The 57,671-nt window shown below is 35.4% G+C and carries 62 protein-coding genes and 1 riboswitch (1 of these 63 running past the window's edge); of the genes, 9 read left to right on the top strand and 53 right to left on the bottom strand.

Going from position 1 to position 57,671, the window contains the following annotated elements; genetic code table 11:
- The 19 genes from KGI01_RS03665 to aroQ all read right to left on the bottom strand — a co-directional run.
- Positions 1–152, bottom strand: partial view of a glycerophosphodiester phosphodiesterase gene (locus tag KGI01_RS03665; RefSeq protein ID WP_141273371.1) — the beginning only. The gene continues 577 nt to the left of window position 1, outside the view; only the first 152 of its 729 coding nucleotides appear in the window; its start codon is at positions 150–152; its stop codon lies beyond the left edge, outside the window.
- Positions 145–1,713, bottom strand: coding sequence for a flagellar assembly protein A (locus KGI01_RS03660; protein ID WP_141273369.1), 1,569 nt, complete (start codon positions 1,711–1,713; stop codon positions 145–147). The genes KGI01_RS03665 and KGI01_RS03660 overlap by 8 nt, the downstream gene beginning before the upstream one ends.
- 309 nt (positions 1,714–2,022) lie before the next feature.
- A complete protein-coding gene (locus tag KGI01_RS03655; RefSeq protein WP_141273367.1) occupies positions 2,023–2,247 on the bottom strand; it encodes a hypothetical protein in 225 nt (74 codons plus the stop codon).
- A gap of 84 nt (positions 2,248–2,331) precedes the next feature.
- Positions 2,332–3,126, bottom strand: coding sequence for a sporulation transcription factor Spo0A (gene spo0A, locus KGI01_RS03650; protein WP_141273365.1), 795 nt, complete (start codon positions 3,124–3,126; stop codon positions 2,332–2,334).
- Between the two features lie 237 nt (positions 3,127–3,363).
- A complete protein-coding gene (gene recN, locus KGI01_RS03645) occupies positions 3,364–5,058 on the bottom strand; it encodes a DNA repair protein RecN (protein ID WP_141273363.1) in 1,695 nt (564 codons plus the stop codon).
- Positions 5,059–5,096: 38 nt separating this feature from the next.
- Positions 5,097–5,546, bottom strand: coding sequence for a transcriptional regulator AhrC/ArgR (gene ahrC / locus KGI01_RS03640; RefSeq protein WP_068452987.1), 450 nt, complete (start codon positions 5,544–5,546; stop codon positions 5,097–5,099).
- 183 nt (positions 5,547–5,729) lie between these two features.
- Positions 5,730–6,551 carry a TlyA family RNA methyltransferase gene (locus tag KGI01_RS03635; RefSeq protein WP_068452984.1) on the bottom strand — a complete coding sequence of 274 codons (822 nt, stop codon included), beginning with the start codon at positions 6,549–6,551 and terminating at the stop codon, positions 5,730–5,732.
- Complete coding sequence (gene dxs / locus KGI01_RS03630; protein ID WP_141273361.1) at positions 6,551–8,455, bottom strand: 1-deoxy-D-xylulose-5-phosphate synthase; 1,905 nt, start codon at positions 8,453–8,455, stop codon at positions 6,551–6,553. The genes KGI01_RS03635 and dxs overlap by 1 nt, the downstream gene beginning before the upstream one ends.
- A gap of 98 nt (positions 8,456–8,553) precedes the next feature.
- Complete coding sequence (locus KGI01_RS03625) at positions 8,554–9,438, bottom strand: polyprenyl synthetase family protein (protein ID WP_141273359.1); 885 nt, start codon at positions 9,436–9,438, stop codon at positions 8,554–8,556.
- A 3-nt stretch (positions 9,439–9,441) separates the two neighbouring features.
- The gene (locus KGI01_RS03620) at positions 9,442–9,675 is read right to left on the bottom strand and encodes an exodeoxyribonuclease VII small subunit (RefSeq protein WP_141273357.1); all 234 of its coding nucleotides are present in this window, start codon (positions 9,673–9,675) and stop codon (positions 9,442–9,444) included.
- A complete protein-coding gene (xseA, locus tag KGI01_RS03615) occupies positions 9,672–11,021 on the bottom strand; it encodes an exodeoxyribonuclease VII large subunit (protein WP_141273355.1) in 1,350 nt (449 codons plus the stop codon). Before xseA ends, KGI01_RS03620 begins: the two co-directional genes overlap by 4 nt.
- 134 nt (positions 11,022–11,155) lie before the next feature.
- A complete protein-coding gene (gene folD / locus KGI01_RS03610) occupies positions 11,156–12,007 on the bottom strand; it encodes a bifunctional methylenetetrahydrofolate dehydrogenase/methenyltetrahydrofolate cyclohydrolase FolD (RefSeq protein WP_141273353.1) in 852 nt (283 codons plus the stop codon).
- Positions 12,008–12,089: 82 nt separating this feature from the next.
- Positions 12,090–12,464: a transcription antitermination factor NusB gene (gene nusB / locus KGI01_RS03605; RefSeq protein WP_068452972.1), complete on the bottom strand. Its 375-nt coding sequence runs from the start codon at positions 12,462–12,464 to the stop codon at positions 12,090–12,092.
- A gap of 259 nt (positions 12,465–12,723) precedes the next feature.
- Positions 12,724–13,131, bottom strand: coding sequence for an Asp23/Gls24 family envelope stress response protein (locus KGI01_RS03600; RefSeq protein ID WP_141273351.1), 408 nt, complete (start codon positions 13,129–13,131; stop codon positions 12,724–12,726).
- A 21-nt stretch (positions 13,132–13,152) separates the two neighbouring features.
- Entirely contained in the window at positions 13,153–14,505 is a 1,353-nt protein-coding gene (accC, locus tag KGI01_RS03595; protein WP_141273349.1) for an acetyl-CoA carboxylase biotin carboxylase subunit, read from the bottom strand.
- Between the two features lie 13 nt (positions 14,506–14,518).
- Positions 14,519–15,022 (bottom strand): acetyl-CoA carboxylase biotin carboxyl carrier protein, encoded by a 504-nt coding sequence (accB, locus tag KGI01_RS03590; protein ID WP_141273347.1) that lies wholly within the window; start codon positions 15,020–15,022, stop codon positions 14,519–14,521.
- A 336-nt stretch (positions 15,023–15,358) separates the two neighbouring features.
- Positions 15,359–15,916 carry an elongation factor P gene (efp, locus tag KGI01_RS03585; RefSeq protein WP_068452963.1) on the bottom strand — a complete coding sequence of 186 codons (558 nt, stop codon included), beginning with the start codon at positions 15,914–15,916 and terminating at the stop codon, positions 15,359–15,361.
- 24 nt (positions 15,917–15,940) lie between these two features.
- The gene (locus KGI01_RS03580) at positions 15,941–17,002 is read right to left on the bottom strand and encodes a M24 family metallopeptidase (protein WP_141273345.1); all 1,062 of its coding nucleotides are present in this window, start codon (positions 17,000–17,002) and stop codon (positions 15,941–15,943) included.
- Complete coding sequence (gene aroQ, locus KGI01_RS03575) at positions 17,003–17,446, bottom strand: type II 3-dehydroquinate dehydratase (RefSeq protein ID WP_141273343.1); 444 nt, start codon at positions 17,444–17,446, stop codon at positions 17,003–17,005.
- A gap of 216 nt (positions 17,447–17,662) precedes the next feature.
- Here aroQ and KGI01_RS03570 point away from each other — a divergent pair, with 216 nt between their 5' ends.
- Positions 17,663–18,562: a DUF1385 domain-containing protein gene (locus tag KGI01_RS03570; protein WP_141273434.1), complete on the top strand. Its 900-nt coding sequence runs from the start codon at positions 17,663–17,665 to the stop codon at positions 18,560–18,562.
- A gap of 19 nt (positions 18,563–18,581) precedes the next feature.
- Complete coding sequence (locus tag KGI01_RS03565) at positions 18,582–18,773, top strand: hypothetical protein (protein ID WP_087680248.1); 192 nt, start codon at positions 18,582–18,584, stop codon at positions 18,771–18,773.
- Between the two features lie 88 nt (positions 18,774–18,861).
- Here KGI01_RS03565 and KGI01_RS03560 read toward each other — a convergent pair whose 3' ends face one another.
- Entirely contained in the window at positions 18,862–19,203 is a 342-nt protein-coding gene (locus KGI01_RS03560) for a hypothetical protein (protein ID WP_141273341.1), read from the bottom strand.
- Between the two features lie 132 nt (positions 19,204–19,335).
- The gene (locus tag KGI01_RS03555; RefSeq protein ID WP_068452950.1) at positions 19,336–20,169 is read right to left on the bottom strand and encodes a lipoate--protein ligase family protein; all 834 of its coding nucleotides are present in this window, start codon (positions 20,167–20,169) and stop codon (positions 19,336–19,338) included.
- Between the two features lie 149 nt (positions 20,170–20,318).
- On the opposite strand from KGI01_RS03555, the gene KGI01_RS03550 reads away from it, so the two are divergent.
- Positions 20,319–20,705, top strand: a complete 387-nt coding sequence (locus KGI01_RS03550; protein WP_068452948.1) for a rhodanese-like domain-containing protein — start codon at positions 20,319–20,321, stop codon at positions 20,703–20,705.
- Between the two features lie 101 nt (positions 20,706–20,806).
- Positions 20,807–22,078: an AAA family ATPase gene (locus KGI01_RS03545; protein WP_141273339.1), complete on the top strand. Its 1,272-nt coding sequence runs from the start codon at positions 20,807–20,809 to the stop codon at positions 22,076–22,078.
- A gap of 48 nt (positions 22,079–22,126) precedes the next feature.
- Here KGI01_RS03545 and KGI01_RS03540 read toward each other — a convergent pair whose 3' ends face one another.
- The 15 genes from KGI01_RS03540 to comGA form a co-directional block, all read right to left on the bottom strand.
- Positions 22,127–23,614: a phytoene desaturase family protein gene (locus KGI01_RS03540; protein WP_141273337.1), complete on the bottom strand. Its 1,488-nt coding sequence runs from the start codon at positions 23,612–23,614 to the stop codon at positions 22,127–22,129.
- Position 23,615: 1 nt separating this feature from the next.
- Positions 23,616–24,335, bottom strand: a complete 720-nt coding sequence (locus KGI01_RS03535; RefSeq protein WP_141273335.1) for a hypothetical protein — start codon at positions 24,333–24,335, stop codon at positions 23,616–23,618.
- 15 nt (positions 24,336–24,350) lie between these two features.
- Positions 24,351–25,064: a hypothetical protein gene (locus tag KGI01_RS03530; RefSeq protein ID WP_141273333.1), complete on the bottom strand. Its 714-nt coding sequence runs from the start codon at positions 25,062–25,064 to the stop codon at positions 24,351–24,353.
- Positions 25,065–25,076: 12 nt separating this feature from the next.
- Positions 25,077–28,082, bottom strand: a complete 3,006-nt coding sequence (locus KGI01_RS03525; protein ID WP_141273331.1) for a coiled-coil domain-containing protein — start codon at positions 28,080–28,082, stop codon at positions 25,077–25,079.
- 136 nt (positions 28,083–28,218) lie between these two features.
- A complete protein-coding gene (gene gcvPB, locus KGI01_RS03520) occupies positions 28,219–29,679 on the bottom strand; it encodes an aminomethyl-transferring glycine dehydrogenase subunit GcvPB (RefSeq protein WP_141273328.1) in 1,461 nt (486 codons plus the stop codon).
- A complete protein-coding gene (gcvPA, locus tag KGI01_RS03515; RefSeq protein ID WP_141273326.1) occupies positions 29,672–31,039 on the bottom strand; it encodes an aminomethyl-transferring glycine dehydrogenase subunit GcvPA in 1,368 nt (455 codons plus the stop codon). The genes gcvPB and gcvPA overlap by 8 nt, the downstream gene beginning before the upstream one ends.
- Positions 31,040–31,063: 24 nt before the next feature.
- Positions 31,064–32,167 carry a glycine cleavage system aminomethyltransferase GcvT gene (gene gcvT, locus KGI01_RS03510; RefSeq protein ID WP_141273324.1) on the bottom strand — a complete coding sequence of 368 codons (1,104 nt, stop codon included), beginning with the start codon at positions 32,165–32,167 and terminating at the stop codon, positions 31,064–31,066.
- 138 nt (positions 32,168–32,305) lie between these two features.
- Positions 32,306–32,403: riboswitch (glycine riboswitch) on the bottom strand.
- 156 nt (positions 32,404–32,559) lie between these two features.
- On the bottom strand, positions 32,560–33,072 hold the full coding sequence (locus tag KGI01_RS03505) for a shikimate kinase (RefSeq protein WP_141273322.1): 513 nt from the start codon (positions 33,070–33,072) through the stop codon (positions 32,560–32,562).
- Positions 33,073–33,202: 130 nt separating this feature from the next.
- The gene (locus tag KGI01_RS03500) at positions 33,203–33,388 is read right to left on the bottom strand and encodes a hypothetical protein (protein ID WP_141273320.1); all 186 of its coding nucleotides are present in this window, start codon (positions 33,386–33,388) and stop codon (positions 33,203–33,205) included.
- Positions 33,369–33,827, bottom strand: a complete 459-nt coding sequence (locus tag KGI01_RS03495) for a competence type IV pilus minor pilin ComGF (protein ID WP_170214716.1) — start codon at positions 33,825–33,827, stop codon at positions 33,369–33,371. The genes KGI01_RS03500 and KGI01_RS03495 overlap by 20 nt, the downstream gene beginning before the upstream one ends.
- On the bottom strand, positions 33,809–34,093 hold the full coding sequence (locus KGI01_RS13780; protein WP_170214715.1) for a hypothetical protein: 285 nt from the start codon (positions 34,091–34,093) through the stop codon (positions 33,809–33,811). Before KGI01_RS13780 ends, KGI01_RS03495 begins: the two co-directional genes overlap by 19 nt.
- Positions 34,094–34,109: 16 nt before the next feature.
- Positions 34,110–34,544, bottom strand: coding sequence for a competence type IV pilus minor pilin ComGD (gene comGD / locus KGI01_RS03490; RefSeq protein ID WP_141273316.1), 435 nt, complete (start codon positions 34,542–34,544; stop codon positions 34,110–34,112).
- Positions 34,531–34,851 carry a competence type IV pilus major pilin ComGC gene (gene comGC, locus KGI01_RS03485; protein ID WP_141273432.1) on the bottom strand — a complete coding sequence of 107 codons (321 nt, stop codon included), beginning with the start codon at positions 34,849–34,851 and terminating at the stop codon, positions 34,531–34,533. The genes comGD and comGC overlap by 14 nt, the downstream gene beginning before the upstream one ends.
- 17 nt (positions 34,852–34,868) lie before the next feature.
- Entirely contained in the window at positions 34,869–35,909 is a 1,041-nt protein-coding gene (gene comGB, locus KGI01_RS03480; protein ID WP_170214714.1) for a competence type IV pilus assembly protein ComGB, read from the bottom strand.
- Entirely contained in the window at positions 35,893–36,915 is a 1,023-nt protein-coding gene (gene comGA / locus KGI01_RS03475; protein ID WP_141273312.1) for a competence type IV pilus ATPase ComGA, read from the bottom strand. Before comGA ends, comGB begins: the two co-directional genes overlap by 17 nt.
- A 269-nt stretch (positions 36,916–37,184) precedes the next feature.
- Between comGA and KGI01_RS03470 the strand changes: the two genes are divergently transcribed.
- Positions 37,185–37,892, top strand: coding sequence for a helix-turn-helix transcriptional regulator (locus KGI01_RS03470; protein ID WP_141273310.1), 708 nt, complete (start codon positions 37,185–37,187; stop codon positions 37,890–37,892).
- A gap of 68 nt (positions 37,893–37,960) precedes the next feature.
- Here KGI01_RS03470 and KGI01_RS03465 read toward each other — a convergent pair whose 3' ends face one another.
- From KGI01_RS03465 to rpmG, 5 genes are all read right to left on the bottom strand, one after another.
- The gene (locus KGI01_RS03465; RefSeq protein WP_141273308.1) at positions 37,961–38,599 is read right to left on the bottom strand and encodes an MBL fold metallo-hydrolase; all 639 of its coding nucleotides are present in this window, start codon (positions 38,597–38,599) and stop codon (positions 37,961–37,963) included.
- A 71-nt stretch (positions 38,600–38,670) separates the two neighbouring features.
- Complete coding sequence (locus KGI01_RS03460; RefSeq protein WP_141273306.1) at positions 38,671–40,554, bottom strand: LTA synthase family protein; 1,884 nt, start codon at positions 40,552–40,554, stop codon at positions 38,671–38,673.
- 97 nt (positions 40,555–40,651) lie between these two features.
- A complete protein-coding gene (locus KGI01_RS03455; RefSeq protein WP_141273304.1) occupies positions 40,652–40,861 on the bottom strand; it encodes a YqgQ family protein in 210 nt (69 codons plus the stop codon).
- A 6-nt stretch (positions 40,862–40,867) separates the two neighbouring features.
- Positions 40,868–41,452 (bottom strand): 5-formyltetrahydrofolate cyclo-ligase, encoded by a 585-nt coding sequence (locus KGI01_RS03450; RefSeq protein WP_068452734.1) that lies wholly within the window; start codon positions 41,450–41,452, stop codon positions 40,868–40,870.
- 64 nt (positions 41,453–41,516) lie between these two features.
- On the bottom strand, positions 41,517–41,666 hold the full coding sequence (rpmG, locus tag KGI01_RS03445; protein ID WP_068452731.1) for a 50S ribosomal protein L33: 150 nt from the start codon (positions 41,664–41,666) through the stop codon (positions 41,517–41,519).
- A gap of 165 nt (positions 41,667–41,831) precedes the next feature.
- On the opposite strand from rpmG, the gene KGI01_RS03440 reads away from it, so the two are divergent.
- Both KGI01_RS03440 and KGI01_RS03435 read left to right on the top strand, forming a co-directional pair.
- Positions 41,832–42,197 (top strand): hypothetical protein, encoded by a 366-nt coding sequence (locus tag KGI01_RS03440; protein ID WP_141273302.1) that lies wholly within the window; start codon positions 41,832–41,834, stop codon positions 42,195–42,197.
- Positions 42,194–42,643, top strand: a complete 450-nt coding sequence (locus KGI01_RS03435) for an endolytic transglycosylase MltG (protein ID WP_141273300.1) — start codon at positions 42,194–42,196, stop codon at positions 42,641–42,643. Before KGI01_RS03440 ends, KGI01_RS03435 begins: the two co-directional genes overlap by 4 nt.
- A 72-nt stretch (positions 42,644–42,715) precedes the next feature.
- On the opposite strand, the gene phoU is transcribed toward KGI01_RS03435, so the two are convergent.
- From phoU to KGI01_RS03390, 9 genes are all read right to left on the bottom strand, one after another.
- Positions 42,716–43,375, bottom strand: a complete 660-nt coding sequence (gene phoU, locus KGI01_RS03430) for a phosphate signaling complex protein PhoU (RefSeq protein WP_068452719.1) — start codon at positions 43,373–43,375, stop codon at positions 42,716–42,718.
- 13 nt (positions 43,376–43,388) lie between these two features.
- Positions 43,389–44,189 carry a phosphate ABC transporter ATP-binding protein PstB gene (pstB, locus tag KGI01_RS03425; protein WP_141273430.1) on the bottom strand — a complete coding sequence of 267 codons (801 nt, stop codon included), beginning with the start codon at positions 44,187–44,189 and terminating at the stop codon, positions 43,389–43,391.
- A 46-nt stretch (positions 44,190–44,235) separates the two neighbouring features.
- Positions 44,236–45,114, bottom strand: a complete 879-nt coding sequence (pstA, locus tag KGI01_RS03420; protein WP_141273298.1) for a phosphate ABC transporter permease PstA — start codon at positions 45,112–45,114, stop codon at positions 44,236–44,238.
- Positions 45,114–46,019, bottom strand: a complete 906-nt coding sequence (gene pstC, locus KGI01_RS03415; protein WP_068457305.1) for a phosphate ABC transporter permease subunit PstC — start codon at positions 46,017–46,019, stop codon at positions 45,114–45,116. The genes pstA and pstC overlap by 1 nt, the downstream gene beginning before the upstream one ends.
- A gap of 129 nt (positions 46,020–46,148) precedes the next feature.
- Positions 46,149–47,123 (bottom strand): PstS family phosphate ABC transporter substrate-binding protein, encoded by a 975-nt coding sequence (locus tag KGI01_RS03410; protein WP_141273296.1) that lies wholly within the window; start codon positions 47,121–47,123, stop codon positions 46,149–46,151.
- Positions 47,124–47,314: 191 nt separating this feature from the next.
- Positions 47,315–49,462, bottom strand: coding sequence for a peptidoglycan D,D-transpeptidase FtsI family protein (locus tag KGI01_RS03405; protein WP_068452710.1), 2,148 nt, complete (start codon positions 49,460–49,462; stop codon positions 47,315–47,317).
- 225 nt (positions 49,463–49,687) lie between these two features.
- A complete protein-coding gene (locus KGI01_RS03400) occupies positions 49,688–50,296 on the bottom strand; it encodes a superoxide dismutase (protein WP_141273294.1) in 609 nt (202 codons plus the stop codon).
- A 119-nt stretch (positions 50,297–50,415) separates the two neighbouring features.
- Positions 50,416–50,895 carry a DUF456 domain-containing protein gene (locus KGI01_RS03395; RefSeq protein ID WP_068452705.1) on the bottom strand — a complete coding sequence of 160 codons (480 nt, stop codon included), beginning with the start codon at positions 50,893–50,895 and terminating at the stop codon, positions 50,416–50,418.
- Positions 50,896–50,907: 12 nt separating this feature from the next.
- On the bottom strand, positions 50,908–52,533 hold the full coding sequence (locus tag KGI01_RS03390; RefSeq protein WP_141273292.1) for a Na/Pi cotransporter family protein: 1,626 nt from the start codon (positions 52,531–52,533) through the stop codon (positions 50,908–50,910).
- 272 nt (positions 52,534–52,805) lie between these two features.
- On the opposite strand from KGI01_RS03390, the gene ispG reads away from it, so the two are divergent.
- Both ispG and KGI01_RS03380 read left to right on the top strand, forming a co-directional pair.
- Positions 52,806–53,921 carry a flavodoxin-dependent (E)-4-hydroxy-3-methylbut-2-enyl-diphosphate synthase gene (gene ispG, locus KGI01_RS03385; RefSeq protein ID WP_141273290.1) on the top strand — a complete coding sequence of 372 codons (1,116 nt, stop codon included), beginning with the start codon at positions 52,806–52,808 and terminating at the stop codon, positions 53,919–53,921.
- A gap of 21 nt (positions 53,922–53,942) precedes the next feature.
- The gene (locus tag KGI01_RS03380) at positions 53,943–54,512 is read left to right on the top strand and encodes a 5' nucleotidase, NT5C type (protein ID WP_255314722.1); all 570 of its coding nucleotides are present in this window, start codon (positions 53,943–53,945) and stop codon (positions 54,510–54,512) included.
- Positions 54,513–54,656: 144 nt separating this feature from the next.
- Here the strand turns inward: KGI01_RS03380 and adhP are convergent, their stop codons facing one another.
- The 3 genes from adhP to KGI01_RS03365 form a co-directional block, all read right to left on the bottom strand.
- Positions 54,657–55,673: an alcohol dehydrogenase AdhP gene (adhP, locus tag KGI01_RS03375; RefSeq protein WP_141273286.1), complete on the bottom strand. Its 1,017-nt coding sequence runs from the start codon at positions 55,671–55,673 to the stop codon at positions 54,657–54,659.
- Between the two features lie 234 nt (positions 55,674–55,907).
- Entirely contained in the window at positions 55,908–56,738 is an 831-nt protein-coding gene (locus KGI01_RS13970; RefSeq protein WP_373863113.1) for a transglutaminase domain-containing protein, read from the bottom strand.
- Complete coding sequence (locus KGI01_RS03365) at positions 56,723–57,055, bottom strand: hypothetical protein (protein WP_141273284.1); 333 nt, start codon at positions 57,053–57,055, stop codon at positions 56,723–56,725. Before KGI01_RS03365 ends, KGI01_RS13970 begins: the two co-directional genes overlap by 16 nt.
- Positions 57,056–57,671: the final 616 nt, after the last annotated feature.

Raw genomic sequence — 57,671 nt, 5'->3', positions numbered from 1 at the left:
GTAACAATTGCAATACGATCTTTCGTCAGTTGTAAATCAAACTCAATTCCATCTGCTGCAGTTTGTATCATGGCCTCCTTCATCGCCTCTAATGTATTTTCTGGTTCACATTTTGTCCAACCACGATGTGCATAAATAGGCAATCTATACATTCAATTCTCCATTCTCCATTTTAAATACACCATTTGTACGTGTTTTTAACATAGATGAACGTTTACCAATCTTAATAATCGTTCCTTCAAATGCTATTTTTGTTACTTCCACACATTCTTTTTCAATCTCACTTAATTGTTTTAAAATGGTTTGAATTTCATAATTCAACTGGATTACAACTGATTTTTTTAATTCATATTTATATTTTGTATCTTCAAATACTTCTAGTTGTTGTGCATTCATCTGTTTCGTTAATGGTTGTAATTGAATGACACGACTTTCAAGCACACCCATCTCTTGTTCAATTTCTTTTATTTTCCCTGCTTTATAGCGTACTTCACCCATTTTTTCTTTCTGGTCAATGGTATAAATAATTAACTCTGTACGTCTTTCGTGTTGATTTCCAGCGATTGCTGTATGGATATACGATGTCGCTTCTGTCACACCACCAATAATTTTCCCATTCACACCGTCTAAACGTACAATTCTTCCTGATAAATTTGAACCTATTGCATACATTTCGATACAAATTTCATTTTCAGCATAAATCGTTGCTTCATTCGCATGTTTTAAAAAGACACTTCCACCTGCTCGAATGACTGTTTTTGAATGACCAAATACACCACCACGAATATAAATATCGCCGCCTGTTGATTCAATCGAGTCAGCGCCAGATACGCCTTCTTTTGCTTCAATCGAAATATCACCTGTTGCTTTTACTGAATAGCCTGGTAAAACAGTTCCCTTAATTGCAATAGAACCATTAAACACAATATTACCAGTTTCTACACCAATATCTGTTTTAATTTCGAGATGTTGTAAAATACTAATCAGACCGTTTGAATCATCCAATACACCTGCTGTTTTAGAACGGATAATAATCTTTCCGTTTTCTTCACTTTCATAAACAGATTCTGGATTATATTTTAAAATAAGGTCTTTCCCTGCTTTTGCGGGAATCTCTTTTCCCAATACATTCATACCCGGTATTCCTTCAGATGCCGGTATTTTCTCACCTAGCCAAGCGTCTTTTTCAATTTCAAAAATAAAGTTCATATCGGAAAAATCTGCTCGACCATCTAAACCAATTTTTGGTCTGCGCGTTGGATTTTGAAAATACGTGATTTTTGCATCTACACCATCTTCAGGCTCTTTCCCTTCCGCAATCACATGTTTTTTCTTCTCAAGTTCTTCCCATAAGATTCGTTTCAGACCGTACTCAATCCCAATAGATGCAGCAATTTCTTTAATTTTAAGATTCAATTCATCTTCAGAGTTACTAATTTTTTTCGGATCTTCGTAAAATAAAATATTAGCAGTCATTGCATCTTTTGAGATTTGAATATCCATTTCAGGTAATAAAACACCTATTTCTACAAAATCACCATTCTGTTGATTGAAGAGGTTTTTTAATTCCATAAAGTTTGTCAGTTTAATTCGTGGAAATTCTTTTAACAAAGTCTCGAAATCCTTCATTGTATAATCTTCTTGATGTTTTTTCACAAAAACTTTATTGTCTCTTGAGATAATTTCCATATGCTGATCTTTATAAAGTTCCATGTTTTTCACCCTCTCCTTGTGTAAAAGTCCGTATGATTAATATCGTGCATTTACCTAACTTCTAAAGACCTTTACACTAGAATATTTCTATATGCTTATCTGTTTTTTTATTTTTTTCAAATTTAGTTTTATTTGACTAAATAGTCCTATTTTTTCACTATTCTTATTGGTTATTATTATCCAAATGTAGTCTGTACCTATTTTTCGTATATAATAACATAGAAAAACCTAACTATCTTTATCATACCCACCTCGCAAAAAACTAATACATTTTTCACGACTCTTTCTGAAAAATGAATGCTTTTAGACCTATATTTGAGATGTTTGATTTTTCTTGTCTTGTATTTTTTCTATAGCCTCTTTACTAATCATCGAAAGAACAGGTATAGCTAATAAAAAAACATTTGCACCCCAAACCCATAGAAAAAGTGTTGTAAGTACTATAACAAAACCAAGATATATTCCTAAAGAATGATGCTTCCATATACTATACAAAAGTACCATTAAACCTACTAGCGAACTAATATAAAACATATCTCTCCTCTTTCCTTACTTATATTCACAAAAAAAAGCAAACAGTTCTAATTGAACGAGCTGCTGCTTTTTTCATAAGATGACTTATACTTCTACTAATTCTTCGCGTAACTTCTCAGCGACCATGGCGATGAACTCTGAATTCGTTGGTTTTTGTTTCATATGGTGTGAGGTGTAACCGAATAGCTTGGATACGGCGTCATGATTTCCACGTCCCCACGCAATCTCAATACTATTTCGGATGGCCCGCTCTACACGTGTTGGTTTCGTTTCAAATATTTCTGCAATAGCTGGATACAACGCTTTTGTAATTGAACTTAATAAATCTGGATTATTATAGACTAATTGAATAGCTTCACGAATATAGCCATATCCTTTTACATGAGCTGGTACACCTATTTCCTTAATGATAGATGTAATACGTGCATCTAATGTATGCTTATCTGATGTCTCAGGTAAATCAATTTCAATAATTTCACGTGCTTTTGTTTGTTTCATTTTTCCACGTTCTGCACATTGAATAATCTTCGACTCTAAACGTTCCATCTCAAAAGGTTTTAACATAAAGTAAGCAGCACCAAAGTCACTCGCTTGTTTCATAACATCTTCTTGCCCAAAAGCTGTTAACATAATCACTTCAATCGTTTTCCATTGCTCATTTTTTTGTATCTCTTCTAAAACAGCTAAACCATCTAAGTGAGGCATAATAATATCTAAAATTAGCACATCAGGGATTTCTTCCTCCAGCATTTTTAAGCACTGTTTACCATTTGAAGCAGTATGAATTACTTGTATTCCTTCATTTTTTTGCAAGTATTTTTCTAATGTGGCTACAAGTTCGCGGTTGTCATCTGCAATGGCTACCTTAATCTGCGTCATCTTTTTTCCTCCTTAGGTTTTCACTCAACATTTCACAATGCATTTATTGTATCAAAATTCATTTCAAAACAAAATGTCATTACCCATTTTCTTATAAAACAATTGTTTTATTTTCATGTAATTTATATGTATTATAACACTTTTTTTGCGTGTTGAATGAAACTTTTGTTTATTTTTCAGATAAAAAAGACATTGTAAACAATTCATTCGTACTTGTTTACAATGTCTTAATAGTAGTTATATGATACGGCGTTGTTTATGTTCTTCTGCAATTTCAACTAGTTCTTTTGCATGTTGGAATGTTTTTTCCGTCACGACTTCACCTGACATCATACGACTAATCTCGTCAATTCGATCATCTTCTACTAATTCACATAACGATGTGAATGTACGATTATCTTCTTCTTGTTTCTGAATATAGTAATGATGATCAGCCATCGCCGCCACTTGTGGTAAGTGCGAAATACAAAGCACTTGTGAATTTACAGAGATTAGTGAAATTTTATCCGCAATAGCTTGCGCTACACGGCCACTTACGCCTGTATCAACCTCATCAAAAATGATGGACGTAATTCCCATTGTAGATGAAAAGATGGTTTTAAGAGCAATCATAATACGCGATAGCTCACCACCAGACGCAATTTTCGTCAGTGGCTTTGGTGGCTCCCCTACATTCGTTGAAATATAGAAGATAACTTCATCGCTACCCATCGCATCAAATGTATGTGACGGTGTGATTTGCACAATCAGTGTTGCACGTTCCATATACAACTCTTGTAATTGCGTCATAATCTTCTCAGCTAATTGAACACCATATTCTTTACGGATAACTGTTAGCCTTTCTGCTTGTTCAGCTAGTTGCTTTTCTAAGTCTTTTAAGCGTTTTTCATTCTTTTGGATATTTTCATCGCTATTTTCAAGCGTCTCTAGCTCTTTACCAATTTGATCGCGATACGCTAAAATATCCGCTAAACTATGTCCGTATTTTCGCTTCATATTTTGAATAAGTGCGAGGCGTTGCTCTACTTCATTTAATCTTTCTGGATCAAATTCCATCTCATCTAAAATATTCTTTAATGAAAAAGCAGCTTCCTGTAAAACATAGAACGCGTCTGATACGGCCATAGATTGTTCTTTGAACTGTTCATCTACATTCGCAACATCTTCTAAATCAGACATCGCTTGCCCAATCCAATCAAGCCCTTTAGATTCACCAAGAATGGCTTCATGTGCGTGAGAACTACCTTCAAAGATTTTATGGAAGTTATTTAAACGACGACGCTCTTCCATTAATTCATTTTCTTCATTCTCTTTAAACTTACATGCATCAATCTCTTTAATTTGGAATGCGTATAAATCAATTTTTTGAGCGATTTGCTGTTCACCAAGCGATAGTGCTGCTAATTCGCTTTTCAATGTACGATATTGTTCATATAGCGATGCATATCGCTCTTTTTCTCCGATTATCGCATCACCCGCAAATTGATCGAGTAAATGGATATGCTGTTTATCGTCCATTAATTCTTGTGATTCATGTTGCCCATGAATATCAATCAATGTCGAACCCACTTCACGTAACATATTCAGTGGCATCATTTTACCGTTTAAACGACAAACACTCTTTCCTGTATCGTTTAGGTCGCGACGCAAAATAATGATACCTTCATCAATTTCAATTCCTAACTCTTTACACTTATCATAAGCAGGATGCGGTTCTTCAGGTAACGTAAAAAGGCCCTCAAGCTCTGCCTTTTTAGCACCATGGCGAATAAACTCTTGAGAACCTCTACCCCCTGCTAAAAGTTGTACCGCATCAATGATGATTGACTTACCCGCACCTGTTTCGCCTGTTAATACAGTTAATCCTTCTTGAAATTCGACGGTTAATGCATCAATGATGGCAAAATTCTTTATGGATAATTCTTTTAACACGATGTGTCACACCCCTCAATACTTCTCTCTAGCAGTTCTTATAACATCTCTAGTAAACGATTTTTCACTACTTCACGCATTGATTCTTCACGACATAAAATCATGATTGTATCATCTCCACAGATTGTACCTAAAATTTCCGTCCAATCTAAGTGATCTAATAATGAGCCAATCGCATGTGCGTTGCCTGGTAATGTCTTCATAACGAGGAAATGACTTGCCCCATCAATCGATACAAAAGCATCTGCTAACGCACGATGTAGTTTTTGTACAGGATTAAAACGTTGGTCTGCTGGTAAGCTATATTTATAACGTCCATCTTGTAATGGTACTTTGATTAGATGTAATTCTTTAATGTCACGTGAGATTGTTGCTTGTGTCACGTTATAGCCTGCTTCTTTTAATAAGTCGACTAGTTCATCTTGTGTCTCAATTTCTCGATTCGCAATCATATCACGAATACGAATATGTCTTTGACTTTTATTCATATCATTCACCTCTATGCATATTTATGCCTGTCAACCTAAAGTTATCATCTATTCAATGAAATAACAAGAAAAAACGAATCTTTTATCTATTTTCTTCTTCTTTTATTTAGGCATTTATTCATGGAAAAACACCTTCAAAGAACCTTCTGATTCTCTGAAAGTGTTTTTCGATTTTTAGCTACTTTATTTTAATTGTGCATGTGCTTCTTTTACAACTGCTTGTAAATCACACGAACGTTCTAATTCTTCAGTAGTATGCGGATTGTAAAGATGGAATAAGAATTCGATATTTCCTTCTCCACCTGTAATTGGTGAATAAGAAGCATCTTTTAAAACAAACCCTAGTTCCTCTGCGAAATCCGCTACTTTTTCAAGTACTTCTAAATGAATTTTCGCATCGCGTACGACACCTTTTTTACCGACATTTTCTTTACCTGCTTCGAATTGTGGTTTAACAAGAGCCATCACATCGCCACCAGGCATCAATAATGTTTTTAATACAGGTAAAATTAGTTCGAGTGAAATGAATGATACATCGATTGTTGCCACTTCTGGTAAACCCTCGACTAAATCAGGTGCAGTTACGTAACGGAAATTGGTTTTCTCCATTACCGTAACGCGTTCATCTGAACGAATCTTCCAAGCGAGTTGATTTGAACCAACATCTAAAGCGTAACAATGACGCGCGCCGTTCTGTAACGCACAATCTGTAAAACCACCTGTTGAAGAACCGATATCTAGCATCAGTTTTCCTTCCACCGTAAAGTCGAAAATCTCAAGTGCTTTTTCTAACTTTAGACCACCACGACTGACATATTTCAGTTGTTGACCTTTAATTGTTAAATCTTGGTCTGCTGGTATTTTCTCTCCTGCTTTATCGACGCGAACTTCTTTAGAGAAAACTTGTCCCGCCATAATTAAACGTTTTGCTTTTTCACGTGTTTCACACATACCGCGTTGAACGAGTAAAATATCTACGCGCTCTTTTTGTACTTTGTCTGCCATTATGATTTTAGACCTTCTTGTTCTCTTTTTTGATGTACGAGCTTTGTAATGCGTTTTTCAGCTTCTTCTGCTGTTAAATGAATGTCTCGCATTAATAAATCTACGCTTCCATGTTCGATGAATTCATCTGGAATACCCATACGTTCTGTTTGATTTGTGTCATAGCCATGATCATTCGCAAACTCTAATACAGCACTACCAAATCCACCTTGTAGCATCGATTCCTCAATTGTTAAAACAGGGCGACCTGTTTGATAAATATGATGTAGCATTTCCTCATCCATTGGTTTAATGAAGCGAGCATTGACAATTTCAACTGAGATACCTTGTTCGGCTAATTTTTCTGCTGCTACTTCTGCCATCGGAATTGTTGTACCAAATGTTAGAATCGTTGCATCTGTTCCTGCTTTTAATACTTCCCAGCTACCGATTGGTAATGTTTTTAATTCTTCATCCATTGGAACACCTAAACCATTACCACGTGGATAGCGTAAGCAAATTGGGCCCTCATCGTATGCTAAAGCTGTTTGCACCATATGTTGACCTTCATTTTCATCTTTCGGCATCATAATGACAATGTTTGGCATTGAGCGAAGGAAATTAATGTCGAATACACCTTGATGTGTTTCGCCATCTGCTCCAACTAAACCTGAACGGTCAATTCCAACGAATACATTTAAGTTTTGACGACAAATATCATGTAACATTTGATCGTATGCACGTTGTAAAAATGTCGAATATATTGATAAGAACGGTTTTGAACCTTCTGCTGCCATCCCTGCTGCCATCGTTGTTGCATGTTGCTCTGCAATACCAACATCAAAGAAGCGTTTCGGGAATTCCTTCGCAAATCCTTCTAATTTCGAACCAACTGGCATCGCAGGTGTAATCGTTACAACACGATCATCTTCGCGCGCAATACGTGTTACAGTATCTGCAATTAGTTTTGACCAACCTGGTGCTGTAACAGACGATTTAACAAAATCTCCTGTTTCCATTTTGTAAGGACCCGTACCATGCCAATTTCCGATTTTATCATTTTCTGCTGGTGAATAGCCCTTACCTTTTTTCGTAATCACATGAACGATTACAGGACCTTCAGTACGTTTCGCATTTAATAATGTTGACTCAAGTGCTTCAAAATCGTGACCGTCAATCGGTCCTAAGTAAGTAAAACCTAATTCTTCAAAGAACATGCCTGGTACCACTAAATATTTCAAACCATCTTTTACACGCTCTGCTGTTGAAGCTAAACGTCCACCTACTGCTGGAATACGTTTTAATAAACCTTCAAAATCATCTTTTGCACGATTATAAGGTGTGGCTGTACGCATACGAGACAGCATATTGTGTAAAGCGCCTACATTCGGTGCAATTGACATCTCATTATCATTTAAAATAACGGTCATATTTGTTTTTTCATGTCCGATATGATTCAGTGCTTCAAGTGCCATTCCACCTGTTAATGCACCATCGCCAATAATCGGAACGACATGATTATGTTTTCCTTGAACATCACGTGCAGCTGCCATGCCCATAGCCGCTGACAGAGAAGTTGAACTATGACCAGTCTCCCACACATCATGCTCACTCTCATTACGTTTTGGGAAACCACATAAACCTTTATACTGACGTAACGTATCGAATTGATCCGCACGACCTGTTAAAATTTTGTGCACATATGCTTGATGCCCAACATCAAATAAGAACTTGTCTTGCGGGCTATTAAATACTCGATGTAGCGCAATTGTTAATTCAACTACACCTAGATTTGGTCCAATATGTCCACCTGTTACAGAACACTTTTCAACTAAAAATTTGCGAATATCAACTGCTAAATCTTGCAATTGTTTTTTATTCAAATTTTTCAGAAAGGATGGACTAGATATTGTGTTTAAATCCACCACCATCACACACCTTTACTTTTATCATTGATTTTACTCACACGACTTTTTTCACTATTATAACAGTCATTAAGTCGAACAGAAAGTATTTAAACTAATTACTTGTTACGATTTATAATATAGTCTGTTAAATCTGCTAAATATTTACTATTCGATGGTATTTTCTCTAAACATGCATGTGCTTTTGCTGCATGTTCTGCTAATTTTTCTTTAGCTCCGTCTAATGTTAAGAGTGCTGGATACGTACTTTTTTCACTCGCTACATCTTTCCCAGCTGTTTTTCCTAATTCTTCTGTTGTGCCCTCGATATCTAAAATATCATCTTTAATTTGAAATGCGAGTCCAATATGGTAAGCATATTCGACAAATAAGTTGCGTTGTTCTTGTGTTGCATCTGCTAAAATCGCACCTGCTTCAATACTAAAACGTAAAATGGCACCTGTTTTATTTTCATGAACACGTACTAATTCATCTAAAGTAAGTTGACGCTTTTCTCCTTCAATATCAAGTACTTGTCCGCCAACCATTCCCTCTGCTCCAGCCGTTTCACTTAGAAGACGAATTAATTCTACTTTTTGTTCAGCTGACACATTTTTTAAGCGCGCTAAAATGCCAAATGGTAGTGTATTCAGTGCATCACCTGCTAAAATCGCTGCTGCTTCACCAAATACTTTATGATTCGTCGGTTTACCACGTCTGAAATCATCATTATCCATACTTGGTAAATCGTCATGGATTAGCGAATATGTATGAATCATTTCTACCGCTGCCCCTACTGTATACCCCGCTTTTGTTGGTTTATTTAGATAATCCAGTACTGCAATCACAAAAAGTGGTCTTACACGTTTTCCACCAGCTTTTAAAGAATATAACATTGCTTCTTTTAATGAAGTGGGTGCTGTTAAATCTTCTACAAATTCGTACATATGCGATTCAATGATTGGTAATTGTTCTTCCATAAATGTTTTTAGTGTACTTGTCATTGTTTATTCCGCCTCTTTCTGTAAATTTAACTCCGTTTCATTTCCGTTTTGATCCATCATTTTTACCAATTGCTGTTCTGCTTTTTCAAGTTGTGTATGACAGCTTTGTGACAATTTCATCCCTTCTTGGTATAAAGAGATGGCATCTTCTAATGGAACATCACCTTTTTCAAGTGAGCGAACAATTTCTTCTAATTGTTCAATCGATTCAGCGAATGATGGTTGTTTTTTTGTCATGTGGACTCCTCCTCTTTTTGAATGGACTGCACAATCGTTTGAACACGACCGTCTGTAAATTGAAGGTCTATTTTTTGTCCTTCCTCTATTGAATCTACCGATTTTACAACTTTTTGATTGTCATAAACAATTGCATATCCGCGTGTCATAATGGATAAAGGGTTTAACATTTCAAGTGTATGAACAGCTGCCGTAAAACGTTGTCGTTCTTGCTGTAATTTTTGAGCGATTGCTCTCGTTAATATTTGTTGCATCGATTCAATACGCTTCTTTTCATATACAATCTCTTTTAAAGGATTATAAATTTGAAGTTTTTGTTCAAGATGTTGCCACTTATAACGTTGCTGCTCCATTGCTTGCACGGCTGCACGTTGCATACGATCATCTAATTGTGCCAATTGTTCAACAAAAGGACGATATAAGCGCTCAGGATATAGCATAGGGTATGCGGACTGCACACGTGTCAAACGAGCACGTTCATGCTTTAATTGTGCTTGTGTCTGTTGAATAAGACGTGTACGGAGTGATTCAACATGCTGTAGTAATTCGAAACGGTCTGGGACAGCCATCTTCGCTGCGCCTGTTGGTGTCGGTGCACGTAAATCCGCTACATAATCCGCAATCGTTGTATCTGTTTCATGCCCAACCGCACTAATAATAGGAATACGACTTTCAAAAATAGCTTGCGCGACCACTTCCTCATTAAATGCCCACAAATCTTCAATCGAACCGCCACCTCGTCCAATAATAAGTGTGTCGATATTCCCTTGCTGATTCGCTAAAGCGATAGCTTGTGCAATATCATTCGCAGCTACTTTTCCTTGAACAGCAGTTGGAATAACTACTACCTCAGCAATTGGATAGTGTCTTTTTAGTGTGGACAAAATATCTCGAATTGCTGCACCTGTCTTTGCTGTAATAACCCCTATTCTTTTAGGGAATTTGGGAATCGGCTGTTTAAATTCTGATTTAAAATAACCACGTGCTGCCAACTCTTTTTTCAATTGTTCATATGCTACATGTAGACTCCCAACACCGTCTGGTTGCATCTCTTTCGCGTACATTTGATAGCGTCCTGCCACTTCATAGACATTCACATCTCCACGAATCAGCACATTCATACCATTTTCAGGTTTGAAAGCAAGTTGTTTCGCCTGCATCTTATACATGACACTTTGAATTTGTGCGTGTGCATCTTTTAACGTGAAATAAATATGCCCTGAACTATGTAGTTTCACATTGGACAGTTCACCTTTTACATATACTTCACGCAAATGAGGATCCGCTTCAAATTTCCGCTTAATATATTTGGTCAATGCTTGCACAGATAAATAATGAATGACCATTAATTCATCTCCTCTAAGGATGTGTTTCCTCTACACATTTTTTGACGTTATGATTCGCCCATAAAAAAAACTGCTTTTCCGCAGAAAAACAGCTTTCTGTCTATTCTATTTTACCTTAATCAGCTTCATTTGTCTTATGCTAGCTTTGTTTTTGCTGATTGAACTGTGTTATACATTAACATTGTGATTGTCATTGGACCAACGCCGCCTGGAACAGGAGTAATTGCAGATGTTTTTTCAACAACTGAATCAAAATCAACATCTCCGCATAGGTGATTATTTTCATCGCGATTCATACCGACATCAATAACCACTACACCTTCTTTAATGTAATCGGCTGTAATCATTTTCGCACGTCCGATTGCTACAACTAAAATATCTGCTTGCTTTGTCATTTCTTGAAGATTTTTTGTTTTCGAGTGACAATATGTCACTGTTGCATCATGTTGTAATAGTAGTTGCCCCATTGGTACACCAACAATATGACTACGCCCAATAACTACTGCATGTTTACCAGCAACTTCAATATTTGAATATTCGAGTAACTTCATAATACCATGTGGTGTACATGGTAAAAAAGTTTCTTGTCCTAGAAGCATTTTCCCAACACTATTTGGATGGAAACCATCTACATCTTTTAATGGAGAAATGGTTTCGATTACTTTTTGTTCATTGATTTGTTTTGGTAATGGCAGCTGGACTAGAATACCATCAATTTCAGATGCTTCATTTAATTGTTTGATTTGCGCTAGTAAATCTTCTTCTGTTGTATCTTCTGGTAATTTAATAAGCTTCGAATAAATTCCTAAGTCTTTACAAGCTTTTTCTTTGTTTGCTACATATGTATGTGACGCAGGATCCTCACCTACTAGAATCACTGCTAATCCTGGTGTAATTCCTTTTGCAATTAAATCTTGTACTTCTTTTTGAATACCTGTACGAATTGTGTTACTGATTTCTTTTCCGTTAATTAGTTGACTTGACATTTTCTACACTCCCGAATTCAGCTTTGATGCGTCAACAGGGTGTTAGGAAGAGCAAAACCCTTCCGTCTGTCCTATTAACGATCTAGTATTTTGATAATACGCCGTTTACGAATTTACCTGACTTCTCGTCACCAAAGACTTTAGAAATCTCAACTGCTTCATTGATAACAACGTTGTTTGGTGTTTCTGGCATATACATTAATTCAAAAGCTGCTAAACGTAAAATTGTTCTTTCAATTTTCGCTAAGCGGCTTAATGACCAATTTTCTAATTTACTTTCTAATGATGCATCAATTTCTTCTAAGTGATTCTGTGTACCGTATACTAATTCTTCAAAGAATGCCGATGATTTTTCTTCTGCAAGTGTATGCTCGATTGCATCCTCTACAGTTAATTCAGTATTCTCTAGTTGAAAAAGTGTTTGTAACGCTTTTTCACGCGCTTCACGTCGCTTCATTCTTAATAACTCCTTTTAAATAGCTGTCTTATTTCACTTGTTAGCTATAACAATTATTTTCATATGAAGTTTATTTTATCACACTTTCCCTTGTCATCATACGCTTTACGACAAGTTTTAAAAAATCTGTCTTTTTCGTGCGAACAAAAATATAAGCGAACGTTTATAATAAACATTATATAAAACGTTCGCTTTTATGTCAAATTAAAAAAATAAAGCGTTTTGAGGAAAAATCCTCAAAACACTTATTTACAGGGCTTTATTCAACTTTTGAATTTGTAGCTTGATCAAACTGAATACCCGTAACATGAACATTCACTTCTTTCGTTTGAAGCTCTGTCATATTTTCAATCGATTCACGAATTTGACGCTGTACTTCTCTGGCAACATGCGCAACGGACGCACCATATTGCACAAAACAATATACATCAACGATTAGACCGTCTTCTGTCCATTCTGTTTTGATCCCTTTGCCATGAACTTTCTTGCCGAATTTTTCTACAACACCTGATGCAAAAGAGCCTCTCGTTCCCGAAACACCTTCTACTTCATTCGTCGCAATTCCTGCAATCACTTCAATTACTTCTGGTGCTACTTCAACCTTTCCAAGCACCTCTTTTCCTTGCGGTGTCGGTTGTTGTAAAGATTGAATGTTTTGTTCTGTCATTGAATTTGCCCCTCTCATTTATTAAGAATTAATAACGTCGTTTTCTTCTAGGAATTTCGTATTGAATTTACCTGATTTGAAAACTTCATTACTCATTAATTTTTCATGGAAAGGAATTGTCGTATGGATACCAGGACCCTCAACAACAAACTCACCTAATGCACGCTTCATTTTTGCAATTGCTTCTTCACGCGTATCTGCATGAACAATCAATTTTGCAACCATCGAATCGTAATATGGTGGAATTGAATAGCCTGGGTACATAGCAGAATCAATACGAACACCGATACCACCTGGTGCTACATACGTGTCTACTTTACCTGCTGAAGGCATGAAGTTTTTGTAAGGGTTCTCTGCGTTAATACGACATTCAATTGCCCATCCATTTAATTTCACGTCTTCTTGTTTATAAGCTAATTCTTCACCAGATGCAACTTTTAACTGTTGCGCAACTAGGTCGATTCCTGTAATCGCTTCTGTTACAGGGTGTTCTACTTGGATACGGGTATTCATCTCCATGAAGTAGAATTTATCTTCACGGTAGTCATAAATAAATTCACAAGTACCCGCACCGCGATATGAACACGCTTGCGCTGCTTTAACTGCCGCTGCACCCATTTCCGCACGACGTTCTTCCGAAAGTGCTGGAGATGGCGCTTCTTCAACTAGTTTTTGCATACGGCGTTGCACTGTACAATCACGTTCACCTAAATGGATTACGTTACCGTAGTTATCAGCTAATACTTGAATTTCACAGTGACGGAAATATTCAATGAATTTCTCAAGGTATACACCTGGATTACCAAATGCAGCTGCTGCTTCATTTTGTGTAATTTCGATACCTTTTACAAGATCTTCTTCCGTACGTGCGACACGAATACCTTTACCGCCACCACCGGCAGTAGCTTTAATAATAACTGGATATCCAATTTCTGCAGCCCACTCTTTACCTGTTTCGATATCAGGAACAATTCCTGTACCTGGAACAAGTGGCACCCCTGCTGCTTCCATTGTATCACGCGCTACGTCTTTAATACCCATTACTTTAATTGCATCTGAAGTTGGTCCAATAAATGTAATACCTGCATCTTCACAAGCTTCTGCGAAGGCAGCATTTTCAGCTAAGAAACCATATCCAGGGTGAATTCCATCACAACCTGTTTTTTCTGCTACCGCTAAAATACGGTCAATTTTTAAGTAACTATCTGCAGAAAACTTCGGTCCGATACAATATGCTTCGTCTGCTAATTGAACATGTAATGCTTCAGCATCTGCTTCTGAGTAAACAGCAACAGATTGAATATCTAATTCTTTACAAGCACGAATGATACGTACTGCAATCTCACCACGGTTTGCAATTAGTACTTTTTTCATTAGTAGCCCCCCCTTACGCTTCTTTAACTAGGAATAGAGGTTGGCCGTATTCCACTAATTCACCATTCTCAACAAGAATCTCAACGATTTCACCAGTTACTTCTGCTTCGATTTCGTTGAATAACTTCATTGCTTCAACGATACAAACGATTGACTCTTCGCTCACTTGATCGCCTACTTTTACGAATGCAGGTGATTCTGGGTTTGGAGAAGAGTAGAATGTACCAACCATTGGAGAAGTGATTTTATGTAGATTTGCATCTGCCACAACTTCTTTTTTCTCAGCTTTTGGTGCTTCTGGAGCTTTTGGAGCCTCTACTACTGGTGCAGGAGTTGCTGCTTTCGGTGCTTCTACTACTGGTGCAGCTTGAACTGCTACAGGAGCTTGCGCTACAACTGTTTGACCGTTGTGCTTTTTAAGTTTTAATTTTGTGTCATCTTGCTCGAATACAAATTCATCCACTGAAGATGAATCCACCAATTTAATAATCTCACGAATTTCTTGAATTTTTAACATACTTTAACTCCCCTTACTTGTGTGTATTATAATACACATATTATTTTATCGCTTTTTTCAAACTTTTGAAACATTTTATTGAAAAATAGCAATTTCTATATTTATAGTAGATAAATTCTGTTTGAAATACAATCTTTTTTTACGAATTAAGTAAAATCTTGAAGTGTTAACCATAAATAAAATATTGTAAACGATTACACTATTTAGACATTTAGAGTGAACATCTTCTGTACTAGCACAGTTAAAGTACTTAGTAATTACGACTTATATTATTAGTAGGTACTAAATTATTTTAAAAGAAAAACCTCTCTCGAAAAGAGAGGTTAATCCTTATGATTATGCACGTGAAACGTATGAACCATCTTCTGTGTTGATAATTAATTTATCACCTTCGTTTACGAAGAATGGTACGTTTACAACAAGACCTGTTTGCATTGTTGCTGGTTTTGAACCACCTGTTGCTGTATCACCTTTAATTCCTGGTTCAGTAGCAGTTACTTCAAGCACCACAGTGTTCGGTAAAGATACACCTAGTACTTCACCTTCGAATGATACAATTTGTACTTCCATGTTTTCAAGGATATACTTTAATTCATACTCTAATTGAGATTCTGGTAGTTCGATTTGTTCATATGTTTCCATATCCATGAATGCGTGTTGATCACCAGATGCATATAAATATTGCATTTTACGGTTATCGATTTGTGCTTTTTCTACCTTTTCTCCTGCACGGAATGTTTTTTCAGTTACGTTACCATTACGTAAGTTACGTAATTTTGAACGCACGAATGCAGCACCTTTACCTGGTTTTACGTGTTGGAACTCGATTACGCGGTAAAGGTTACCGTCTACCTGGATTGTTAATCCTGTTTTAAAATCGTTTACTGAAATCATGTTTCTTTTCCTCCAAATACTAATTTATAAAATAATTAACTCTTTAGGCGCATGCGTCAATACGTCATTCCCATCTGCTGTAATAAGCACATCATCTTCAATGCGTACGCCACCAATACCTGGTAAATAGATTCCTGGTTCACAAGTTACAGTCATCCCAGCCTCTAATCGATGATTGGAGCGATGAGATAAGCCTGGTCCTTCATGTACCTCTAAACCTATTCCATGACCTGCAGAGTGACCAAATGCTTCTCCATAGCCATGCGAACGAATCACATCGCGTACAACCGCATCTGCTTCCACACCCGTCATTCCCGGCTTAAAGGTTTTGACACCCACCAACTGGGCTTCTAAAACAATTTCGTAAACCTCTTTTAATTGTTGCGATGGCTGGCCGACTGCTACTGTACGTGTTGTATCCGACACATACCCATTATATAACGCACCATAGTCTAAAGTGACAAACTCGCCCTTCTCAATTATTTTATCAGTTGCTACGCCATGTGGCAATGCCGAGCGAACACCTGATGCAACAATCGTATCGAATGAAGAAGAGGTCGCTCCTGATTTACGCATAAAGAACTCCAACTCATTCGCGATTTCAAGCTCAGTTACACCCGGACGAATTTGCGGTAGAATATGCTCAAATGCTGCATCTACAATGTCACAAGCGACTTTTATTATTCTAATTTCTTCAGGCGTCTTAATCAAGCGGATTTTTTCAATCACATCTGCAAGACCAACTAAATTCTTCGTAATAAATTTCTCATATAATAAGAACTGTGCATACGTAATATGTTCTTTTTCAAAACCAAGTGTTTGAATGTTTAAATTACGTACATATGATGCAATTTCTTCTACTAAAGTTGCTTTATGTTGGACGGCACGAAAATCGGTAACTTCTCTTTCAGCTTGCTCAATGTACCGAAAATCAGTAATAAACAATGCCTCGCTCTTTGTTACGAGCGCAATACCTGTTGAACCTGTAAAACCTGTCATATAGCGTACATTGTATGGATTCGTAATTAAAAAACCATCTACTTTTTGTGAAGCGATTAATGCACGTAACTTTTCTAAACGATTCATTTATTTTTGCCCCTTTTGTTTCGATAAGAACGTGCGTAGTGCCGCTTCATATCCATATAAGCCTAAACCACTAATTTGCCCTACACAAACAGGCGCTAAATAGGAGTGATGACGGAAAGCTTCTCTCTGATGAATATTTGAAATATGCACTTCAATCACAGGTACTTCTACACTTGCAATGGCATCACGAAGCGCAACACTTGTATGTGTATAAGCACCTGGATTAAAAATAATACCGTCTACTTTGCCGTCCTCTGCTTCATAAATCCAATCGATTAACTCACCCTCATGATTCGATTGCTTTAATTCAATTGTCGCTCCTTCAGCAGCTGCTACTTCTGATAAACGTAACTCAAGATCCGCAAGTGTCTCATATCCGTAAATTGCTGGTTCACGTTTACCAAGACGATTTAGATTTGGACCATTTAAACATAAGTAATGCATGAAAAATCTCCCCTTTTTCCTAATTGTTTGTATTCATTCTATCATATATTTCGTAAGGCGTAGGTTTTTCAACGGTGTAAAGGATTTTTCTAGAGTTTATCATCATTTTTTAGTACAATTGAAGAAGTTTTAATCTTATACATAGAGAGCGGTGTGAAATTGAATCAAGAAAAAAATACAACTGTATATGGTGGTCAAGCGCTCGTTGAAGGTGTCATGATGGGTGGTGGACAACATACGGTTTCTGCAATTCGTCGAAACGATGGGTCGATTGATTACTATTACGCTAAGCGCGTAAAAAATCCAACGTATCAAAAAATGAAGAAAATTCCTTTTATTAGAGGCATTGTTGCACTGATTGAATCAGCTGCAAACGGGTCGAAACACCTACAGTTTGCGAGTGATCGATATGATGTAACACCTGGGGAAGAATTGTCAAAAGAAGAAAAAGAAAAGAACATGTCGAAGTTACAGCTTTGGCTCGGTGTAGCAGCGATCGGAATTCTTTCTTTCTTATTCGGAAAGTTTATTTTCACACTCATTCCAATTTTTCTAGCAAATAGTTTAAAAAGTATTTTCCCTAGTGACACGGCACAAATTCTAGTAGAGAGTGGCTTTAAACTTATTCTACTCGTATCCTATATTTATCTCGTATCACTAACACCGATTATTAAGCGGGTTTTTCAATACCATGGCTCTGAACATAAAGTCATTAATTGTTATGAAAATGGCCTAGAACTAACCGTTGAAAATGTACAAAAGCAATCTCGCTTACATTATCGCTGCGGCTCAAGTTTTATGCTGTTTACCGTATTTGTCGCGATGGTTCTTTATTTCTTTGTACCAACGGATCCACTTTGGTTACGATTAGTAGACCGCATTTTATTAATACCTGTCGTACTTGGTATCTCTTTTGAAGTATTACAAGCGACAAATGCTTGCCGTGATATTCCTATACTACGCTTTTTAGGATATCCAGGTTTATGGTTACAACTTTTAACAACAAAAGAACCACAAGATGATCAAGTAGAAGTGGCAATTGCTTCATTTAAAAAATTAAAAGAAGTAGAACAAAATCCTGAAATTATCCAAACAATGAATCAAGATTCGAATTAATTAAAATGAGGTGTTTATTATGAGGAAACTCGGCTTTAATATGCTTTTTTTCTGTGTTATTGCTCTTGTGCTTTATATGATGGATGTCGTAAGTGGAAAAATCATTTTATACGTGCTAGTACCTATTCTACTTCTGTTCATGTTAGTGACCGCACTCCAAACATATAAAGTCTATAAAAGATTACTTGAAGAACAAAAGCAATCACGCTAAATCAATTAAACACCTTAGACGAATCAACAAAAAAAGGTCGTAACGTACGTGTATCAAACACGCCATGTTACGACCTTTTTAGTTAGCTCTATTTTTTCATGCGACGTAGCATATATGTAATCCCATACCCTGCACCGAATAAAGCAAAGTAATACACACCATAAATCGTATTATCTCCACCAATGACAACGAAGAAAATAATAATGAATGCAATCAATGAAATCCCGATTGCCGGAATCACTGAATAGTGATGAATTGCACAAGATACACCTTGTATAATAAATGTAATCGGATACACAATAATCAATGATAAACTAAAAATCGCTAGGTTTTCTTTATCTGTACCGAATGCACCAAACATCGTTAAGGCACTAATTGAAAACATCGCAAAGGCAGGCAAGAAATAGGCTGCCAACTTGTTCAAATTCAACTTTATTCACTCCTTTATTTCTACGTTTTTTATCATACCATAATCTATTTCATGAGAAGAATAATTGCTGTAAAAAAGCGTATGATTGATAGAAAAAAATCGCACTATACAGCACGATTTTTTCCTTCTATATTAATATTTATCGTTCCATTCAGTTGAACGGTATTTTGTTTCGGCTAATTGTTCTACAAATTGTTGCTGTTCGGCTGTTAATTCGTATGGTACTAATTCAATATCAAGCGCTTCTTGGAATCCATTATAGAATGCTTCGATACACTCTTGAACTGTTACAGTTCGATTGGCTAAACTATTAATACTTACGGCTTTTTCAGGTAATTTATGACGCATACGTTCACGCGCTTCATCACTTTTAAATTTAAAAACAGATAGTAATTTTTCTGCATCTAAATCGATTAAAATGGCACCATGTTGTAAAATAACACCTTCTTGACGTGTTTGCGCGCTACCTGCCACTTTTTTTCCTTCTACTACTAACTCATACCAACTCGGCGCATCAAAACATACAGCACTTTTCGGTTTTGCAAGTGCCTCTTTTTGCTCATTGGTTTCAGGTATTGAGAAATAAGCATCTAAACCGAGATTTTGGAAGCCCTTTAGTAAGCCTTCACTCAGTACACGATATGCTTCCGTTACCGTCTTTGGCATATTTGGATAGTTTTCAGATACGATGATACTATATGTAAGCTCATGTTCATGTAAAACGGCACGCCCCCCTGTTGGTCGACGAACAAATCCTAAATTCAACTTCTCTAATTGATCGAAATCGATATCTCTCTTTGCTTTTTGGAAATAGCCTACAGATAATGTCGCTGGGTTCCATTCATAAAAACGAATCATCGGCGGTAGCTTTTCTTCAGCATGCCAATGTAATAACGCCTCGTCTAAAGCCATATTATATGCAGGATCACATGGTCCTGAATTGATGAAATACCATTGTTTTGTCACTTATATCTCTCCCTTCCAATCTTAGCCTACTCATTTTATCAAACAATTAAGGTAATTACTATACAATTCCTCTTTTACCACGGAACATCATAGACGAATTTGATTCATTCTCTTATAATAGTATTGTAGAAAGAAAGGGGAATTTACTCGTGAGCTGGTTATACAGTATTATCATTATTTTAGTCGTGCTTGTTGCGTTCATTTTGATTAATGGTTTCCGTTCAAAAAGAGCTGTAACAACACTATCTGAAGAAGATTTCAAGGCGGGATACCGCAAAGCGCAACTAATCGATGTGCGTGAGAAAAAAGAATTTGAAGATGGTCATATTTTAGGTGCGCGTAACCTACCATCTACACAACTTCGTACACGCTACAAAGAATTGCGTCAAGACATTCCAATTTACTTGTACTGTGACAATGCAGGTCGTAGTGCACGTGCAGCACTTTTCTTAAAAGGTAAAGGATACAAAAACCTTTATCAACTTGAAGGCGGCTTCAAAAAATGGTCTGGTAAAGTAAAATATTCACGTAAATAATGTATAAAGAGATTTTGGCAAAATTGTCAAAGTCTCTTTTTTGATTTACTTTTAACTTTTATGTTAAAATATTGATGTATTTCTTTTATTAGGAGGAGTTTGTGATTTATTCTTATTTATATCCATTTACTGAAGATGTTTCAAAAGAGTTACCGAACTATGCAGAATATGCTTCGTTCTTTAAACGTATTACACATATTTTAAATGAGCGCATTGAAACAACATGGCGACCATTAAAATTAGTTTTAAATAATTCTCAGTTCGATCAACACATTATCGAATTAATGCACAAAGACTTATTAAAATTCGAAGTTCTTACCTATTTATATGAAGCAGAACCAACCTATAATTTAGAACCATTATCGTGGTTGCAACAAGATGATGCACTGCATGAATTTATTACACTTGATAATAAACTCATTTATTACCCTGATTATGAAGTAGCTATTGCGCCAGCAACACTATTTTGTGAGGACTCATGGCGAGAAGAAGAAATCTGTTACTTCGCTCCGTCTTCTGAACATATGAAGAAATTCATTGATGGTGTGAATAAACAATTGCGTAATGTGCTTATGTCTCAAGTATCATATTTAGTCGATACAGACGATGGTTTACGCCGTAGTAATTTAGGCGAATATGGCGATATTTCACGCGAAGATGTATTTTTAGATGAGCAATTAAAGCGTAATATTTTCCGTTCAATTGATGAATTCTTTAAAGATGATGGACAGTTTTATAAGCACTACAACATTCCATATAAGCGTGGTATTTTATTATATGGTTCACCAGGTAATGGAAAAACAACACTTGTAAAGTCAATTACTGGTTCTGTCGATGCACCTGTTGTTTATTGGCAGATTACGGAGCATACAGACAGTGAATCGATTCAAGAAGTATTCCGTTTAGTTAGCTCACTGTCTCCTGCAATTCTTGTCATTGAAGATATTGAATCAATGCCTGAATACGCACGCTCTGTCTTTTTAAACGCTTTAGACGGTGCACAGTCGCGTCATGGTGTATTCGTCATTGGGACAACAAATTATCCTGAACGCATTGATCCTGCTCTAATTAATCGTGCTGGACGTTTTGACCGAGCTTACGAAATTAAAAATCCAAACAAAGAAATGCGCCTGCATTATTTACAAAATCTTGATCAACAGCACATCTTCACAGAGGAGCAACTTCAACATGCTGCAAAATTATCGAAAAAATTATCGATGTCTCAATTGAATGAATTCTATATTTCTGTAGCACTTAACTGGCACTATGATCAAGAGTTAAACTACGAAGAAGTCATTACAGACCTTCAAAAACAACGTAAAAATACGGAACGAAATGAATGGGAAGAAGACGAACATACAATCGGATTTTAATCTATACAAAAACTGCTGAATGATGCATTAAGCCATTCAGCAGTTTTTTTAAATTAATGGATTTTCACGTGCTTCCTCAATAATACTCGTAGCAAGATGAATGCCATTTTTTAATGCTTCTGTTGAGCCTGCCGGATGATTTGTGTCCACTAATGTAAAGTATAATCCTTTAATTTCATCACTTTTAACAGGTGGACGAATGTAGGCAGCCGCGAACGTTTTCGAAATAGCTCCATGTATGCCACCTTTCGTTGAATTGAATCGATTTTTTAAATCTTTGGATGTCCAGACTTTTTCTTCTACAATCGATTCTTCTAAGTCAAAACCATATTTTTTCAATTCGCTCACTAAATGATGTCGGTAAGAAGCAATGCTCGCTCGATAAGAAGTCGAGTATAAATCATTTGTTGGAATTGACACCATCAGCACTAAACAATCACCCGATTTAAAACGCTCAGGTTCTTGAAAAGCAGGATTATAAATATAAATGGTCGGATTTTCAGCAAATTCTCCATTTAAAATTTGTTCTACTTCTCTTTCCACATCGCTTGAAAATAAAACAGTATGTGTTTTTAAGTTCGTATAGCGATCTAATCCAAGTAGTAAAACAAATTGAGATAAATTACTTTCTTCTGTTACAATGAATTTTTCTCTTTCATTCACAACTGTAAAATCAGATAAGAGCGTATCACTATTTAATAGTTGCGCACTACTAATTAATACATAGTCTGATTCAATACTCAGATTTTCGTTAATTTGGATACCTTCTACTTGATTATTTTTCAAATGTATTTTTGTAATTTCTTTTTCAGTATAAATTTTAACTCCTAATTCGATAGCTAGCTTTTTTAATGCACAAGGTATCTCCCTTATTCCACCTTTCACATAAAAGACATCTGCCGTTAGTATAGGGTATAGAAAAGCAGCAAAAAATGCAGGTGTAGACCTCACTAACATTTCACCACGATTTGCATATTTCGCAAGTAATTGAATAATTTGTTCATTCTCAAAATATTTACGTAAAAAGCGGTCCAAACTTTGAAAAGGACGTAATTTTAAAATCAAATTACGAATAGGAATCTTTACTAATTTTGACCAATTTGTAATTTGTAAATTCATTGATAATTCATTCACTTCAAAATATAGTCGTTTTATTTCTGCTAAAAAATCGTGATAATTTTCAGCACCTGTAGAATCTATTTTTTTTAATTGTTCAATCATTTCTTCTACATTTGTAGAAAGGCAAAAATTATCGCCATTTTCAAAATAGACGTGTGTATGATGTGTTAAAATTTCCAAATCAAGATAATCTTCTATATTTTTTCCTGCTAGTAGAAAGATACTTTCGAGTAGTTCTGGAATCGTAAAAAAAGTTGGGCCAAACTCAAAAAGATGATCTTCAAACTGTAATGCTGTAAAATTCCCACCTACTTTTTTACTTTTTTCATAGATGGTAACCTCGAAACCTTCTTTCGCAAGTAGAATGGACGCTGTTAGTCCACTTAACCCCGCCCCAATAATCGATACTTTTTTCATATCAGCTGCCCTCCTCTACTTTTGTTTTTGAAACGACGATAATGCTCATCATGATAAAAAAAGCAACAACACTGGTTTCCCAAAGACCTACGCGTAAAGCGACGATGATTGGTATACTCATAATCGAAACAAAAACTCCAATCATATAATTCTGCAATGTGATCGAATACTTAACAAGCCAAATCATTTCTAAAAATAATAAGATGATATAATAAATAATTGAAAACCCAATAATAATAAAGTACCCACTTAATTGAATTTCAAAATGATAGTATGAAAAATCACCTATATAATAGCGATTAAACAATGCAAAAATTGGAATGATAAAAAAATGTATAACAATAATGATAAAAAAGCTAAAAACCGTGCGCATAGCGAGAGGCATTTGATATGTAAAAGCTTGTATGATTGCAATACTCACAAGCCATAAACTAGCAATTGCCATATATAATAACTGTTCATATGCACCACCACTTTTAATGAAAGGAAGAAGGCTTCCGTAGGACATAATACTATATACTGAAATCCCTACAAATAAAGCATATAACAGTCCCTTTTTAACACCAAATAATGTACTAAAGTAAAGTGTTGCGATGATGGCTGCATATAATAACATTAATAATAACATCCACCAGTCTCTTTTAGAAAGAATTGGAAGCATAATGAGCAGTAGAACGATTAAATTTACAATATAAAAAATAATAAATACATTCTTTCTCATTATACTTCTCTCCTTTTAAGTTAAACGAACAAACTGACTCGCTAGTGGATTCCAAATAGAATACGTTTCAGTCCCTTGATCACGACTTAATAAACAGACTTCTTGAACAGATAATACTTTATTCGTTGTATTCATTTCGTAAACAACATCTTCAATTTGAATCGCTTCATACTGACTGCTTAATGATTCTCCTGTTACTTTTGTATAAAATGATTGAATACATCCTTTTTCTAAAAACGAATGAGAGAAATCCATTTTTTGTTGTTTACTTACTGCTGGATGAATCAAGTGCTCACGAGGTAAGAATTGATTGACTTCTTCAATCCATTGATCTGTCACAGGTTCCCAATAACAAGTAAAGGTTTTGATATAGTGTTGTAAAGAAGCACAGCCATCAATTGCACTCTCTTTACCTAAATCTGTTAATTCATACTGTTCTTGATTTACAATGATTGCCCCGTCTGCTAGTAACAACGCAATATTTTCTCGTAAATCCTCCTCTTGAAAACCAAGCATATCTTGTAACAAATCTTCATTTAATGATGATAGCGCTAAAAAACGAAGAATTTGTTCGGCGAAAATCGAATACTTTTTTTTCGCTTGAAAATGAATTGTCACTTGATATGCATTAATCGGAAGTTCGTATGGTGTAATTTTTTGAATACTATATAAATCTGCCATTTGTTTTTCAGTTAATAATTCATACATCATGTCTAGTGTATATTTCATCTAGTTACCTCCTTACACAGATAATTGGTCTTGTTCACAGTCGATTACATAAGGTTTTTCTACTTGTTCATAAATCGCTACATAATCTTTAAGAGGGTTCATCTGTAAATGTTCATAAATCTCTTGTCTTTCTATATAACTAAAACCTTGTAAACGTAGATTTTGTTCAAACATCTCTAAATCTACTAAAGAGCGCTCACTTAAATCTGTCGTAACAAAAGCTATATGTCTATGTTGTTGACATAGTAATAACATATCCAACCAAGTATATTGAACATCTTCAAACAAGAAGAGATCGCTTGATTGTTTCGAATGAAGTTCTGCTGTAAAACGCAAACGACTTTTTTGTGTAATCAATTGATACCAACGTCCTTCATATTCTTCTAAAGTTAATTGATTTCGCCATACTTGTATTGCATGTTGCTGTTCTAGATGACGTGTTTTATTCATTGCTTTTCTTTCAATATCTACTTGGATTTTTTGCGCTTCTTTAAATAATACTTGGTGATGTGCTTTGAAAATTTTCAATTGTTGTTGTAATTCTTCTTGTTGCATATGAATAACGTGATTTGCCTGATTGAATTGTTCAATTACCACTTTTGAATTTACAATATCATGCTGTAACAAATCCATCTGTATGTTCATTTCTTCTTTGTTTTTAATCACAACTGCTGTTTTTTCTTCGTATTGAGATGCTAAAGATGAACCATACGTTTCTGCTTCTTCTACCATGCGCTCATGTTCTTCAAGTACATCATACTTCGATAATAATTCCGTTTTATATTGTTTCCGAGCACTTTCTAAATCCTCTAACGTATCATATTGCTGACTACGACCAGAAGTTGTTTGTTTACTTATCTTCACGGTTTTACGCATGGCTGAAATATCTTGATTCGCTGTTTCGATGACGCCTTCATATTCTTTTTTTGCTTGTTCTAAACGATTAATAAAATCATCCATTTTTGTTTGTAGCATGCGCATATCTTGGTCAAAACGAAATTCAATACGTTCCGCATAATCTAGTTGTATCATTAATTTCTGTTCTAGTTTTTCTTTTTCTTGTTCCATACCTGCTAAAGCATATGTTAATTTACGGACACTTTCCACAACTTGTTCTTTCCAACGATTTTTTGCTTTGTAGTTAATCCCTAATGATAGTGGTTTATTATCGAGTAAACCCAGTAATTGTGTTAATTGATCTTCTGCATAATGACGATCATAATATGCGTTCGGCTCATCTGGAATCACGAATAAAATTCCAACCTTTTTCAATTCATCTTCTACATATGGTAACTGGTCATTTAAACGCTCTTCAACTGCTTCAATACCATTAAATTTTTCTAAATAAATTTGGGTTAATTCTGCATAAGAACTTGCAAATTGTAAATCCATTGGGATATCTAAAAATTCAGCAGTTTTTTTAATTTTTTGAATTAATGCTTGAACATGCTCTACTTGTTGCTTTGTCAAAAATAATTGATGTTCTGTTATCATGTCTTCCACATATTTTTTTCCAGTATGCTGATCTGTTTGAATACGTTCAATTTTAAGTTCACAATCTTGGATAATTATTTGTGAACTTTCGATTTTTTTCACTGCTTCAATGTTATCTGTATAAGAAGGAATTTCTTGATTAAAAATTAACCATTCTTGCTCTAAATCTTGATAATACTGAATTTTCTCTTCTTTTTCGCGTTGTAAATCTTTTACACGCTGCTGTTGCTCATGCCATGCATCTTCTAATTCAAAACGTTCTTGCATTAATTGATCATTTTTAAAAGCTAATCGTTCTTGTTCTTGTTCATATTGTGTGATGGCTTCTTGCATTTGGGTGATTTTTTGAAGATTTTTTTCTTCTTCTTCTTTTAAATACTGCTGTGTTTGTTCAACGCTACTTACATATTGCATATTTTGTTGTAACTTTTCATTATAGTGAATCAACGCTTTTTGCTGTATTTTTTCTTCACGTTCACTTAATGCATTCGATAATGTCGTGATTTCTACTGTATTTTTTTCAATCAATGGTGTTTTTACATATTGAATTGCCTCGTCTGCTCGACCATCTGCATGAATCGGTAGTAAATGAACATATTTTTCAGATAGTTTTTGTGCCAAATCATATTGATGAATCGATAAAGTCAATTGTTCATGACTATCAACAAGTTGATTCACTATATGTTGAATACCTTGTTCTAGATCATCTTTCATCATCGTAAGACCTGAAAAGTTGGTTTGGGTATGGTATGGATTTAATAGTGGATGGTGAATTTGGGGGCAATGCATATGTGCATCGTGTATAGCTCGCAAACGTCCTCGTAGAACGAGTAATTCATTATATTCTTTTTCTTTGTATAAATAAACTGTATCAATTGAATCACCAAAAACAACTGTTGCATCTTGTAAAAATAGACGATTTTCTTCTACATTCATCTCATCACATCGAGCAATTTTTTCGAATTGATCTCCAATACGCTTCCACACTTCTTGACCTTTTTGTTGCTTCGAAGTGAGAGGTGTTTCATATAACGTAATCGTTAAAACTTCTTGTGCTTTTTCAATTGAAGCGACACTATACGGATAATGAGCTTGTTCCATTAAATAATCAATATATATTGACCAGCTATCTAACTTCTTTAAAATACGTTGCTCGCTTTCACTAGAAGGTAATGTATAAAAAGCTGTCCAAAATTCTGAAGATAGCGTACTTTTTGGTTCATTCAAATGAAGGTCGATTAATAGATAGGCATCATCTATAGGCAGTTCACACTGGATTGTTGCATCTATAATTTCAAAAGCTGATACACTCGCTTTTACAAGTAATTGTATCGGATGTTGTGATGCGTGATGTTGTATAAATACACCTAAAAAATGAGCATCTTGTGTTACTTGTGGGTAGCGTATAACTTTTGCTTCGCCTTCAAAATCTTTCAATAACATGTCGACTGTTCGTCCATCTTCTAGCAATTGTGATGGATTATTTTGATCCAATTGCCATTCTGCTTTTACTTTTTCCATCATCAGCACATCGCTCCTTTATTTCAATTCTCTGTTCAATCTATACCCTCTCCGTTCTAAATTTAACAATATTATCAAAATTTGAACACTTTTATACAAAATAAAAGAAGCTAAGGATGTCTCCCTAGCTTCTTTGTACTTATGCTTTTTGATAGCGTAATACAGGATTACGTGCAGCACGTGTTTCATCTAGACGGTTAATAACCGTTGTATGCGGTGCTTCCTGTACGATTTCTGGATTTTCTTCTGTTTCTTTTGCAATTTGAATCATTGCATCACAGAATTCATCTAATGTTTCTTTTGATTCTGTTTCAGTTGGCTCAATCATCAATGCTTCTTCCACATTTAATGGGAAGTAAGTTGTTGGTGGGTGGTAGCCAAAGTCTAACAGACGTTTTGCGATATCAAGTGTACGTACACCTAATTTCTTTTGACGACTCGCACTTAATACAAACTCATGTTTACAGTGTTGTTTATATGGAAGTTCAAAGTATGGCTCTAAGCGACGCATCATATAGTTCGCATTTACAACTGCTTGTTCAGTTACAGCTTTTAAGCCGTCTGGGCCCATTGTACGAATGTAAGTGTAAGCTCGTACATTAATACCGAAGTTACCATAGTAAGGTTTTACGCGACCAATTGTTTGTGGACGATTGTAGTCAAACGCAAATCCTTCGTCTGTTTTAACTAATACAGGGGTTGGTAAGAATGGAATTAAGTCTGCTTTTACGCCTACAGGACCTGAACCAGGACCACCGCCACCATGTGGACCAGTGAATGTTTTGTGTAAGTTTAAGTGTACACAGTCAAAGCCCATATCTCCCGGACGCGCTTTAGACATTACAGCATTTAAGTTAGCACCATCATAGTAAACTTTACCACCTACTGAGTGAATGATATCTGCAATTTCAAGGATATCTTCTTCAAATAGACCAAGTGTGTTAGGATTTGTTAACATAAGTGCTGCTGTATCGTCGCCCACTTTTGTTTTTAAATCTTCTAAATCGACAAGACCATTTTCAGCTGTTTTGACTGTAACTGTATCAAAACCCGCAACTGCAGCAGAAGCTGGGTTTGTACCATGCGCTGAGTCTGGAACAAGTACTTTTGTACGTTGTACATCACCATTTGCTTCGTGGAATGCACGAATCATCATTAATGCTGTCCACTCACCATGTGCTCCAGCTGCTGGTTGAAGCGTTACTTCATCCATACCTGTAATCTCTACAAGATGTTCTTGTAAATCATACATTAACTCCATTGCACCTTGAACAGTTGACTCATCTTGTAATGGATGGATGTTTGCAAATCCTGAGAAACGCGCAACAGCTTCATTAATTTTCGGATTGTACTTCATCGTACAAGAACCAAGTGGATAGAATCCTGAGTCTACACCATGGTTACGATTTGATAATGCTGTATAGTGACGCATAATATCTAATTCTGATAGCTCTGGTAATTCAGCTGCTTCTTCACGAATTAATGAAGAAGGAAGGATTTCTGATAAATCTACTTCTGGTACATCTAGTTCTGTTAAGCTATATCCTGTACGACCTTCTTTTGAAAGTTCGAATACTAATGGTTGATTATCCTTATGCATGTTGAGCCTCCATTTCTGCAACAACTGCGCTCGTTTCAGCGACTAATTCGTCGATTTCTTCTTTTGAGCGTTGTTCTGTTACACAAATTAATGAATGATTTGCTAAGTTTTCATTTACGCGTTTCAAATCAAAACCACCGATGATGTGTTTTTCAAATAATGCTTTATTCAATTCTGTTACATCTACTTTTGTATTTACAACGATTTCGTTGAAATGAGCACCTTTAAATGTTACATCGAATCCTGCTTTTTCAAACGCTTCTTTTGCATAATGTGTTTTCAAAATATTTTGTTTCGCCATTTCTTGCATACCTTTTTTGCCAAGCGCTGTCATCGCTACAGAAGCAGCTAATGCATTTAAGGCTTGGTTCGAACAAATATTTGAAGTCGCTTTTTCACGACGAATGTGCTGCTCACGTGCTTGTAATGTTAATACATAACCACGACGACCTTCTAAATCAACTGTTTCCCCTACTAAACGACCTGGTACTTTACGCATTAACTTTGTTGTTGTTGCGAAGAAACCACAGTGTGGGCCACCAAACGCTTCAGAAATACCGAATGGCTGTGCATCACCAACTGTAATATCTGCACCTAATTTACCTGGAGGTGTTAGGATTGCAAGTGATAATGGGTTAGATGATACAACTGATAAACCTTTTACTGCATGAATTAGTTCTGATACTTTACCTAAATCTTCTACTTGACCATAGAAGTTTGGATATTGAACTAATACAGCAGCTGTTTGATCATCAATTAATGATTCAAGAGCTTCCATATCTGTTACACCATCTTTAGCAGGAACAGTTACTACCTCAATCGATTGACCGTATGCATATGTTGTAACAACGTCTTTTGAAATTGGGTTTACTGTATCAGAAACTAAGATTTTTTTACGGCGTGTATGTGCAGCAGCTAACATACCAGCTTCTGCTAATGCTGTTCCGCCGTCATACATTGACGAGTTTGCTAAATCCATACCTGTTAATTCAGCAATCATTGTTTGGAATTCAAAAATAGCTTGTAATTCACCTTGTGAAATTTCTGGTTGGTAAGGTGTATAAGCTGTATAGAATTCTGAACGTGAAATCACATGGTCCACAATAACTGGTTTGTAGTGGTCATAAACACCTGCACCTAAGAATGACGTATATTCGTCATGGCTCGCATTTTTCTTTGCTAACGCTGATAATTCTTTTAATAAAGCTGTTTCAGATTTAGCTGGTTTAATATTATACTCACCTTTAAAACGAACTTTTTCCGGAATATCGGCAAATAATTCATCTACAGATGAAACGCCAATAACGTCTAACATTTCTTTTTGATCTTGTTCCGTCATTGGTAAATAACGATGCTTCATAGGTAAAAACCTCTCTTTATTGTTTTATTTTGAACGCTTATAGAATGGTGTTGCGACAACAGATACTTTACTACGACGATTACGCACTTCAATTTCTAGTTCTGTCCCTAATTCAGCAAATTTTGCGTCAATTAAGGCCAAACCAACATTACGTTTTGTCATTGGTAATTGTGTACCAGTTGTTACCTCACCGATTTCTTGATCACCTGCGAATACTTTGTACCCATGGCGCGGAATCCCTTTATCAATCATTTCAATCCCAACACTTTTACGTGGTACGCCTTGCTCTTTTTGAGCAGCTAATACCGATTTCCCAACAAAATCTTCTTCTTTGTTTAATTTCACAACGAAGTTAATTCCTGCTTCAAGTGGTGAAATTGAATCAGATAATTCTTGACCATAAAGTGGTAGACAAGCCTCGAAACGTAATGTATCACGACTACCTAGACCACATGGGATGACACCTTTGTCTTTTCCAGCTTCTAAAATGGCATTCCATTGTTCTACAACGGCATCATTTGAAGCGTAGATTTCAAAACCATCTTCACCTGTATAACCTGTTCTTGAGACAATTGACTTATGTCCTGCTACTTCTACATCTGATTGTAAATGGAAAGGCTTGATTGCACTTAAATCAGCTGTTGTTAATGTTTGAAGTACTTCTTCTGCAAGTGGCCCTTGCAGAGCGATTAATGCAAAATCATCTGAAGCGTTTGTAATTTCCACACCATCGATTTTATGTTCTAACATCCATGCGAAGTCTTTTTCAATATTTGCGGCATTGACAACTAATAGGTATTCTTCTTCATCCAAACGATAGATTAGTAAATCATCCACAACACCACCGTTTTCATAGCACATTGTTGTGTATTGTGTTTGGTTTACTTTTAGCTTCGATACATCATTTGTTACAAGTTGTTGTAAATAAGCTAAACTTTCTGAACCTTTTACGAAAATCTCACCCATGTGTGATACATCGAAAAGACCCGCCTTTGTTCTTACAGCTTCATGTTCTTCTTTGATTGATGAAAATTGTACCGGTAGATCCCATCCACCAAAATCAATTGTTTTGCCACCGTATTGAGTATATGTATCAAATAATGGTGTTCTTTTTAATGCGTTTGCCATTGTGTAACCCCCTTTATTTCATAAAAAAAGACAGAGAAATCCTGTTTATTTAGGATTTCTCTGTCCTTGCACCTGAAAGTTTGACCAATAATGGCTTTCCCCTTTGGTGGCTGCACGAAGCAGCGCTCTCCAGAGTTGCGTCCTGTACGAGTCTTTTTGCCTGAGAGATTCATAGTGATTTCTCACTACTTGCTCCTTCGGCGACGTAACTTTACGTTCTCTCCCCGTACATTCACCCGCGCGAGTTTTATCTCGATCGATTCGTTTGTAAGTATTGTCAATGTATTATAACAGGCTTTCTTGCATATATCCTAACATTAAAACCTCATACTCCGCAATATTTTTATTGAAAAACTTTAAAAAACGAACGTTATTTTACGATAAACACCAAATCATTCGCCTTTTAAACGATTCACTTGGAATCCCGCGTACTCCACAATCTGTCTCAGTGTTCTGTTTTCTGTTTTGATTATAATGTGAGCTGCTTGCTTATATGCTTTTCTTCTTTCATGGTATAACTGCTCTAATTCTTCTTTTGTCGAGCGCTGTACAATAGGGCGATTTTTGTCACGATGTATTCGTTTCCAAATATCCGGAAATGTAGCATCTAAAAATAGGACGAGTCCTGTTTCACGCATAATTTTACGATTTTCTGGATTAACCGCTACACCGCCACCTGTTGAAATAATACAATATTCATCGCGAAATGTACGTAAGAAATCGGTTTCGATTTGTCGAAAATAATCTTCACCATGTGTTTCGAAAATTTCTGGAATCGTCATCTTTTCTCGTCGAACAATTTCGTGGTCCATATCATAGTAAGGTAATTTTAAATAAAAGCTTAGGCGACGACCGATTGCGCTTTTACCGCTACCCATATAACCCACTAAGTAAATCTTTCGCATCTTTTCACCTTCTCCAGTTACGACTCACACAACCTTTTAACCGTTAACTCATTTTTTATATAGTAGCATGAACGTGGCGTGATTCCAATAACTGTCGACTAATCCGCTTAGATTTTTATAGAAAAATAATTTAACCTTGCTTTTTTGTGTATATTTGTTGAATTTCACTGATGGTTTGCTGCTCTAACTCTTCATACAAAAGCATATTCGTCTCATATGATTGAAATAACGTTAATACATAACTCGAAATAAATAAAAGTAAAATAAAGAGTATAGGTAACATAAAGCCTTGCTCATTATTTAAGCGATACAACAAAAGTTCTCCTCCTTATCGCGTCGTTTCCCATTTTACATTGAATTGTGAAAAGCTCTTTTTCTAAAGAAAAATGAACTTTTGTAACAGCGACTAATTTAATATCTGTTCCATCTCCTAATCCATATGTTTTGATAATACGATTTTTAGAAAAACGATATGTGGATAAATACTTTTTCTCTGGATTCGTTTCATTTGCTTGTTCTAATTGAATTTCTTCGTCATTCACTACATAAATCGCTTCGGATTTTTGTAAATCCGCTCTAAACTCACTCATAAATACTTCAAACTCTGCTGTATTTGTTCCCATCATAAATTCTTTAGTCTTCTCATACCATGGAATGATGAGTGGTATGGTTGCAGCAATCATACAGAGGCACAGTAGCTGTAGTAGTGCTTCTAACAATGTGTAGCCAGATTGATCTACTTGTACTTTACACATGAAGATTTTCGCTCCTCTTTGTATAAGTAGGTTGTACATACTTGTTGCGCAGCAATTGTCCATTGATAAAAACTACGGTCTACTTGTATTTCCCCTTGTACTTGATGAGGGTTTTTCAAATATATTTTTGTTGCTTCATAGTTTACATGCATAGCATGTAAACTCATTCGCCGCTTTTGCATTTGATCATATAAATCATTTGTCATTGGAATGAGCGTTAAAAAAATACAACTAAAAAAGAATAACGCTAGCATCACTTCCATCATGGAAAATCCATTTTGATTATTTGACCGTGATACGACCCGATCCCAGATAAACATAGACATCTTGTTCGCCTCCAAAATATAGAAAAGTAATCCTCCCCACATACGATGCATTGCCATTTTCGTTAAAGCCGATTTTATAGAGTGTTGACCCTCTCTTTATTTTCATACTACTTGGCATGGTTCGAACAAAAATCTTTTTATTGGTCTCTCTTTTTTTAGCTGAATATAAATGCGTCCTTTCATCAAAAATTAAATCCATTTTCACATGATGATTTTTAGCATATTGCTGAATGTAAACTGCGTCACTGACAAGTTGCTCAAAGAAAAAGCGTGTTTCTTTTTCTTGAATGCCTTTCGTACCATAAATAAGCGCAATGCTAGCTACAATTCCGGTCATCATAAGAACGAGCAACATCTCAACAAATGTAAAACCTTGCTCACTGCGGTGCATTCGACTTAACTTCACCTTGTTCAATCGTCACTTCATATGCCTTACAGCTTTTTTCTTTTGACCCTTCCTTTAAATAATGTTCTGCTTCAAGCACTTCAATCGTTGTTGGATATATGCCTTTATCAATTTTATATGCTTCTACTTGCCCTTGAACCATCTTCACGTAAGCATTGCACCCTTTGTCATCGACAGTTTGGAAATGTTTCGTAATATTAGGGATTGCAATCAAAATGAGTACTGTGATGATAAATAGTACAATCAACATCTCAATCAGAGTAAAACCATTTTTCTTTTCTTTTTCTCCTATTTTCACTATTGTTCCTCCTATACATAATCAATCATTTTATACATAGGTAGCATAATCGAAATGTATGCACCCAAAATACAAATAGCGATAATCCCAAAAAGAATGGGTTGCATAAACTTTAAAACTTGTTCTACTCGCTCACCCATTCGTTCATTCATAAACTCATTCAATATTTGAAGCTCTTTACCAAGATTCCCACCTTGTTCTCCATGTACGACAAAAGCATAAAACTCTTTATGTACATATGGATTCAATGAGATCGCCACGGATAAAGATTCCCCCTGTGCAATCTCATTTAGTAAATCCTGTGCAATATATGCAATCATTTTTTGATGTGATTGATTGGCTAATAGATGTAAAGAAGCTTGTAATGTAAAACCAGCCTCTAGTAGAGAACCTAATTCAAAAGCAATCTGCTTTGTTAATTGCAAACGCAACACTTGATTCACAATCGGAATTTTAAAATATAAAAGTAACTTTTCTCCTGTTTTCTTTTGCTTGGTATAACGTAAAAACAAAAGAACTGTTATCACAATGACAATGACAAAACCAATTAAATAATCTGGTAAATGTAATAAAATTTTAGAGATGGTTAACTGAATTTGATTCGTTTGCTGCTTTTGTAACATCATTGCTTCCATATTTGGCAAGAAAAAAGTACGAAAGCAGATGAATAGAACGACTAGAAAAACAAATAAGAATAAGGGATAGGATACTAGTTTTAAAACTTGTTCTTTATTCCCTGCTTCTTTATTCATCATTTGTGCAATCATTTGTAAGGCATTTACTGTCGTACCACTTTGTTCTGCCACATATAATGAGATAATATATTGTTCTGAAATCCCTATCATGCGTAAAATATCGCAAAGACCCTTCCCTTCAAGTAAACTCATATGAATGCGTTCTTCAATTTGATTTATATGCGCTAAATGATGTGGAATTAACATACGTAATGAATCATTCAATGAATAACCTTCTTGTAAGAGCGTACTTAATTTAGCTAAAAATTTCGGCTGATCTCTTCGTAATAAGATTGCTTTTTTACGTTGTAAGAACATTGGGTAGGATTCCCCCATCCTCGATACCGCGCATCATTTTATATCGAATGGTCTCTTGCAGAGGCAATTGATAATTTTGCTGTTGTTTTAATGCGTTAAACGCGTCTTGTAAATGTGTTGCATCTAAAAATTCATACAAAGCTTTTAGCGGTTGCTGTTCTGTATTTTCCACAACTAATTGTTGGGTCGTAATAGATAAAATCGTTTGCTCTAATTCATCTTTTGAAATACCTAAATCGAGTAAACGGTGCAAGCAACCAAAACTATTTTTCGCATGAATTGTAGAGATAACAAGGTGACCTGTAAGAGCCGCTTCAATGGCAATTTTCGCTGTTTCTTGATCACGAATCTCGCCAATCATAATAACATCAGGAGAATGCCTTAAAATCGCTTTTAAACCCGCAGAGTACGTTACACCTGAACGTTCATTTACTTGAATTTGCAACATATTTTGTTGTTGACTCTCTACTGGATCCTCTAACGAAATAACATGCTTCGAAAGTTGTTTTGAGCAGTATTGTAAAAGTGCATACATCGTTGTCGATTTACCACAACCTGTTGGACCACAAAATAAGACAATTCCCTGTTTCGCTTTTACAATCTGTTCTAAATGTTTCGCTGCTTCTATTTGCAGTACGATGTCTTGTAATGGCTTTGCTACATTTTGAATCATTAATCGTACAACCATGCTTTCTTTCATCGTAGAAGAAGGCAATGTTGATACACGACAAGCAATTTGCTTTTGTTCTGTAATGTATTCAAATGATCCACTTTGCGGGCGTCTTTTTTCTGAGATATCTAGTACCGATTGGTATTTAAAATGCGAAATCATTTTTTCTCCTAATGTTAATGGAATCTCACCCGCTGCAATCAAACGATTATATTTTCTAAAAAACAGCTGATAATGTTCTCTCGTCGGTAACATGTGTAAATCCGAGGCTTCTAGTTCTAGTGCCTGATTCAATAATTGCATACACTTTTTTTCAATCAAACTTTCTAATTCCATTCATTCCACTCCTTTCATTTTTTATTAGTATGCTCTTTTGTTCTCACATATTTCAAAAGTCGATTTTTTAAAAAGATAGGTAAAAAAAATGATGTTTTAACAAAATAACTGTTCTTTTTGAATATTTTAATAAAATAGCTTTTTGCTTGATTGTGTTTCCAAAAAACTTGATATTATACAAATAAATATAAAAGGTTGCTTATTTTACTGATTGTTCACTGTTTTTCCTTTATAATGGAAGTACTATGTATCGGAGGTGCGTGACAACTATGCAAAACTCTTTAAAAATCACGAGTACACTTGCGGATGAAACACGTTTTTCAATTTATCAATATATGTTACAAGAGAAAGAAAACTTCACTGTACAAAATATTGCTGACAAATTTAATATTCATCCGAATGTAGCTCGTCTGCATTTAACTAAACTAAGTGAAATTAACGTAATTTCTGCTGAATATGAAAAAACAGGTAAAGGCGGTCGTCCAGGACGTATTTACCGCGCAGTTGAAAACGGCATTTCACTATCTTTCCCAAAACGTAATTATGAAGAATTACTCGATTGGGTACTTGAAATTCTAGACGAATTAGGCCCAGAAGCTTTAGAAGTTGGGACGCGTATTTGTTATCAAAAAGGACAAACTGAAATTCGTCATATGCTACAAGAACAAAAAACTGAGGCATCCCTTTTAACATTTGATGAAAAAGTAGATTGTATTACAAAAGCAGCTTCTTTAATCGGTTATATCCCTCTTGTTAAACAAGAAGAAGGTCAAGAAGAGCGTTCAATTCGTTTCGCTGTTTATAATTGCCCTTACCATAACGAGATTGATCAACATTCAGAAACAGTTTGTGCGCTGCATGAGTCATTCTTAAAGGGACAATTTGATTATCTATTTGAAGTAGATGAATTTGTTAAACTTGAAAATATGATAGATGGTTGCAAATACTGTTCATATCGTATTCAAACGAATGGTTAACAAAAAGAGGAAGAAGCGAAAATGCTTCTTCCTCTTTTTATAGAAAAATGTTGAATGATTTTTACTATTTAAAATCCATTTAAAAATGGGTTTTGATCAATTTCCTCGCCGACAGTTGTTGGTTCATCATGCCCCGGATAAATTACTGTTTCTTCATCTAATGATAATAGATGATCATGAATACTCTTTAATAATAATTTAGAATCGCCCCCAATTAAATCCGTGCGTCCTACGCTACGCTTAAATAGTGTGTCTCCTACTACAGCAAAACCATCCTGTTCAAAAATCAAACTTATACTACCTGGTGAATGTCCTGGCGTATGTACCACGTCAAATTGGAAGCTCCCAATTGTCGTTGCTTTTTCTGCTTCTAAAAAGGCATCTGCTGGACGAATAGAATAATCTGGTAATTGCGCATATTTTCCTGAACCATTTAATTCAGGATTACCTAGCCACTCTTTTTCTTTTTTATGCATATAAACTGGAATATGAAAGGCATCACGTAAATCATCTACTGCACCGATATGATCAAAGTGTGCATGTGTTAATACGATTGCTTGCGGTTTTAAATTCGCCTTACGAACTTCACGAATCAAAAATTCTCCTTCTTCTCCTGGATCGACAATTAGACATTCACGCGCGGCATTCGCAATAATATAACAGTTCGTTTGAACAGGTCCTAATGCATATTTTCTAATATTTAACATCTTCTTCACCTCTTTGTTATTATAACGTAATTTTAGAAGTTCTCGCATGAAAAAAGCAAAACAGAGCAAATCTACTCTGTGATTTGCCCTGTCTGTTTATCATAAAATCGAAGTAAGTCTCCATTAATAACTTGGTCGGATACTTCTAATTTACGATTTGCTTGTTTAATATATTTTTCATATGGTTGCGTGTTTTGAATTGGTTTACCTGTCTGTGCATCATAAAATGTTTCTGCTGCATAGACAACGCGGTCTGTCACAAAACGTCCATCTCGAAAGACCGTAAAGTTTTGATGTTCTTTCGATAATAAATCTTGTCCAAATTGTACATCTTGTGTGGTATTCAATCCAAGTAAATGCAGAATCGTTGGGCGAATATCTAATTCTCCAGCTACTTCATGCATTACTTTCCCTTTATTTGAGCCTGGAATATGGATAAAAAACGGAACGCGCTGTAATTTTGCTGCATCATACGGTGTAATCGCATCTTTACCTAAATACTTCGCCATCGCTTTATTATGATTATCTGAAATACCATAATGATCGCCATACATCACAATAATAGAATTATCGTATAAGCCACTCTGTTTGAGGCGCTGGAATAACACTTTTACTGCTTCATCTGTGTAACGTGCTGTCTGGAAATAGCGATCTACCGTTTCATCACCAGAATCATATGGTTTAATATACTGATCTTCCTCATCTGATGTGAATGGGAAATGATTCGATAACGTCAACATTCTTGTATAGAATGGTTGTGGTAAATCTTCCATCAACTTAACAGACTGCTCCATAAAGGGAATATCTTTTAAGCCCCAGTTTGCTGAATTCTTCTCTGTCACATTATATGATGCTACATCAAAAAACTTTTTAATATGCAGCGATTCATACATTAAATCACGATTCCAAAAGCTTTTATTATTTGCATGCATAACAGATGTATAATAACCTATGTCATTCAAACGACTCGCCATTGATCCAAATGTATTACCTGCATTCGTAAAGAACACTGCACCTCGCCCGGTCCCGTACATTGAATTTTCTACAATAAATTCTGCATCGGATGTTTTACCTAAACCAGTTTGATGATAAAACTCATCAAAATAAAATGTATCAGGGTCTTTGGTTAACTCATTTAAAAAAGGTGTAATGGTCTGTCCTTTCACTTGATTGTTAATGACAAAGTTTTGCATGGATTCAAGTGAAATAATAATGACATTTCGATCTTTCGCTAATCCAAAGTAAGAGGGATTCGGTTCTGCTTGATTCGATTTTACATAGTTCGATACTTCAGTTAACTCACTACCATCTGCTAAGACACGTTGTGCATGTGATTTTGATTGGACGAAGGCATCATATAAATGATAATCAAATGTACCAATACTTTTCACGAGAATTTCGCGATCAAAACTGCGCGTTAATAATTGCGGTCGTTCAATTTCAGCTAATCCTAAGTTGAAACATAAAACCGCCACACTGAAAATAAAATACGTACGGCGTTCTTCTTTTTTAATCAATTGGAACTCTTTTACGCTATGTATTTTTTTCAATGTAATATAGATGATGAGAAAACCAGTTGCGTACCAAATATCTTTCAGACTAATCAATGTCGTGATTGAATTACCTAAATCACCAAAATTACTCGTTTGAAAGAGAACAGGTAATGTAATAAAGTCGCTATAAAAACGATAAAATACAACATTTCCATAGAGAACAAATGTTAAAATTCCACTTCCAATAAGGTAATAGCGATTTCGCTTTTTAGCCGTTTTAAAAAATAATGCCACACCAAAAATTAATAGTAAAAACGGTAACGGATTAATGAATAAAATAATTTCTTGAAGTAGATTTTCGACTTTCAAATCAAAACTCGTTTTATATGTAAGATATGTTTGAATCCACATGGTGCACACTACAACAAGTAACGCTGTATATTTTCCACTTTTCTGAATCATGTTCCCACCTTCTTTCATTTTATATTCTTTACCTTTTTTTAAAAAAATAAAACAACCCTACAAATGCACGATTGATTTGTAGGACTGCATACATTACTTAAAAATCACCGCGTTGTCGTTTAATACGTGTTTCTTCCATTCGAAGTATATGACGCGCTACTTGGTAATCTCGAATTGGTAGAATTCCCGCCTTATATAATTCTTGTAAGTCCTCTGCCATTAAGTGCAAATCACCGATTGGATCTTTTGTATAAATAATGGTACCAAACTTTTTTAAATATTGTCGAATATCATATACATTTTCCATAATGTTCTATTGTTCTTCCCTTCGAGCCTCTTTACAGGAGATGATGTGTTCTTCCGTAATTATTTTCCCTACAGGTAAATCATACGCATCTGTCGGTACTTTTTCAACTATCTGCATGTTAAATGCCATCGCAATAACAGTGCGATTAAATTGCGCTAAGTAGCGATCATAATACCCCCCACCATAACCAATGCGATATCCACTTCGATCAAATACAATACCTGGGGCGATAATGACATCAATTTCCTCAGCATGTACTTGTTTTGTCTTAGAAGGAATTGGTTCTTTTAAATCCATATAAACGGTTTCTAGCTGTTCTTCATTGTCAAAGATGTAAAATGTCATGGTGCGTGTTTTCGGGTCACAGCGAGGCACTGCAACCTTTTTATCCATCTTCCATAAAGCTTCAATTAAATGCATGGTATCCACTTCTGGAAAGTTTGAAATCGTGACGGCAATTGTTTGTGCATTTTTTATTTCGTCTAAATTAATCACTTTATTATGTATCATCCACGATTTTCTTTTATGTTCCTCTTGAGATAGTGCTACAAGCTTTGTTCTGACATCAGTTCTAAACTTCTTTTTATCCAATGAAATCACCCTACCTTATTAAAATGGAAAAGCCAAAACCTACAATAGGTTTTGGCAATGAGCATTACTTCGTTTCGCGATGAAGTGTCATCTTTTGTTCACGAGAGCAATATTTGTTCAATTCAAGACGTTCTGGATTGTTACGTTTGTTTTTCTTTGAAATGTAGTTACGATCGCCACATTCAGTGCAAGCTAATGTAATATTAACGCGCATGGTTACCCCTCCCACTCTATATACAGAATAAAATGTCTTAGTGAGCATGATTTATACGACTAAACCATTATAACACAAATGTCTAAAAAATCTACTATCATTTCTATATAGAAATGCATATGTTACAATAAGTTAAAAATAACTACATTTTATGGAGGAAGATTGATGGATTTATCCGTTATTTTAATGGGAGTAGGTATTCTCATTGTCATCATTTCATTTTTTACAGGTAATTCAAAAAAACGAACTGAAAAAGAATTAGAAGAATTATCGATGTCTTTTTATCAAGAAAACAATCAATTAAAACGTCGTTTAAAAATAATTGAAGAAGAATTAATGTTATCTCAAAAAAACATGTCGCCAATACCTAAAAAAATGGCTCCTTCTGCTTCTCATGTGAATCAAATTTTAGTGAGCCAAGTTCTTGCATTACATAACCAAGGCTTTAATCTTCAAGAAATTGCAAAACGCTCTTCGCTTGATTATGATCAAATCGCTACCATCTTACAAAACGAGGTGACGAAGCGATGAATGTAAAGTCTGTTATTCGTACAATTGGAATTAGTATTTTTGTAGCAGGCGCAACGATGAGTTTAACACAAATGAAGCAAGAAGCAGACGGAAAAACAACACCTGCTAAAGATGAAGTCGTCGTTAAAAAAAGTGATATTAAACAGTATCAACAACAAATTACGAAACTCCAAGAAGAAAACGCTGTACTGGCTAAAAAGAAAGATGCTACTTCTTCTAAAACAAAAAAAGAAGTGAAAACCTATACGCTAGATGTTCGTTCAGGCATGGGTACTTCTGAAGTAAGTGAGGCACTTGAAAAAGCAGGTATGATTAAGAGCGCAAGTGACTTTGAAAGCTATATCATTAATGAAGGTAAAGCTTCTTCTATTCAACTGGGAAAGAACAAACTAAATTCAGAGATGTCACAAAAGGAGATTTTAACTGCAATTACAACACCAAAATAAAAAACGGAGACAAATGTATCGAAATACTTTTGTCTTCGTTTTTTTGTCGTATATTTTCATGCTCTTACTTTCTTAGCTATTCAGTTCGCGATGTGTCCCTTTTAATAAGAAGAAAAGTCCTTCAGCTAGATTCGTTGTGTAGTCACCAATTCGTTCAATCGACTTACAAATAAAGCTCAGCTGAATGATTTGTTCTAGTTTTGCACCACTTTCTTTCGCTGATTCCACTAGTTCTACAATCGCTTCACCGTAGAGTTGATCGATTTCGTCATCTCTTTTAGAGATAGCTTTCGCTAGTGGTAAATCTTCTGTTGCAAGAGCCGCTAACATATCTTCCAACATCGTTTTTGTTAATAAACGTAACTTCTCCACTTTCTCTACTGAATAATGCAGATTCGCATCTCCTAAACGAATGGTTTCTTTTGCAATATTCACCGCATGATCACCTATTCGTTCCATATCAGAAGCTGCGCTAACAATCATCATAATACGGCGTAAATCAGTTGCTACAGGTTGTTGCTTTGTAATTAAGAGAATCGCTTCATCTTGGATATGTTGCTCTAGACGATTCATAAATTGATCTTGTTCTAAAATCATCATTGCTTGATTAATGTCTTTTTCTAAAAAAGTATCGACTGATTTATCAAATGCACGAATCGCCATTTCACATAAATCAATTAATAGTTGATTTAAATCTACTAGATGTTGCTCATACTTTTCACGTACTACCATCTTCTTCTCCTCCTTATCCAAAACGGCCCGATACATAATCCTCTGTACGCTGATCTGCTGGATTCGAGAAGATTTTATCTGTTTCGTCGTACTCAATAACTTCACCATTTAAAAAGAATGCAGTTTTATCAGAAATACGTGCTGCTTGTTGCATGTTATGTGTCACGATAATAATCGAATAATCTTTTTTCAATTCCTGTACTAATTCTTCTACTTTCAAAGTAGAAATTGGATCGAGTGCAGATGTTGGTTCATCCATTAAAATAACGTCTGGTTCAATCGCTAAACAGCGTGCGATACAAATACGTTGTTGTTGACCACCTGATAGACCATACGCATTTTCATGTAGTCTGTCTTTTACCTCATCCCAAATCGCTGCACCACGTAAACTTCTCTCAACAATTTCATCTAAGATTTTACGATTTTTAATCCCATGAATACGCGGACCATACGCAATATTATCGTAGATTGATTTTGGGAATGGATTTGGCTTTTGGAATACCATGCCCACTTTTGTACGTAGTTCTTCCACTTGATACGATTTATCTAAGATATTACGATCGCGATAATGAATTTCTCCTGTTGTACGAACAGAAGGTACTAACTCAACCATACGATTTAATGTTTTCAAATACGTTGACTTCCCACAACCAGAAGGACCAATGATTGCCGTTACTTCATTTTGTTTAATGTCTAATTGAATGTCTTTCAATGCATGTTTATCGCCATACCAAAGGTTTAAATTTTCCGTCTTGTAAATACTCGCCTTCTCAGACGGTGTAATCACTTTTAAATCTTTTTTCTTTTCTTGCATTGCTTGTTCAACGATTGGTTTTTTGACCATGTTCATTGCCTCCATTTTAGTAGCGTTTTGAGAATTTATTTCGAATAATTACTGCGATTGAGTTCATAAATACGAGAACTGCCATCAATACGAGAATCCCTGCCGCTGCAACATACTGGAACTCCTCTTGTGGACGTTTTGCCCAGTCAAAGATTTGCATTGGAAGTGCTGTGAATTCACTAAAGATACTTTCAGGTAAAAAGTGAATGATTACTGGAATACCGATGACAACAAGTGGTGCTGTTTCACCGATTGCACGAGAAAGTGCTAATATCCCACCTGTTAAGATTCCTGGAATGGCTGATGGTAAAACTACTTTTAAAATCGTTTGCCATTTTGTTGCACCAATTCCATAAGAAGCTTCTCGCAATTCATTTGGAACAGCTCGAATGGCTTCCTGTGCTGCAACGATAATAACGGGTAAGATCAGAAGACTCATCGTTAATCCAGCAGCAAGTACACTTTTACCCATGCCAAGCATACGAACGAAAATGGTTAATCCAAGTAAACCAAATACGATTGATGGAACACCTGCTAAGTTTGAAATGTTCATTTGAATGAATGTTGTAATACGATTCTTTTTTGCATATTCTTCTAAATAAACTGCTGCACCAACACCTAAAATGAGTGAAACAGGTGCAACGATAGCTAGTAACCAAATTGAACCGACAAGAGCTGCTTTAATCCCTGCATTTTGTGGGAAGCGAGATGAGAAGTTATTGAAAAAATCCCAATTTAGATAACCTGTACCTTGGATAATCATGCGGTAGCCAAGAACAGCTAGAACGAGCAAGGCTAGTAATGTCGCACTTAAAAACAACATTTTATAAATTTTATTTTTAAGTAGACGTTTTGACATACGTTTGACTACCGTATCGTGATGGATGTAATTCATTAATATTCCTCCCTAAACTTTTTAGAGATATAGCCAGCTAGAAGATTCATGAGTAATGTAAAGATAAATAATGTAAAACCAACTGCATAAATTGAGTAGTAAATCGTTGTACCGTAACCTGCATCACCTGTTGATACTTGTACGATATATGCTGTCATTGTCTGAATGGAGTCGGTAATTTCCCCGTCAAACTTTGGTGTTGAACCACCTGCAAGAGATACAATCATCGTCTCACCAATCGCACGAGAGATACCAAGAACAACAGATGCTAAAATTCCTGATAGTGCTGCTGGTAAAACTACTTTTAAAGCTACTTCTAATTTCGTCGAACCAAGTGCTAATGCACCTTCACGCATCGATCTTGGCACACTTGACATCGCATCTTCTGATAAAGAAGCAATGGTTGGAAGAATCATGATCCCGACAACAATCCCTGGGCTAATCGCATTGAAGATTTTTAAACCTGGAATCACTTCTTGTAAAAGAGGTGTTACAAATGTTAATGCGAAGAAGCCGTAAACAATTGTTGGAACGCCTGCTAAAACTTCTAAAATCGGTTTGACAACACGACGTACATTATCCGATGCATATTCACTTAAATAAATGGCAGCCGCTAAACCAAGTGGTACTGCTACAACAATTGCGATGCCTGTTACTTTTAATGTACCAATAATAAGTGGCAATACACCATAACTCGGAGATGTACCTGAGAACGGAAGCCACTCTGTTCCGAGTATGTAATCGAAGAATGGGACTCTTCTAAAGAATTCAAATGTCTCAAAAATGAGCGTAAAAACAATACCAATCGTTGCTAATACAGATACAAGCGCTGTAATAAACAATAATTTAGGCATTAATTTTTCAACGAACTTTTTCATACCTTTATTTTTATGTTGTTCAATCATGCTTTGAACATTCAATTTGTCTCCTGCCTTGTTTGTAGACAACGTCTTTCACTCCTTTAAGAAAAGAGGACTGCCTATGCAACTGCTAATAGCAGGTGACTGGTAGGTCAGTCCTTCAATTGTGACACTTTATTTTTTTAGTTTTTCTACTTTTGCTAAATCTTCTTTATAAACATCTTCTGGTGCTTTTACATAACCAACTGCTTCAGCCATCGGTCCTGCATTCTTCACCATGTATTCTGTAAAGTTGTACATTACAGAATTATTTTTCACTGCTTCATTTTTCACGTAAACAAATAGTGGACGTGAAAGCGGTGTGTATTCGCCTGATTCAATTGTGTCATGCGTTGGCTCTACACCGTCAACTTTTACAACTTGTAATTTATCTTTATTCGCTACATAGTAAGCAAATCCGAAGTAACCAATTGCATTTTTATCTGATTCAACACCTTTTACAAGAACATTATCATCTTCTGATAAAGTAGCTGATTTTACGATGTCTTTCCCTTCTAAAATATCATTTACAAAATAGTCATATGTGCCTGATTCCGTTCCTGGTGAATAATAAACAATTTTCTCGTTTGGCCATTTTGGGTTGATATCTGACCATTTTTTCTCTTTACCATCTTCTAGCCAGATCTTTTTGATTTCGTCAGCAGTCGCATCTTTCAACCATGTGTTTTCTTTGTTTACAACGATTGATAAGCCGTCAAATGCGATTTTTAATTCTGTGTAGTCGATGTTCTTCTCTTTTAACTTCGCTGCTTCTTCTTCTTTGATTGGACGAGAAGCATCTGAGAAGTCTGTTTCACCATTAATGAATTTTTCAAATCCACCACCAGTACCTGACACACCAACTGATACTTGCACTTTCGGTTGTACTGCTGAATATTCTTCTACGATTGCTTCCATGATTGGTGCAACAGTTGAAGACCCATCTCCTGAAATTTTACCTTCTAGCTTCTCATTCTCACCTGCTTGTGCATCTGTTTGAGAAGTTGTTGAAGATCCTTTTGATGATTCGCTATTGCTGTTGCCGCACGCTCCTAAGATTAATGCCGAGCCTACGATTGATGTCATCATAAAGTACTTCCAGTTTTTCATTGTTTTTCCCCCTAAGCGTTCTGTTTATTATTTCTTACAACACTTACTATAAAGAATGATTATTGAGGACATATAAACGAATTGTAAGAAGGTATGTTCATTTTGTTAATGATTTGTAAACGTATGTAAAGACTGTATGTGAGAACAAAAAAACTGTACCTCTTGTTATAAAGAGATACAGCTTATAAGAACTATTGAATTTTTGTACCAATTGTTTGTTTATCTTTTTTCGTTTCTTTCTTTTTCAGCTCAAAATACTTATCAACTGACTTACGCGCGATAATATTATTGATTGGCGTATATTGTTCTGATGTTGTAATCCAAGGTACAACAACCGCATACGCTATTTGAGGATTGTCTTTCGGTGCAAAACCAACGTGTGTAACCGTTAATGTTTCTGTACCATATCGACTTTTTTGCGGTCCAAAGTATACTACCTGTGCAGTACCTGTTTTACCAGCACCATTAAATTTCGAGTCTTTAAATTGACTTGCACCTGAACCTTGTGAACCGTAGTACACTTTACTCATTGCATCTTTCACATGATTAATCTCTTGCTCAGAGTTATCAATCGTATTCAATACTTTTGGTTGAATTTCTTGCTCTAAAGCACCAATTTTCTCACCATCTTGTGACGGTTCATGAATTTCTTTTAAAAGACGAGGTGCAATACGCTTACCACCATTCGCAATTGTTGAGACATACTGTGCTAATTGTAACGGTGTAAATGTATCGTACTGTCCGATTACTAAGTCGAGATACTTACCACCGATTGTTTCAGACCCTTTAACCCCTGTAAATTCTCCAGGTAAATCAATACCTGTTTCTACCCCTAAACCGAACTGTGCGTAGTAACGACGTATACGGTTAAAGTCTTCAGTTGTTGTTGGAAGTGGTCCATTATAAATATATGGTAATTTAGCAATTTTCATCGCTGTTTTAAACATATAAACGTTAGATGAACGTTCAATTGCTGTCGTATCATTTAGAGAAATTGAACCACCACGGTTGAAGATAGAAGATTTCGGTCTTGTACCGGCTAATTTAACAGGTGAATCAACAATGTATTCTCCTATATTAATCGCATTATAATGATAACCTGTTAATAATGTAGCTGGTTTAATAACTGAACCTACTTCATATGAACTTGTAAAGTTACCAATTGAGTAGTCCGTAATTTGTTGTTTTCCTTTATCATCTGTTTCAATCTTCTTACCTACCATTGATAGAATTTCACCTGTATTTGGATCCATCATTACAAGGAAAGCGCGATCTAATAAACTCGAAGCTCCTGTACGCTTCGCCATCATTAATTGTTCGGTTACAATCTTATCTGTTTCTTTTTGTAGCTTACTATCAATTGTTAAAACAAGATCTTTACCTGCTTTCCCTTCTTTTACAACTTTCGTATCAACTACTTTACCACTACTATCCGTATCTGATTTAACAACGGACTTTTCACCTTGCAAGATGGGTTCGTATTCTTGTTCTAAATACGACTTACCGACACGATCATTTCGTGAATAGTCACGCGCTAAGAAGTAACTTAATTTATCTTTCGGAATCCCTTCTTTTGGCGTTGTTGTGGCACCAAGAATACTTAAATCCGATTTCTTTTCACGTTGCCAATCCGTTGTTGTATTCACACCCGGTAGTTCACTTAGATGTTCAGATACAACCGCAAACTCTTCATCCGATACATTATCACTCTTAATAATTTGAGGCGATAAATTATACCCTGCAACCATTTTCGAGTAAATCGCTACAATTTGTAAATCTTTTTTTGTTAAAGAATTTAATTCTTCTTTTGTAATACGTTCACGAATGATTTGATCAATCTCATTTTGTTGGTCGCCTGCTTTTTTACCATTCTCTAAGATTTTTTTCTCTTCTTCTTTCGTGATTTTTGCTTTCGCTTCTTTCGGATGCTTAATCATCCAATAATCCAATTTATCACGCTCTGCAATACGATCTGTTTCCATCGTAATCAGTTTTGATAGCTTTTTCGCCATCTTTAACATTTCTTCTGAAGTAGTCGTTGAATACTTTGTGTACGTAATAGCATTTTTCGGCTTATTATCTACTAAAACCTTCCCATTACGGTCAAAAATGCGCCCACGTGGCACACTTGTATTCACTGTTGCTTCTTCTGTTTTTTGAAGTTGCTGAGCATATTCTTCTCCCTTTACAATTTGAACATATCCTAACCGCATAACTAACACTGTAAATAAGATAAAAATTGTAAAAAACAAAATATTCATTCGTAGGGAAAGATTGGCTCTCTGTTTTGCATTGCCGTTGGAGGAGCGCTTAGTTTTACCTTTATTCTTTCGCTTCATCAGTGGGCCTCCCTCTATCCTTTTCATAAATAGTAGTATATCATTTTTTTATGTAAAAAACAGTCTCATGCTACTCTTTATAGGTTCGTTTCCTCTCTTTCATGTACCCAATATCTTACATAAAAAGTCCTGTTTTCTAGAGAACCCATTCTTCTTTTTTTACATAGAAAAAACACGTCAACTTCATGACGTGAAGTTGGCGTGTTTTGTTCCGAAATTACAAAATTATTTTGCTGCTGCGTATAATTCTGCAACTTTGTCCCAGTTTACTACGTTCCAGAATGCTGCAATGTAGTCAGGGCGTACGTTTTGATATTTTAGGTAGTAAGCGTGCTCCCAAACATCTAGTCCAAGGATTGGTGTTTTACCTTCCATGATTGGTGAATCTTGGTTTGGTGTAGAAGAAATTTCTAACTCACCGTTTACTACTGATAACCAAGCCCAGCCTGAACCGAAACGAGTTTTTGCAGCGTTGGCGAACTCTTCTTTGAACGCGTCGAATGAACCGAATTTTGCATCGATTGCAGCCGCTAATTCGCCTTCTGGAGCGCCTTTACCGTTTGGAGTTAATAAAAGCCAGAATAAAGAGTGGTTTGCGTGGCCTCCACCATTGTTGCGTACAGCTGTACGTACATCAGCAGGAACAGCATCTAAATTTGCGATGATTTCTTCTACAGTTTTACCTGCAAATTCTTCTTTGCCTTCTAAAGCAGCGTTTAAACCTGTTACATATGTTTGGTGATGACGATCATGGTGGATTTCCATTGTTCTTGCATCGATATGTGGTTCTAGTGCGTCGTTAGCATAAGGTAATTTTGGTAATTCAAAAGCCATAATTCAAATTCCTCCTTGGAATAACTATTATTTACTACACGTTTAGATTAACAAAAAATGATTCGTTATTCAAATGAAAATGCCTATTCCATACGTTTTTCAGTCTTTAGACGGAATTTTTATATTGCAAAAATAAACAGGAGAATCATAATAACTTGAATAATTCCCTTTGTCACAATGGACGTTAAGAAGCCAACTAATGAACCAACTCCCGATAGTACAGCATTCTTAATCGAACTACGTGTCACAATTAACTCTGCAATGACGGCACCTAAAAATGGTCCTAAAATGATTCCAGCAAAAGGTATAACGAACGGTCCAATCAATAAACCGATTGTACTCCCCCACATGCCTGCTTTGGAGCCACCAAATTTTTTCACACCGACAATATTCGATAGCGTATCTGCACTAAATAATAAAACGGTTAAAAGTATTTCAATAACCCAGAACCACCAAGCGAGGTCTCCAAATTCATAAAAAATCCCATAGAATATGAAGCCTAAAAATATAAATAGAACGGAAGGAATAATCGGATAGACTAAACCAATAAATGCGATGACGAAACTGAGAATAATTAAAATCCATGCAAGTATACTCATCCAAATCACTCCTTATTTTTGTAAAGTACTCTCTGTTAAATTGACGGCATGATCACCAATTCGCTCCAAATTACTCATCATATCTGTAAAAATAATGCCTGAATAAGCTGTGCATAAGCCTTTATTCAAACGATGAATATGTTTTTTGCGTAATACGCGCTCTAATTGGTCAATTTGTTCTTCTCGCTTTTCAATTTGCTCGATACGTGTATAGTCATTCGTGTTCAGTACATAGAGCGCAGCTTCAACATTTTGTAAGACAAGTTCATACATTTCAGCTAATTCTTGTTTTGCGATTGCACTAAATTGTACACGATTAGCGACAATATCATCAATTAATTCAATAATGTTTTCAAAATGGTCACCAATTCGTTCAATATCTCGTATATTTTCAAGTAAGACGTGATGACGTGTTGAATCAGTATCTGACAACGATTGACTCGATACACGAATTAAATAGTCTGTAATTTTACGATCCATACTATTGATGACTTCTTCTAGCTTTAAAGCTTCATTCCCTATTTGTCGGTCAAACGTTTCAAAATAATTCCACGTTTTCTTTAAGCCTTCTATACTATAATCACCCATACGAATTACTTCTTCTTTTGCCTGTCCAATCGCAATCGAAGGTGATGCACTAATGAATTGTTCGTCTAGTTGACTCGCACGAATTTGTACAGTGCTATCTTCTCCAGGTACGATTTTCGTTACAAGCCAGACCATTACACCGATAAATGGTAATTGTAACATGACATTTCCGATATTAAATGAACCATGTGCAAATGCAATCACCATACGCGGTTGTAGATTGAAGATATTCATCAACCATTCCAAATAGAGCGTAAAAAAATTAACGAATGTTAAAAATACGACTGTTCCAATTAAATTAAAGAGTAGGTGCGTGACCGCTGTTCTTCTTGCCATAACCGTTGTACCAATGGATGCTAAAATAACGGTTAGAGTCGTCCCGATATTTTCACCAAATAAAATAGGTAGAGCTGTATGAATTGGTAGCATTCCTTCATCGAACATTCCTTGTAAAATACCGACTGTCACACTCGAGCTTTGAACAATGAATGTCGACATAATACCAATTAGTACACCAAATAGAGGGAACTCGCTAATTTTCATCGACCACTCAACGAAAGAATTCAAGTTGGCAAGTGGCGCCATACCATTTGACATGAGATCCAGTCCGATAAACATGCCACCTAAACCAAATAATAATTGTCCTATATTTTGAAATAGAGGTGTTCTTACAAAATAAATAGATAATGCACCAACTGCTACTAATATGTATGCATAATTCCCTAAATTAAAGCCAATTAAAAATGCAGTTAATGTCGTTCCTACATTTGCGCCCATAATGACACCAATTGATTGTCTTAAAGTAAGAAAACCTGCTGAAACTAAACCAACTGTAATAATTGCGGTTGCGGCGCTTGAATGAAGTAGAATGGTTACAATAATTCCTACAAGTACACCTGAAAGTGGATTGGTCGTATAGCGATCTAAGACGTCCCGCAAACGATCTCCCGCCCACTTTTGTAAACCGTCTCCCATATATTTAATTGAAAATAAAAACAGACCTAAGCCGCCTACAAATTGTACCATCATCTCTTGCCAATTTATGTTCACATTAACATACCCTTCTTGAGTTAATATCTCTATTATGAACATGAAAAAAGAGAATTGTAAACACCCTAAATTGGCTAAAAATGGTGTTTTTGATATCTCCTCCCTTTCTGTGCAACTTGTTTTTTCTTATTTCGTTCCTTTTTACGTATTTTTCAACACGAAAATAGGTAGAACCTATCTTATACAATGTTTCTCCCTTGTAAATTAGTTTCAAAGACTGATAGAATAGGGATAGTGAGGCTACTAGATCAGCCAATGAAGGAGAGAGTTTGATGAGCGAAATAACACACCGCTCCAAAACACGTAAAGTACGTGTTGGAGACTTAACAATTGGTGGCAGTAATGAAGTAATTATTCAAAGTATGACAACAACTAAGACACATGATGTAGAAGCAACAGTTGCTGAAATCCATCGTTTAGAAGAAGCAGGTTGTCAAATTGTGCGTGTTGCATGTCCAGATGAACGTGCAGCTGATGCATTAGCGGATATTAAAAAGCAAATTCATATTCCGTTAGTAGCAGATATTCACTTCGACTATAAATTAGCTTTAAAAGCAATTGAAGCAGGCGTTGATAAAATTCGTATTAACCCTGGTAATATTGGACGTAAAGAAAAAGTAGAAGCTGTTGTTAATGCAGCTAAAGCAAAAGGCGTTCCAATTCGAATTGGTGTAAATGCTGGTTCATTAGAACGTAAAATCCTTGAAAAATATGGCTACCCAACTGCAGATGGTATGGTTGAGTCTGCATTACACCATATTAAAATTTTAGAAGACTTAGATTTCCATGATATTATCGTGTCAATGAAAGCTTCTGATGTAAACTTAGCGATTGAAGCATATGAAAAAGCAGCTAAAGCTTTTGATTATCCACTTCACTTAGGTATTACAGAGTCAGGTACTTTATTCTCAGGTACGATTAAATCATCTGCTGGTCTTGGTGCAATCCTTTCAAAAGGGATCGGTAATACACTTCGTATTTCACTTTCAGCAGATCCAGTAGAAGAAATTAAAGTAGCACGCGAATTATTGAAATCATTCGGTCTTGCTTCAAATATCCCAACATTAATTTCGTGCCCTACTTGCGGACGCATTGAAATTGACTTAATTTCAATTGCAAATGAGGTAGAAGAATATTTACAAACCATTAAAGCGCCAATTAAAGTATCTGTGCTTGGTTGTGCGGTAAATGGTCCTGGTGAAGCACGTGAAGCTGATATCGGTATTGCCGGTGCGCGCGGGGAAGGTTTATTATTCCGCCACGGGAAAACAGTTCGTAAAGTACCAGAGGAAACAATGGTAGAAGAATTGAAAAAAGAGATTAATATTCTTGCTGAAGAATATTATGCAAAACAAGAGGCTGAAAAAGAAGGTCTTAAAAAATCATAAATTACAATGGAGGCAAGGCAATTGAAGGAATATAGTTTTGGAATTGATATTGATGGTACAATTACAGCTCAAGAGTTCTTGCTTCCGTTTATTAATAAACAATATCAAACAAATTTAATGCTAGATGATATTTTGGAATATGATTTATCGAAAGCTTTACCTGTTGACCCGAATGATTTTTATAAATGGTTTAAGGAAACAGAGCTTGAGATGTATCGTAACCCACCACTTCAACAAGATGTTGTACGCATTTTAAATAATTGGCATCCACATACGAAGCTAAACTTTATTACAGCGCGTGAAACGAATGCCACAGTTATCACAAAAACATGGTTACAATCTTCAAATATTCCGTTTGATGCACTTGAGATTGTTGGTAATGCAAGTAAAGTCATCGCAGCCAAAAAACAAGGTGTCGAATTATTTTTTGAAGATAAACATTCGAACGCTGTCATGTTAGCTGAGGAATTAGATATACCTGTTATTTTATTCGATGCACCGTATAATCGTGAAGCAGTTCCTCATAACGTCTTACGTGTTGATACTTGGCGCGAAGCAGAAAACTGGGTTAAAAAAGAATTTGGCATTTAATTATTAAAGAGGCTGAAAAGGCTGAGATAAAATATATCACTTCCCTTTTTAGCGTTCACAACGAAAAAACCGAAATCGCACAGCGATTTCGGTTTTTCTATGTTCATACAAGATGGTATTTCTATACTTATAGCATCTTTTAATTTATTTTGTAAAATCGATTACCATACGCCCTGTAATCTTACCTTCTTCCATCTCTTCAAAGATATCGTTAATATCTTCAATCGGACGAAGTGCTACTTTCGGTACTACTTTACCCTCAGCAGCAAATTGGAAGGCTTCTTCTAAATCTTGGCGTGTTCCAACTAGAGAACCTACTACTTGGATTCCGTCTAGTACAAGACGTGGAATATCTAAGTCCATTTTATCTACAGGTAAACCTACTGCCACAACACGTGCTCCTGCTTTTACAACATCGACAGCTTGGTTGAATGGTGTTTTGGCAACAGCTGTAATAACTGTAGCGTCTAACCCTTTCCCCCCTGTTAGTTCCTTTGCTTTTTCAACTGGATCTTCATTTAGTGAGTTCACTATTGCATCTGCACCTAGCTCTTTTGCGAATGCTAGTTTTTCATCGCTAATATCGAATGCGACTACTTTAGCACCGAATACATTTTTCGCGTATTGAACTGCTAAGTTACCTAAACCACCAATTCCGAACACACCAATCCATTGTCCCGGACGAATATGAGATTCTTTTACTGCTTTATATGTTGTAACACCTGCACATGTAACAGATGAAGCTGCTGCTGGATCTAAACCATCTGGAACTTTTACTGCATAATCTGCTTTTACAATTACTTCTTCAGCCATCGCACCATCTACTGTATAACCTGCATTTTTCACGTCACGACATAATGTTTCGCGACCAGTTGTACAATATTCGCAATGTCCACAACTTTCATACATCCAAGCAATTGATACACGATCTCCAACTTTTAAAGTTGTCACATCTTCTCCCACTTCAATTACTTTTCCGACACCCTCATGACCTAATACAACACCTGTTACATCGCCAAAGTCAGCATTCTTTACGTGTAAATCTGTGTGGCATACACCACAATATTCCGTTTTAACTAAAGCTTCATCATACTTTAACGGACGTAACTCACGGTCCTCAATTTTAACTGTTTTATCACTTGCGACTACTGCTGCTTTCATTTAAACATTTCTCCTTCCATAGCGGGCAATTTTTTGGTGAAACATAAAATGATAAATCGCATCATTTATAATTATGATTATACCTATTATGGAATATAATGGTCAAATTAAAACATGTATTATCTAATTTTTTCCTTAAAATACTTTTTTTAGATTTATTTTATGTAAAAAATAGACATAAGTTATACAAAATAAACTTATGTCTACAAATTATTAAAGAAGATATTTTATTTGTTATGCTGCGCGTTTATAGTATTTATTATTTGTTTGATATACCACATATTTACCTGATACATAAATATTTTTTGTAAATGTACGATTAAGATTTTTTTGCCCCTTACCGTTTGTCTTCATCACGGCTAACTCACCATGATTTGTATAGTTACTGAAGTAAATTTTACCACCTTTATAAGCTAAGTATTGTACACGAGTATTTGATATTTTCTTATGTTTGTTTGTTGATACATTATAGCTGTATAGACGTTGACGATTTTTATCATTTGCATAGTAGATTGTTGAACCGTTTTTTGTAACTGAAGATGTTGATTTAAAGAAGTTGAATTTTGTTGATTTTGCTACTGGTAAACCTGTGTTGTTCCAAGAATGCGTTTTACGTAATTCACTATCACTTAATAAGAAATACTTGTAGCTACGTTTATAGTTATTATTTGGTAGTGGATCATTCCAAGTAATATCTAAGTTGTACCATTGTCCACTTACTTTTACTTTTAACCATGCATGACCAACATTTTTTGAGCGACCTTCTACATATTTAATTGGGATACCCATTTCTTTAAACATACGGTAAGCTGTAATTGCATATCCTTGACATACAACAACTCGATTTTTTAATACGCCATATGTTGTATATTTTGTTTGTGTACTACCACCATATGTCGCTTTTCCTACAATATAATCATTTACTGCTTTGACACGATCAAAGTTTGTTTTGTTACTTGCTTTAATTTTTCGAGCAATTTTTTTAGATTCTGTTTGTGCATATTTTTCCTGTGCTTTTGTTGCTAAATATGTTACTTGATATGTTACAACTAATTTATTTGATATGTTACAACTAATTTATTTGATACTGTTTTACCTTTATAACGGTATGTTTTTAAGTTTGCTGCGATTAATGGTTCTTGTTTTTGTTGTGCTTTGACTAAGTTCGGTAACTCTTTACGTAAAGTTGCTTGATTACCAGTGTATGTGATTGAAAAACTCGTATTTAAATTTTTTAAATTACTTTTTAATACTTGATTATATTGTGTCATATTTTTTGCTGTGTTTGATGCTGCGTGCGCTTCTTCTATATTTACTCCGAATAAACCACCAAACACTACAATCATACCAAATAAAAATGCTGCAACTGCTTTTTTTACCATATCTAATCTTCTTCCTTTTTCCTCATATTTACTTTTCAATATATCTTTAGACTTATTATTTTCTTACTTTCCTTTACTTACAATCAAAAAAACTTTATCATATATATATTATTTTTCAAGTTAAAATTAGTCTTTGTACCTATTTTAAACTCAAAAAAAAGCTAAAATCAATATAATCTAATCTATAAATAGTGTTTTATAACTAATAATAAGTTATTAATATTAAATTTTATCATTTTATAGTTCTACCGTTTTATCTATGTACTTTTTGGTTGTTTTTTTACAATCTAAGAAGTATTTTAAGCACAAAAAATGACTGCTAGTGGAATTTACTAACAGTCATTGTTTAAAATAAATAAATTTTTACAAAGATTTAAAGAGAATCTTTTATACTATATAAATTCATTTTATTCACTTCATTAAAAAAATTTAACAATATTATGAATGAAAAGTGACAAAAATAATATAATTGGACGTTTTTAATGGGTACTGTTCTTTACCTCTATATGATTATCTTAAACCTTTTTATTAAATTAACTAGCTCTTTTACAAAACAACAATAAATTTACTCTTAAATAATGGATGTAATATAGAGTCATGGACATACTCACGCTAT

It is taken from the genome of Kurthia gibsonii (assembly GCF_006539985.1).
GTDB lineage: Bacteria > Bacillota > Bacilli > Bacillales_A > Planococcaceae > Kurthia > Kurthia gibsonii.
Note: the sequence above shows the minus strand (reverse complement) of the source record. Positions and strands in the feature narration are given on the sequence as shown.

Coding starts and splice junctions, on each gene's coding strand:
- KGI01_RS03660 (WP_141273369.1), bottom strand. CDS start 1,713: ATGGAACTTTATAAAGATCAGCATATGGAAATTATCTCAAGAGACAAT.
- KGI01_RS03655 (WP_141273367.1), bottom strand. CDS start 2,247: ATGTTTTATATTAGTTCGCTAGTAGGTTTAATGGTACTTTTGTATAGT.
- spo0A (WP_141273365.1), bottom strand. CDS start 3,126: ATGACGCAGATTAAGGTAGCCATTGCAGATGACAACCGCGAACTTGTA.
- ahrC (WP_068452987.1), bottom strand. CDS start 5,546: ATGAATAAAAGTCAAAGACATATTCGTATTCGTGATATGATTGCGAAT.
- KGI01_RS03635 (WP_068452984.1), bottom strand. CDS start 6,551: ATGGCAGACAAAGTACAAAAAGAGCGCGTAGATATTTTACTCGTTCAA.
- KGI01_RS03625 (WP_141273359.1), bottom strand. CDS start 9,438: ATGACAAGTACACTAAAAACATTTATGGAAGAACAATTACCAATCATT.
- KGI01_RS03620 (WP_141273357.1), bottom strand. CDS start 9,675: ATGACAAAAAAACAACCATCATTCGCTGAATCGATTGAACAATTAGAA.
- xseA (WP_141273355.1), bottom strand. CDS start 11,021: ATGGTCATTCATTATTTATCTGTGCAAGCATTGACCAAATATATTAAG.
- folD (WP_141273353.1), bottom strand. CDS start 12,007: ATGTCAAGTCAACTAATTAACGGAAAAGAAATCAGTAACACAATTCGT.
- nusB (WP_068452972.1), bottom strand. CDS start 12,464: ATGAAGCGACGTGAAGCGCGTGAAAAAGCGTTACAAACACTTTTTCAA.
- KGI01_RS03600 (WP_141273351.1), bottom strand. CDS start 13,131: ATGACAGAACAAAACATTCAATCTTTACAACAACCGACACCGCAAGGA.
- accC (WP_141273349.1), bottom strand. CDS start 14,505: ATGAAAAAAGTACTAATTGCAAACCGTGGTGAGATTGCAGTACGTATC.
- accB (WP_141273347.1), bottom strand. CDS start 15,022: ATGTTAAAAATTCAAGAAATTCGTGAGATTATTAAATTGGTGGATTCA.
- efp (WP_068452963.1), bottom strand. CDS start 15,916: ATGATTTCAGTAAACGATTTTAAAACAGGATTAACAATCCAGGTAGAC.
- KGI01_RS03580 (WP_141273345.1), bottom strand. CDS start 17,002: ATGAATCGTTTAGAAAAGTTACGTGCATTAATCGCTTCACAAAAAGTA.
- aroQ (WP_141273343.1), bottom strand. CDS start 17,446: ATGCATTACTTATGTTTAAATGGTCCAAATCTAAATCGTCTTGGTAAA.
- KGI01_RS03570 (WP_141273434.1), top strand. CDS start 17,663: ATGATGGGTGGTGGACAACATACGGTTTCTGCAATTCGTCGAAACGAT.
- KGI01_RS03565 (WP_087680248.1), top strand. CDS start 18,582: ATGAGGAAACTCGGCTTTAATATGCTTTTTTTCTGTGTTATTGCTCTT.
- KGI01_RS03540 (WP_141273337.1), bottom strand. CDS start 23,614: ATGAAAAAAGTATCGATTATTGGGGCGGGGTTAAGTGGACTAACAGCG.
- KGI01_RS03535 (WP_141273335.1), bottom strand. CDS start 24,335: ATGAGAAAGAATGTATTTATTATTTTTTATATTGTAAATTTAATCGTT.
- KGI01_RS03530 (WP_141273333.1), bottom strand. CDS start 25,064: ATGAAATATACACTAGACATGATGTATGAATTATTAACTGAAAAACAA.
- KGI01_RS03525 (WP_141273331.1), bottom strand. CDS start 28,082: ATGATGGAAAAAGTAAAAGCAGAATGGCAATTGGATCAAAATAATCCA.
- gcvPB (WP_141273328.1), bottom strand. CDS start 29,679: ATGCATAAGGATAATCAACCATTAGTATTCGAACTTTCAAAAGAAGGT.
- gcvPA (WP_141273326.1), bottom strand. CDS start 31,039: ATGAAGCATCGTTATTTACCAATGACGGAACAAGATCAAAAAGAAATG.
- gcvT (WP_141273324.1), bottom strand. CDS start 32,167: ATGGCAAACGCATTAAAAAGAACACCATTATTTGATACATATACTCAA.
- KGI01_RS03505 (WP_141273322.1), bottom strand. CDS start 33,072: ATGCGAAAGATTTACTTAGTGGGTTATATGGGTAGCGGTAAAAGCGCA.
- KGI01_RS03495 (WP_170214716.1), bottom strand. CDS start 33,827: ATGTGTAAAGTACAAGTAGATCAATCTGGCTACACATTGTTAGAAGCA.
- KGI01_RS13780 (WP_170214715.1), bottom strand. CDS start 34,093: ATGATGGAAGTGATGCTAGCGTTATTCTTTTTTAGTTGTATTTTTTTA.
- comGD (WP_141273316.1), bottom strand. CDS start 34,544: ATGCACCGCAGTGAGCAAGGTTTTACATTTGTTGAGATGTTGCTCGTT.
- comGB (WP_170214714.1), bottom strand. CDS start 35,909: ATGTTCTTACAACGTAAAAAAGCAATCTTATTACGAAGAGATCAGCCG.
- comGA (WP_141273312.1), bottom strand. CDS start 36,915: ATGGAATTAGAAAGTTTGATTGAAAAAAAGTGTATGCAATTATTGAAT.
- KGI01_RS03470 (WP_141273310.1), top strand. CDS start 37,185: ATGCAAAACTCTTTAAAAATCACGAGTACACTTGCGGATGAAACACGT.
- KGI01_RS03465 (WP_141273308.1), bottom strand. CDS start 38,599: ATGTTAAATATTAGAAAATATGCATTAGGACCTGTTCAAACGAACTGT.
- KGI01_RS03460 (WP_141273306.1), bottom strand. CDS start 40,554: ATGATTCAGAAAAGTGGAAAATATACAGCGTTACTTGTTGTAGTGTGC.
- KGI01_RS03455 (WP_141273304.1), bottom strand. CDS start 40,861: ATGGAAAATGTATATGATATTCGACAATATTTAAAAAAGTTTGGTACC.
- rpmG (WP_068452731.1), bottom strand. CDS start 41,666: ATGCGCGTTAATATTACATTAGCTTGCACTGAATGTGGCGATCGTAAC.
- KGI01_RS03440 (WP_141273302.1), top strand. CDS start 41,832: ATGGATTTATCCGTTATTTTAATGGGAGTAGGTATTCTCATTGTCATC.
- KGI01_RS03435 (WP_141273300.1), top strand. CDS start 42,194: ATGAATGTAAAGTCTGTTATTCGTACAATTGGAATTAGTATTTTTGTA.
- phoU (WP_068452719.1), bottom strand. CDS start 43,375: ATGGTAGTACGTGAAAAGTATGAGCAACATCTAGTAGATTTAAATCAA.
- pstB (WP_141273430.1), bottom strand. CDS start 44,189: ATGCAAGAAAAGAAAAAAGATTTAAAAGTGATTACACCGTCTGAGAAG.
- pstA (WP_141273298.1), bottom strand. CDS start 45,114: ATGAATTACATCCATCACGATACGGTAGTCAAACGTATGTCAAAACGT.
- pstC (WP_068457305.1), bottom strand. CDS start 46,019: ATGATTGAACAACATAAAAATAAAGGTATGAAAAAGTTCGTTGAAAAA.
- KGI01_RS03410 (WP_141273296.1), bottom strand. CDS start 47,123: ATGAAAAACTGGAAGTACTTTATGATGACATCAATCGTAGGCTCGGCA.
- KGI01_RS03405 (WP_068452710.1), bottom strand. CDS start 49,462: ATGAAGCGAAAGAATAAAGGTAAAACTAAGCGCTCCTCCAACGGCAAT.
- KGI01_RS03400 (WP_141273294.1), bottom strand. CDS start 50,296: ATGGCTTTTGAATTACCAAAATTACCTTATGCTAACGACGCACTAGAA.
- KGI01_RS03395 (WP_068452705.1), bottom strand. CDS start 50,895: ATGAGTATACTTGCATGGATTTTAATTATTCTCAGTTTCGTCATCGCA.
- ispG (WP_141273290.1), top strand. CDS start 52,806: ATGAGCGAAATAACACACCGCTCCAAAACACGTAAAGTACGTGTTGGA.
- adhP (WP_141273286.1), bottom strand. CDS start 55,673: ATGAAAGCAGCAGTAGTCGCAAGTGATAAAACAGTTAAAATTGAGGAC.
- KGI01_RS03365 (WP_141273284.1), bottom strand. CDS start 57,055: ATGGTAAAAAAAGCAGTTGCAGCATTTTTATTTGGTATGATTGTAGTG.